Genomic DNA, 56,254 nt, shown 5'->3' on the forward strand with positions numbered 1-56,254 from the left:
GCCTTGCCAGCCCGCTCAGAGATGTGTATAAGAGACAGCGTGTCGAGCGTGAGCGAGGAGACGACCTCGGAGACGGCGACGGTCTCCGCGGCGACCGAAGAACAGACCGCCGCGATAAACGAAGTCACGCGGAACATCCGGCAGGTGTCGAAGTCCGCGGAGTCGCTCAAAGACCTCGTCGGACGGTTCGACGTCGGCGACACCGGCGGAAACGGGCGCGGCGGCGACGCTCCCGCGTCGGCCGGGACGTCCCCCGACGGGTCGCCGCCGTCGGGACCGCAGGCCGTCGCCGACGGGTCGGGTAACGCGACGGGGCCCGCCCCGCCGTCGGACGACTGAACCGTCGCCGGCGCGCGACACCCGCCGTCCCACCCCGGCTACCGGTCTACTTCTCCCATTATCGTGTCGAGACTCCCGAGCGCAGCGATGAGGTCCGGGATGTACTCGCCTTCGGCCATCTCGGGGAGTGACTGGAGGTTCGAAAACGAAGGGCCGCGAATCTTGAACCGCGCCGGGGTGTCGGTGCCGTCGGCGCGGATGTAGATGCCGAGTTCGCCCTTCGCGGCTTCGACCGCGCGGTAGACCTCGGTGTCGTCGTCCGGCTTGATGGTGCGCGGGACGTTCGACTGGATGGTCCGCTCGTCTTCGGGCCACTCTTCGAGCAGGTCGACGCACTGCGCGACGATTTTGGCCGACTCCTCGACCTCCCGGAGGCGGACGAGCAGGCGCGCGAAGTTGTCGCAGTCGTCCTCGACGGCGACCTCCCAGTCGAGTTCGTCGTAGTAGCCGTAGGGGTCGTCGCGGCGGAGGTCGTAGTCGATGCCGGAGCCGCGGGCGACCGGTCCCGTCACGCCGTAGTCCTTCGCCACCTCGGGCGGGAGGATACCGGTTTCGAGCGTGCGGGCCTGCAGAATCTCGTTCGCCGTCAGGAGGTCGTGGTACTCCCGCAGTTTCTCGGGGAGGCCGTCGACGAACGTCCGAATCTTCTCGAAGAACTCCTCGCGGGGTTCGGGGAGGTCCCAGACGACCCCGCCGAGCCGGAAGTAGTTGAACATCAGCCGCTGGCCCGTGAGGTCTTCGAGGACGTTCTGGACGAGTTCGCGGTCCCGCATGGCGTACATGAACGTCGCGGTGAAGTCGCCGACGACGTCGAGCGCGTACGCGCCGACCGCGAGCATGTGCGAGAGGATGCGGCTCAGTTCGGCCGCCAGCGTCCGGAGCACCTGCGCGTACTCGGGCACGTCGATGTCCGCCAGCGCCTCGGCGGTGCGGGCGTAGGCCCACTCGTTCAGGAGGCCGCCGCCGCCCCAGTCCCAGCGGTCGGGGTACGGCATAATCTGGTGCCGGTAGGTGCCCCGCTGGCACATCTGCTCCTCGCAGCGGTGGATGTAGCCGATGTCCGGCTCCACGTCGGCGACCTGCTCGCCGTCCAGCGTGACCTGCAGGTGCATCACGCCGTGGGTCGCCGGGTGGTGCGGCCCGATGTTGAGAAGCATCGTGTTCGAGCCGGCGCGGCCGTCCTCGGCCAGCGGGTTCGCGTTCTCGTCGTACCGGACCACCTGCGGGCGCGTCTGGTCGTAGTCCAGCCCGAGCGGGTGACCCTGCCACGTCTCCGGCAGGAGGATACGACGTAAGTCCGGGTGTCCCTCGTACTCGATGCCGACGAGGTCGTACGCCTCGCGCTCGTGCCACTCGGCCGTCCGGAACACCGGCGCGGCCGACTGGCTGACGGGGTCGGAGCGGGGCGTCGGGACGACGACGCTCGCCTCTCGGGTCGGGTCGTCGTACGACTTCAGGTGGTAGACGGACTCGTAGCGGTCCTCGTACTCCTGGGCGGTCACACACGAGAGGTGGTCGAGGCCGAGGTCGTCGCGGAGCGTCGAGAGCGACGACTGCACCGCGTCGGGGCGAACCTGCACCGCGGGCGCGTGGACGTGCGCTTCGGTGGCGAGGACGGCGTCGCCCAACGCCCGCCGGAGCGCGTCGGCGTCGAGGGGACCGGAAGCGTCGGCGAGCGCGGCGGGGTCGGCGTCGGACTCGGGGGACTGCTGCGGGCGTTCGAGTGACATGACGGTTGACATCCGCCCGTTCGTCCGGTCGTCGGTTCGTCGTTCTGCCTCACGAGTGCGGCCGGTTTTTATGTCGCAGTCGAATCAATTCGCCGGCATGAAATCGGTCAGGCTTCGCTTCACGCCCGACGACGAACAGCTGCATCCGATGCACGAGTTCGTCGTCGAACACGAGGCGTTCGAGCGGACCGAACTCCACCACTGGAACCCGGCGGTGACCGACAGGAACACCATCGTCTTCGAGGTCTTCGGGACCGACGTCGAGGCCTACGAGGCGGCGCTCGCGGAGACGGAGCGCATCCTGTCGTACGAGCTCTCCCAGCTCCCAGGCGACTCCTTTTTCATCGTGGTCGACGAGCGGCTCGACGCGGCGGGAACGAGGCAGACGGCCGCCGTCACGCGGGGCGGGCTCATCGTCGTCCCGCCGGTCGTCTTCGACGGCGACGGGACGGTCTCGATGACGCTCGTCGGGACCGACGGGGCGCTCCAGTCGGCGGTCGAACAGCTCCCCGAGGGCCGCGGCCTCGAAGTCGTGCGGGTGCGGGAGTACACGGGGCCGGGGAGCGTTTCGGCCGGGTCGCTGTCGCCCCGCCAGCGCGAGGCCGTCGAGGTCGCCGTCGACTGCGGCTACTACCGCGAGCCGCGGACCGGGTCGGTCGCCGACGTGGCCGCGCGGCTCGACTGCTCGACGAGCACCGCGGCGGAGCACCTGCGAAAAGCGGAGATGAAAGTCATGGCCGACCTCGTCGGCCGGTCGTGACTAGGGCTCCGCCCACGGTTCGCTGGTCCCCTCGCCGAACAGTTCCCGCATCAGGATGACGATGCTCTCCGGCGGGAACTGCCCGCGCTCGGTGACGATGGCATCCACGTAGCGTGGCGGCGTCACGTCGAACGCGGGGTTCTTGACGGTCGGGTTGCCGAGTTCCGCGAGCGTCTCGTCGTCGACGACCTCGGCGGTGTCGCGCATCTCGATATCGACGGTGTGACCGGTCATCGTCCCCGGGTGGAGCTTGAGCGTCTGGGCGGCGACCGTGATGGGCGTCCCCCGGTCGCGGGCGTTGACCGCGAGGCCGCTCGTTCCGATTTTGTTGATGACGCTCCCGTCGGCCGCGACGGCGTCCGCGCCGACGAGCACGTGGTTCACGTCGTTGAGGTAGCGGCGGGCCGCCGAGTCGACGATGAGCGTGACGGGCACGCCCAGTTCGTGGAGTCGCTTCGCGGTGATGTGTCCCTGATTTCGCGGCCGCGTCTCCTTGACGACCGCCTCGATGTGCTTTCCCTGCTCGACGGCGGCCTCGACGCACGCCAGCGCGTCCGTCGAGTGGCAGTGGGTCATGATGGTGTCGCCGTCGCGGAGGCGGTTCGCGCCGACCTGTCCGAGGTCGGCCTGCGCCCGTTCGAGCCGGGCGCAGAACTCGTCGGCCGAGTCGACGACGTTCTGTCGGAGCCCCTCGACGGTCGTACTCGACATGCCGCGGAGGACGTACCGGAGGGCGTTTGGGAGGCTCACGGCCGTCGGCCGCGTCTCGTGGAGCGTCCGGGCGGCCGCGCGGAGCTCGGCCCGGAACGCCTCGGCGTCGGCGGCGTCGCTCTCCGTGGCCTGCGTCCGGAGCGCCCGAGCGGCCGCGTCGGCGATGGTCGCCGCGCCGCGAATCTCCATCGTGTCGATTTCCGTCGCGGTGCGTCGGACCTCGGGATGTACGCGGTCGTCCATGCGAGAACTACGGGCGTCGGACGCAAAAAGGTCGCCGCGGAGACGGCTCTCAGACCCGGTCGACGAGCGCCTCGTCGGGGTGTCGAACCCGGACGGTCTCGACGCGCTCGGTGAGCGCCTTCGCGTCGGCGAGCTTGTCTTCGGACTCGGCGTGGACCGTGAACAGCGTCTCGCCGCTGGCGGCCATCTCGCCGAGGCGGCGGTGGAGTTCGAGGCCAGCGCCGGGGTCTCTCGGCGCGCCGGCCCGGCGGGCGACCTCGTTGACGAGGCGGTTGTTGACGTGCGTGACCACGCCGTCGCGTTCGGCGCGGACCGCGACGGTGTGCCGCCCCGGCGAGAGGTCGGCGGCCTCCACGTCGGGGTCGCCGTTCTGCGCGGCGAGTATCTCGCGGAAGGTCTCTTCGGCCCGCCCGGAGTCGAGAATCTCGGCGGCGTCGGCGTCGACGCCGACGGACTCGAACAGCAGGTCGGCGAGGCGAACCGCCTTCATCCGCAGGTCGTTCGGACCGCCGCCGGCGAGGGTGGCGAGGACCTCGCGGGCTTCGAGCACGGGACCGACCCCGCGGCCGACCGGCGCGGCCCCGTTCGTGATGGCGCACTCGACCGCCATCCCGAGGTGGTCGCCGACGCGGTTGAAGTCCTTCGCGAGTTCGCGCGCCTCGGCGAGGCTCTCGACTTTCGCGCCCTCGCCGTAGGGGATGTCGACGACGACGTTGGTCGAGCCGGCGCTCTGTTTCTTCGAGAGGACGGAGGCGATGAGCTGCCCCTTCGGGTCGATGGAGAGCGGCGTCTCGGCGCGGATGATGCGGTCGTCGACCGGCGAGAGGTTCACCGCGCCGCCCCAGACGAGACAGCCGCCGGTCTTCCCGACGATGTCGCGTATCTCCGCGACGGAGAACTCCACGTCGCAGAGGACCTCCATCGTATCTGCGGTGCCCGCGGCCGAGGTGACGGCCCGCGAGGAGGTCTTCGGAATCTTCAGCCCCGCCGCGGCGACGATGGGGACGAGAATCGGCGTGACGCGGTTGCCCGCGACGCCCCCGATGGAGTGCTTGTCGGCGATGACCGGCTCTTCCCACGTGATCGTCTCGCCCACGTCCGCCATCGACTCCGTGAGGTGCATCGTCTCCTCCATCGACAGCCCGTTCGTGTAGGTCGCGGAGACGTACGCCCCGAGTTCCACGTCGGCGAGGCGCTCCTCGTAGATGTCGCGGACGAGTTGGGACAGTTCGTCGGCTTCGAGTTCGATGTCGTCGAGCTTCTTGCGGATGTAGTACACCGAGTCGGGTTGCGGCGCGACCGACACCTCGACCTCGCCCTCGATGTGACCGAGTCGGCGCGTCACGCCGAGGGTCCCCTCGGAAACGAGTTCGTCGGTCAGCTCCACGATGGCGATGGTCGTCCGCCCGTCTCGCCGCAGTTGGACGCGTTCGAGCGCGTGGACCCCGAGCTCGGCCGCGTCGCTCTCGTTCAGAAGGACCGTCGGCGACCGGGTTCCGATGTCGATGGGCTCGGCGAGGAGTTGCATACCCGAAGGTCGGACGAGAGCGCCAATAAATCGACCCCGAGTCTCGGGGGGAGAGAACGCTTACCCGAGGTGGGATTCGACGAGGTTCTTCAGGTCGTCGTAGCCGCGGACGCCCACGAGCTGTTCGACCGCCTCACCGTCGGCGAAAAGCACCATCGTCGGGACGCCCCGGACCTGGTACTGGGCGGCGAGTTCCTGGTTCGCGTCCACGTCGACCTTGGCGACCGCGGCGTCGGTGTTCTGCGCGAGCTTCTTCACCGTTGGTTCGAGCATCTTGCACGGACCGCACCAGTCCGCGTAGAAATCGACGAGCACCACGTCGTTCGTGGAGACGACGTCTTCCAGGTCCTCAGCGCCGTCGACGTGGACGGGCTCCGAGGGGGAAGCTGCGGCTTCTTTCGCCGTGCTTCCGCCGTCGCCGCGGAGCTGGGATTCGAGCTGTTCGCGTTTCTGCTGCCGGATATCGTTCAGTTCGTCGTCGGACATACCTACTGGTACCGGCCGCTCCCTAATAACGGTTTTGCACAATTTAAGCAATAATGCCTGCTGACATTGGTTCGTGGTGACGAGCGACACGCCCCGGGATATCGCTGCGGTTCACGACCGAGAGACGTGACAGAAACGGCGGGGGCGCGACCGCGAGTTACGGGCTGGTTCGGAGACGGTTCGAGCTGAGTCGGCCGGGGTCGACCTCCCGAACCAGCTCAGTCGACGTACAGCGAGTAGGTGATGACCGCGAAGCCGACGAGCGTCAGCACCGAGTCGAAGAGCAGTCCGGTGGCGAGGTCGACGTTGAGAATCACGTCGAGCGCGCCGCCGAGCATCGCGCCGAGCGTGACGATACCGAAGCCGAGCGCGAGCGCGCGGAGCGACGCCGCCCCGGTGTTCCGGTACGCCTTGTAGCTGAAGTAGGTGATGAGCCCGCCGAGGACGAGGATGCCCGTCTTGACGACGATAATCATCGTCGTAATCGTCGGCGAGGCGCTGAGGTGCCCCATCAGGTCTCCCTCCGGACCCGCGACCAGATGTCCGCGAGGCGTTCGTCGGGCGTCTGCTCCGGCCGGCCGACCGCGACGTCGAAGTCGCGGTCCTCGTTGAGAGCGATTCGAACCTCGTCGAAGGCGACCTCGTAGGTCGTCGCGTGGTGACCGTCCGCGCGAATCTGGGTCCCCTCGGCGAGGAGCGCCGCCTCGGTGAGCAGGTCCAACTTCCTGTACGTCGTCGAAAGCGGGATGTCACACGTGTCTGAAATTTCACTTGCCGTCATGGGTTCTTCGAGTCCTCTGATGATGGCTCGTGCGTCCGCGTCGTCGAGCGCGTCGAGCACCGCCGTCAGTTCGGCCGACTCCATCGCGGACCGGTCGCGCGCCATTACCCAGATTGACCGACGAGAGCCTTATTAACCCACCGGGTCGGGCTCGTCGTCGTCCGCCGTCTCGGAGTCTGTGTCGTATGCTCCCTCCATTCTGAGGGTTCCCGCGCGGGCCAACACGTCGGGCGTTCGACAGACGCCCGGCGCGCCCGTCGCCTGCGGCACCGCGCAGTTGTTGCAGTTCTCGCAGACGACCCGCGTGTCGGCCGAGACGTCGCGGCCGAGCAGTCGCGCGGGGAGCTCCGGCTCGGCGTAAAACGGCCGCGCCATCCCGACGGCGTCGCAGGCGTCGCCGAGCAGTCGGTCGATTTCGCCGCGCTCGCGGATGCCGCCCTCGCAGAGCACGGGCACCGAGACGGCGTCGCGGACCCGACGGCACAGGTCGGCGTTCCACGCCGGGTCGAAGTCGTACCACGCCGCCTCGATTCGGTTGCCGAGTTCGACGAGTCGCGCGCGAAGCGGGCCGCCGAAGGCCGCGGCGTAGCCGTCGCGGTAGCGGTCGTCGCGCCACGCGCGGGCCGGGAACGACCCGCGGACGATGCTCGCGTCCCAGAACACCGACCCCGAGACGGGGACGAGCGCGTCGTAGCCCGCCCCGTCGAGTCGACGACAGAGTTCGACCGCGTCGTCCTCGGTCAGCCGTCGGCGGACGCCGGGCGGCGCGGCCGTCTCCGCCGGCACTTTCGTCATGAGCGGCACGTCGCCCGCCCGCGAGCGAACCTCGTCGGCGACGACCTCCAGAAACCGGACGCCGTCGCCGAACTCGTCGTCCCGGCGGTTGTAGAACGGCGAGAGGAACTGGTGGACGATACCCATGTTCGCGCCGGCGACGTGGACCACGTCGTAGCCGGCGTCGACGGCCATCGCCGCGGAGCGACCGAAGTCGGCCGCGAGGTCGTACACCTCGTCGGTCGTCATGACGCGCGCGTCGTAGTCGAGAAAGCCGAGGGCGTCGAGGAGACTGAGGAGTCGCGGCGGCCGGGAGACGGCGAGCTGTCGCAAATCCGGGTGGTCGCGTCGGTACTCGGCGTGCCACGTCTCCATGCTCCGCAGGCCGCCGTACTCCAACTGGACCGCGACGGCCGCGCCGTGGTCGTGGATTCGCTCGGTCACCGCCGACAGCGACGCCGCGAACTCCGGGTCCGCGATTCGCGTCATCCCTGGCGCGGCGCAGCCGCCCGCCTCGCGGACGATAGTCGCCCCCTGACAGATGAGTCCCGCACCGGCCCGCGCCGCGGGTTCGAGTTCGGCCGCGAGGCGCTCGGGGGTCTCGGGACCGGTCCCCGCGCATTCGAGCACCGGCGCGCGATAGAGCCTGTTTCGCAGCGTGAGCCCGCCGATGTCGAGCGGGTCGTCGAGCCGAGGAGTCGCCATGAGGACGACATGGCGCGCGAGCGACGTAAATCGACGCGACGGTCGTCGCCGCGTCAGTTCACCAACGGGTCCCGCCGCCGATATCGATAATCGCGCCGCAGCGCCCGCACTCCGACACCTGCAAGGGGTCCGAGCCGGCGTGTCGGACGACCACGCCACCGGGGCCCACGGGGGAACCGCACCGCTTGCAGACCGGACGTTTCGCCGTCATCTGTGGATACACATCTCTCGGAGAGACAGACGACTGCGGCGGAGATAGCCGTATTGTCCCGCGTCTGTCCGGACGAGGCCGGAAGCCGGTCAACCTTCTTACCCGTCGGCTCCGATGAACGTCCCATGGACCCCGAACCGTTCAGGTACGACTCGGAGGTGCCGCCGGGCGAGGTGCGACATCTCAGGTACGAAATCAGCGAAACGTACCTCGGAGACCCCGTCGAGATACCCGTCACTGTCATCAACGGCGAGCAGGGCGGGCCGTCGGTCTTCATGACCGCGGCGCTCCACGGCGACGAACTCAACGGCGTGAAGGTGATGCAGGAGGTCGCGAGCCGGTACAACCCCGCCGACATCCACGGTACCATCGTCTGCATCCACGTGGCGAACGTTCCGGGGTACCTCGCCCAACAGCGCTACATCCCCATCTACGACCTCGACCTGAACCGGTCGTTCCCCGGCCGCGACGGCGCGAACACGGCCGAGCGCATGGCGAACCAAATCTACCGTCGGTTCGTCGAGCCCTGCGACCTCGGCATCGACTTCCACACCTCGACGCGCAACCGGACGACGATGTACCACGTCCGCGCCGACATGAACCGCCCCGAGGTCGCCCGCCTCGCGCGGTCGTTCGGCGCGAACCTCATCCTCTCGGGCGAGGCCGAGGCGAGTTCGCTCCGCACCGTCGCCACGAACGACGGGATTCCGACCATCACCGTCGAGATGGGCCGCGCCCACCGCTTCCAGCCCGCGATGGTCGACCGCGCGCTCGAAGGCGTCGAGAGCGTCCTCGCCGAGTACGGCGTCCTCCCGAAGAAGCCGGTCAGCTGGCCGGGCTGGACGCGCGTCATCGACTCCGCGACGGACAAGACGTGGCTCCGCGCCGACGTGGGCGGCCTCGTCGAGATGCAGTACGGCGACGTGCCGCTGGTCCACGAGGGCGACACCATCTGCACCATCTCGGACCACTTCAAGACGAGAGAAAAGCGCGTCTCGGCCCCCTTCACCGGCCTCGTCGCCGGCGTCCTCCAGAACCCGGTCGCCGCGCCCGGTCACCCGCTGTGCCACCTCGTCAGCGTCGACGACGCGACGCTCCGCGAGATAGAGCGCGAAATCGAGGCCGGCGAGTTCACGGAACGCCCGTGGAGTTAGGCGAGTCGAGGTGAATCAGGTGCGGTCGCGTCGCTTGCGCCTCCGCACCCGCTCGCCACCCCGCTCTCACTCGGTCAGTCGTCCGCGCCGACCTGCTCGTGGGTGTGGTGGAAAAACCGGACGTGCGGCCGCCCGTCGCGTTCGACCGGCTCGAAGCAGACGCGACGGTACCGCTCGTTGTCGAGGAGATTGACGAGCAGACCGCGGTCGTGGAGCGAGACGGAGTCGTAGGGCGTCGAGCAGACGGGGCACAGCTCCGAGGCGGCGTCTTCGTCGGCGACTCCGGCGGCGTCAATCCCGCCCGCCGACAGTCCCGGGTCGCCCGCGTCGCCCACTATTATTCCTCCGTCTCCGCCCCGACCGCGTCGGCGACCCGCGAGACCGTCTCGAACTCGTCGTCCGCGTAGGCGATGAACCGAACGTCGCGGAGCGAACTCGGCTCGAACGCCCGGAGTTCCTCGCAGATGAGTCGCGCGCCGTCGGCGAGGTCGAACCCGGCGACGCCGCAGCCGAGCGCCGGAATCACGAGCGACTCGCAACCGTGGTCGTCCGCGGCTCGCAGGGCGTTTCGCGTGGCGTCACGGATGCTCTCGGCGGTCGCCCGCCCGTCGCCGTAGTGTGGCATCGCCGCGGCGTGAATCACGACCTCGGCGTCGAGGTCGAAAGCGTCGGTGACGGCGACCGCGCCGAGGTCTATCGGCCCCTTCGCCATCGCGGCCTCGTTCAGTTCGGGACCGCCGCCGCGACGGAGCGCGCCCGCGACGCCCGACCCCATGCGGAGACTCGTTCCCGCGGCGTTCACCAGCGCGTCGGCCGACTGGGCGGCGATGTCGCCCTGCACGACGGTGAAGTTCATGTCAGGCGAGTCGGTCCATGTCCTCGTCGTCGAGGTCGATGTGCGAGGCCGCCACGTTGTCTCGGAGGTGCGAAACGCTGGACGTGCCGGGGATGGGGAGCATCACGTCGGCGCGGTGCAGGAGCCACGCGAGAGCGATTTGCTGGGTCGTTGCATCGTGTTTCGCCGCGACCGCGGAGACGGCGTCGGCCCGGTCGCCGAGGTCGCCCGCGCCGAGCGGGTACCACGGGATGAAGCCGATACCGTACTCCTCGCAGGCGTCGAGGCTCGCCTCGAACTCGCGGTCGCCGACGTTGAAGCGGTTCTGGACCGTGGCGATGTCGACGATGTCGCGCGCCTCGTCGAGCTGTTCGACCGAGACGTTCGAGAGGCCGACGTGCCGAATCAGTCCCTCGTCTTTCATCTCGGCGAGCGCGTGGACCGAGTCCTCGAAGGCGACGTGCGGGTCGGGTCGGTGGAGCTGATAGAGGTCGATGGTGTCGGTTCGGAGGCGGTCGAGGCTCCCGAGGACGGCGTTCCGGAGGTAGTCGGGGTCGCCGTTTGGCTTCCAGTCGCCGTCGGTGTTGCGAAGCAGGCCGCCCTTGGTGGCGACCACGAGGTCGTCCGGATAGGGCGCGAGCGCCTCGCCGATGAGGCGCTCGGAGACGGCGGGGCCGTAGGAGTCGGCCGTGTCGATGAGGTCGACGCCGTGGACGAGCGTCTCGTGGAGGACCTTTCGCGCGTTCTCCACGTCGTCGGGCTCGCCGATGATGTCGTCGCCGGTGATACGCATCGCGCCGAAGCCGAGTCGGTGTACCGTGAGGTCGCCGCCGATGTCGAACGTGCCGCTTTCGTTTTCGAGTCCCATGGGCGGAGATTGGTCGCCAGACAGGAGTTCGTTTCGGCGGGGTGGGCGGGTGACGGCAGCGAGCTCACGGACCCCGCAAGCGCCGAAACCCACACCCGTCGTCGGTCCTAACGGCCGTCATGGACCTCCTGTCGATGCGCTGGCGGCACACGCTGTTCGCCCACTGGCCGGTCGACCCCGACCTCGTGGAGCCGCGACTCCCCGACCGGCTCTCGGTGGCCACCCACGACGGGCGGGCGTGGCTCGGCGTCGTCTCGTTCGACATGACGGACATCCGCCCGCGCGGGTCGCCCGTGGGGCTCGGGTTCCCCGAGGTGAACCTCCGGACCTACGTCGAACCCGCCGACGGCGGCCCCCGCGGCGTCTACTTCTTCACCCTCGACGCCGCGGACCGCCTCGGCGTGACGATGGCTCGGCTGGGCTACCGGCTCCCGTACCACTACGCGAACATCTCGGTCGAGGAGCGAGACGGCACGGTCGACTACGAGAGCTACCGGCCCGCGACGGCCGAGACGCCGGAAGCGCGGTTCGAGGCGACCTACCGACCGACCGGCGAGGTTCGAACCCTCGAACCCGGCTCGCTCGACGCGTTCCTCGTCGAGAACTACCGCTTTTACACGGACGACTGGCCCGTCGTCATCGGCGACATCGACCACGACCCGTGGCCGATACAGGACGTGGAAGCGGAGATTCGCGCGAACACGATGTTCGAGGCCTGCGGCTTCGACCACCCCGGCGGCGACCCGATACTCCACTACGCGGCCGACCTCGACGTGACGGCGAAGCCGCCCGCCGTGCTTCGCTGAGGTCGGTGCCCCGGCGGTGACTCGCTGACTCGCTCACGCGCCGTCGTCCGCATCCAGCTCCCCGCCGGTCCCGCCCGAGCGAAGGTGAAACCTTCAAGCATCGCTGAACTAACCCGACGGACATGGCACTCATCGACACCGTGATGGCAACGCTCCACCTCGTCGTGGGCGGTCTCTGGACGGGGAGCGTCCTCTTTTTCGCGCTCGCCGTGTTGCCGACCGCCCGCGCCGGGAACATCCGCGCCGCCGCATTCGAATCGGTGGTCTCGCGCCTGACGATGTGGTCTCGCGGGGCCTCGCTCGTGATGTTCGCGACCGGCGGCCACCTCGCCGGCACGCGCTACACGGTCGACAGCCTGTTCGGCTCCGGCCGCGGCCACCTCGTCCTCGGGATGCTCGCGCTCTGGTTCGTCCTGACCGGCCTCGTCGAAGTCGGCCGGGCCCGCGCGAAAGACGGCCTCGCGGAGAAGAAGGTCCGAACGCCCGCCGAGAAGGCCGCACCGTTCTACCTCGGTGCCGCGCTCGTCGCCGTCTTGCTCCTCGTCGACGCCGGCCTGCTCCTCAACTGACGCCGCCCCCGACTCCCGAGGACTCCGTAGAGTATCTATATCTACGTTCGAAAATATATATTCTGTACGACATGTTTATCATCTCGGTCCGGGTGAGTCCACGTGTATGCACGGGGACGAGACGCGCGCCACCGAGTCGCCGCTTCGAATCGAGTTGTGTCCCGACACCGGGCGGATACGCGTCCACCGGGAGACCGCGCTGGGGACGTTCACGCGGACCATCGACCGATGAGTCCGGACGCCCCGCCGACCATCGGGGAGACGCCGGTCGGGAAGTCGGCCGAGCGAGGCCCCGGCCCGGTGCTCGCGCGCCTCGCACGACCGGTCTCTGAGACGCCGACCCGGCTCGCGGTCGTCGCCGACCCGCACGTCACGCCGACGGGGTCCGGCACGTGGAAAGTCTACCACCGGAGCGAGACGCGGCTTCGGACCGCCGTCTCGACCATCGCCGACCTCGACGTCGACGCGACGGTCCTCCTCGGCGACCTGACCCGCGACGGCCGCCCCGAGGAGTACGAGGTCGTCGACGAAATCCTCCGCGACCTCCCGGGACCGCGGGTCGCGGTCCCCGGCAACCACGACGTGCCGAAGCGCTGGGACGACTACGACGCCCCGACGCCGGCCGAGTTCGCGTCTCGCTACGCCGACGGCTCTCTCCCGTTCGTCCGCCGGGTCGGCGGCGTCGACATCGTCGGCCTCGACTCCGCCAGCGGCGGTCCGGGTCTCGCCCTCACCGACACCCACGAGGGGGCCGTACCCGACTCTCAACTCCGCTGGCTCGACACCGTCCTCGCTGACGCGGCGACTCCGGTCGTCGTCCTCCACCACAACGTCTTCCACCCCCGCCGCCACACCGGCCAGTTCCCCGACGCCGACTTCTACCAGCTCCGCAACGCCGACGACCTCGCCGCGGTGCTCGCGCGCCACGACGTGCCGCTGGTGCTCTCCGGGCACATCCACTGGCCCGCGACGGCGGTGCGAGGCGGCGTCCGCGAACTCATCGCCCCGGCGACCTGCTCGTTCCCGCAGTCGTTCCTCGTGGTCGACATCGACCGCCGCGGGACGACCGTCCGACTCGTCCCGCTCGCGGGACCGAAGGGCATGGCCGAGGCGTACACCCTCGCCGCCAGCGGGGCCGCCCACGGACAGGGTATCGCCGCGCACGCCGACCGCGGCCACCTGTCGGCGCTCCCCCTCGTCGACGAGCGAGCGCCGCCCGGGAGGGCCGTCGGCTCGGACGTTCCGGGGGCGGTCCGATGGCGGTGAGCCTCGACCGCCTCGACGACGCCCGCAGCGCCCTCCGCGCCGAGCGCCGCCGCTGCGTGGACGAACGCGAGGCGTTCCGGGCGTTCCGCCGGGAGGTCGCCGCGTCGCGGGCGACGGCGTCGACTCCGAATCAGGCCCCCGCGGCCGCGACGCTCGTGGGCCAGCGGGGCGGGCGAGGAAGGACCGACGCGGCGCTCTCCGGCCTGCGCCGGAGCTACGAGCGGACCGTGATGTCCGTCCCGCACTACGACGAGGAGTACGGCGACTCCTTCGAAGAGAGCCTCGCCGCCGAGTTCGGCCCGGACGTGGCGACCGCGTTCCGGTCGGCGAGCGTCCTCTCGCCGCCGCTCCGGCGGACCGTCGCCGCGGCGGCCGCGTCGTCGCGAGACGAGCGCGAGAAGTTCATCGAAGTCGTCGACGAGGAGACCGAGTCGGTGGCGTCGATGCGCGGCGATATCGAAGCCCTCCTCGGACGGCTCGACGACCTCGACCGGACGCCGCTGTCCGAACGCGGCTTCGACGCGCTGCTGACGCTCTACGGCGATCTTTCCGCGCTCCGCGAGCGGCTCTCGGAGCTCGTCGCGGCGCGACAGGAGACGATTTCCCACCACCGGCGGGCGCTCTCCGGGCTGGTGCCGGACGTGACGGAGTTCCTCTACGCCGACCTGCCGGTCCGGTACCCGGTGCTCGCGACGCTCGCGGAGGTCGGCGCGACGCTCGACACCGCGACCCGCCGGGTCGAGCGTCGCCTCGCCGCCACACCGTAGGCCGATTCCCGCGGCCACAGTTATTTACCCGTTCGAAGAGACGCCGGAGTATACGATGTTCACGCGCTCGGAGGGATTCCCGTGAATCGCCTCCACCCCCGTATCCGTCTCCTCTGGGTCGCCCGAGCGGTCGTGTTCGCGCTCGTCGTCGGCGGCGTGGCGACCGCGGCGACGCTGTTCGCGCCCGTCTCGATACCCTCGTACGTCCCCGTCGCAGTCGGCGGCGTCTTCCTCGTCGTCGGCGTCGCCGTCGCCCTGCTCCGGTACCGGGCGTGGGGCTACGAGGTCCGCGACGACTCGCTGTACCTCCAGCGGGGCGTCCTCACCAAGGTCAACACCGTCGTCCCGTTCGTCCGGGTCCAGCACGTCGACTCGACCCGCGGCCCGCTCGAACGACTCGTCGGCCTCGCGTCGACCGTCGTCTACACCGCCGGCTCCCGCGGCGCTGACGTGTCGATTCCCGGGCTGACGCCGGAGGGCGCGGAGGACCTCCAAGACCGGCTGAAGCGCCTCGCAATCGCGTCTGAGGGCGACGACGCGGTATGACCCGGCTGTCGCCGCTCTCGGTCCCCTACCGGGCGGTCCAGCGCAGCGCCAGCATCGTCTTCGCGCTCGCCTTCTTCGCCTTCACCGGCGGAACCGCCTTCGGCGGGTTCCTCGGCGGCCTCGGCTCCGTCGCGCTCGTCGGTGTCGTCGTGGTCGCCATCGCGGGCTACGAACTCGCCTACTTCCGGCGGTTCGAATACGAACTCACACCGGACACGCTGGACATCCGCTCGGGCGTGTTCTCCCGGCGCAACCGCGAGATACCCTACCGTCGCATCCAGAACGTCGACATCTCCCGCAACGTCGCCCAGCGGCTGGTCGGCATCGCCGCCGTGAACCTCGAAACCGCCGGCGGCGGCGAGACCGAGGGAAGTCTCCGCTTCGTCAGCTACGAGGAGGCCCGCCGCATCCAGTCGGAGGTCGCCCGCCTGAAGCGCGGCGGTACCGAGGGCGACGCGGCCGAACCCGAACAGGAACTGCTGTTCGAACTGACGCCCCGAGAGCTGGCCATCGTCGGCGCGCTGTCGTTCGACCTCCGACTGCCCGGCCTCGTCTTCGTGTTCGGGTCGACCGCCTTCCCCATCGTCGCCTCGTACGTGGACGTGCCGGTCCCCGCCGGGAGCGTCGCGGCCGCGGGCGTCGGCGTCGTCGCGCTGGGGCTCCTCGTCGCGCTCGTCTCGTGGGCCGCCGGCTTCGCCTCCGCGGTGGTGAACTACTACGGCTTCCGGCTGACCCGCGTCGGCGACGAACTCCAGTACGAGCGCGGCCTCCTCCAGCGCTACAACGGGTCGATTCCGCTCGACAAGCTCCAGACGCTCACCGTCGAGGACAACCCCCTGAAGCGCCGGTTCGGCTACGCGACGCTCCTCGTGGAGACGGCGGGCTACGCCCCAAGCTCCGACGGGTCGAACGGGTCGGGCGGCGGCGGTCGCGGCTCCGAGGCGGCCATCCCGCTTGCGACCCGCGACCGCGTGCTCGGCCTCGTCGCCGACCTCGAAGGCGTCGAGGAGCCGACGTTCGAAGGACCGCCGACGCGCATCCGCCGGCGTTACGCCGTCCGGTACTCGCTCGTCCTCGGCGCGGCGACCCTCGCGCTCTACGGGGCGAACCGGTTCCTCCCGCAGGAGATTCCGTGGTTCGTGCCGCTGGCGCTCGTCCCGGTTGCGGTCGTCGCCGGCGCGCTGCAGTGGCAGCACCGCGGCTACGCGCTCGCCGAGAACCACTTCGTCACCCGAAACGGCTTCTGGAAGCGCGAGATGCGCTTCGTCCCCTACTACCGGGTCCAGACGGTCATCGAGCGGCGGACGGTTTTCCAGCGCCGCTGGCGCGTCTCGACGGTCACGGCGGACACGGCCGGGAGCATCTCCCTCGTCGGCGGCGACGCGACGGCCGTGGACATCGAAGTCGACGACGCGGCGGAGCTCCGGGAGACGCTGAACGACCGCCTCCGCGAAGCGCTGGCGGCGCGCCGGGAGGCGCGACAACAGTCCCGACAGGCCGCGCTCGGCATCCGCGCCGCGGAGCCGGGCCGCGACCCCGACGAATCGGACTCGGGCTCGACCCCTGACGTCGAGACCGACGTGAGCGAGACGCCCGAGTTCGTCGAGGAGGCCGAACCCGCGGTCGGCGGGGACGACGAAGACGCTGAGGAGGTTGGTGACGGCGACGAAGCCGAGGCGGACGACCCCTTCATCTGGGGCGAGTCGGTCGAGTCCGAACCCGGACCCGAACCCGAGTCCGAAAGCGAGAGGGACGACGGAGCAGAGAACGACGACGACACCGAGTCCGACTCGGACGACGGTGACGAAGACGACGACGCCGACGAGACCGGCGACGCCGAGGACGAACCCGAGGAATCGAGCGACGAGCGGGGAGCTATATAGACGCGCGGACGCAACCTACACCAATGACGCGAACGGTGCTGGAGTCACTCTTGGCCGGGAACGCACGGCACGTCGAGAGCCTCGCCGCCGACCACTTCGACGGCGTGCGCGAGGCGCAGTCGCCGGCGGTCGTCTCGGTGAGCTGTTCGGACTCTCGCGTCCCCGCCGACGCGGCCTGGAGCGCCGACAGGGCCGGCGAGCTGTTCACGTCGGTCAACGTCGGCAACCAAGTGTGGACCGAGGTCGACGGGAGACTCGTCGTCAACGACGCCGTCGGCTACGCGGTCTCGGCGCTCAGGACGACCGACGTGGTCGTCCTCGGCCACACGGGCTGCGGCGCGGTGACGGCCGCCTACGAGACCGTCGCCGGCGGGAGCGTCGGGGACCTGCCCCCGGGGGTCGAAGCCGCCGTCTCGCGGCTCGTCCCGCTCGCCGAGGAAGCCCGCGAACTCGGCGTGTTCGACGCGGACACGCCGGGCGGCGAGGCGGTCAACCGACTCGTCGAGTACGCGGTCGTCCGGCAGGTGGAGTACCTCACCGAGAGCGACGAGGTGCCCGAATCGACCGACTGCTGGGGCTTCGTCTACGACTTCCAGCGCGTCTACGGCGACGCCGACGGCGCGGCCTACCTCGTCGCGGCCAACGGCGAGTCGGACCCCGACGCGCTCGCCGACGTGGTTCCCGATGGGTTCGAAGAACGCGTGCGGTCGATTCGGTAACAGCGATTGGCGGGTGGTTCGAGTCGGAGAGACTGACTCTGTTGACAACCGTGAGTTCCGGGATGTGTAGGGGGAAGGCTCATACCGAGTGTATTTTCACAGATTTCACTAGCTACACTCTTATCGCTGGGAACAGTACGTTCACTCGACGATGTCGATAGACAGGGAGACCTTCGAGAACACGAGCGAAGAGGAACTCACGGACCTGTCTGTCCCGGACCAAGTCCTCGGATTCCTCGTCGCCCACGACGACCGGGCGTTCCAGGCCCGCGAAATTGCGACACAGACAGACCTCGACGAGGGGGCGGTAAGCACCGCGCTGACCCGGTTGAAACAACGTGGACTCGTCGAGCACAAGGCGACCTACTGGGCAGTCACGACTGACGAGGACCGGCTGCACTCGTACAGTGGATACGAACGAGCGACGGCGCTGTTCAACGAACAGTTGGGGACCGAGAACAAAGACGAGTGGCAGGAACACGCACCCGAAGAAGCCCATCCGAGTCAGAGGGACGAGGTGTGACGGACGAAGAGAACACCCCGACGTACGAACCCGGGGATGTCGTCTTCGGTGACGACCCGTTCAAGGGTAACGAAGACGCGCGGCCGTGGCTCATCATCTCGAATCACGAGGGACAACCGTTTCACGGCGACCAGTACATCGCGTTGACGTTAACGACAAAGACGTGGCACGAGGATTTCCTCGAAATACCCGAGGCGAGTTGGTCACGTGGAGGCACCCCTGACGATAGTCGCATCGTCCCTTGGGGCGTCCAGTCACTCGGAAGCGGGGATATCGACTACTGGCAAGGAACGCTACGGGATGCAGTCGTCGAGGACGCAGTTCAGTCGTTGATCGGCTACCTCGAATAGCCACTCGTCTGATAACAGCGACGAGATGTGCTGAATCGCGGGCGCGGGTCGGTCATTGGCCAGTCGTCATCTGGACGGGGACCGAGAGTGAGAGATATGGGGATTATTATAAATCCCACAAGGGCTATCACGTTATAAATGGCATATCACTAACACATGAAGTTCATTTACATCGCTATCGCCGGAGCGATTCTTGCACTAATATCGCTCCCACTCGGTCTCATGCTAATTATTGTCGGATTGTCATTGCATTTCTTTCAAAAGTACCACTCTCGCCGTCTCGATGAAGCGGGTGAACGCTAGAAAACCACGAGGATTACTATGCACACCGACCTAACGGCTGTTTCTGGTCGCGTTAAACGAACATCGAAGTCTTGCTGAACTCTCCCGCTATAGTAGCGTTTGCAACTGGTTACACATCCAATCGCACGACAGCGTGCGATTGAGTGTGCATTGACTTGCAAACGCTACTATAGTCTTGCACCTCACTTGTGACAGAAACTGGGGACGAAAACCAGTCGGAGAATACATCACCGGCCGCTGTTCAGTACGACTCCAAACCTCAGCACCAATTGAGAACGTCAAAAAGCCGGCCAGTTCAACCTGCCTCTCGATTCGGGCGACCCAGCCCCGCCTATCTCAGTCGTCTCGCGCGTCGTCGATGACGTTCGAGAACTCGCGGGCCGTCTCGGTGATGACCTCGAAGTCGCCGTTTTCGATTGCTTCGCCGTCCATGAGCGCGCCGCCCGCGCCGACGACGACCGCGCCGGCGTCGACGTAGTCCGCGGCGTTGTCGAGGCCGACGCCGCCGGTCGGCATCATCGGAATCTGGGGGAGCGGCCCCTTCATGCTCTTGAGGTGGCCGGGGCCGAGCGAGGAGGCGGGGAAGACCTTCACGAGGTCCGCGCCCGCGGAGTACGCGTCGACCGCCTCGGTCGGCGTCATGATGCCCGGCGCGACGAGCGTCCCGTAGCGGTTGCAGGTCTCGACGACGCCCTCGTCGAAGTTCGGCCCGACGACGAACTCCGCGCCGGCCTGGATGGCCGCGTTGGCGGTCGGCGCGTCGAGAACGGTCCCGGCTCCGACGATGGCCTCGCGGTCCGAGAAGGACGCCGACACCTCGCGGATGAGGTCCATCGCGTCGGGGTTGTCGGCCGTGATTTCGTAGGCGGTGACGCCGCCCTCGTGGAGCGCGTCGGCCACGTCGATGATGGTGTCCGCGTCCGCGCCGCGCATCACCGCGACGACGCCGCTGTCGGCGAGTCGTTGCATGTCCTCGTGTACGTCGAGTGCGACCATTGCTGTCTCGACGTTTACTACAGATAGTATTAAATTGGGGGCCTCGCGGCATCGTTTCGCTCGCGACCCGCGGCCGCCGTCACCGACCGCGTCGACGCCCGTGACAGTCGTGTCGGTTGTCACCACACGACACTCTCAAATCCGCTGGGCGCTAACCCGAGGTAAGCGACGCCCCGGCGGTATGTGCCGCCCCGTCGTACCACCATGCCAACGTATCCCGATTTCGAAGCGCTGTACCGCGACGTCATCCCCTCGGTCGTCTCCGTCTACGTCGGCGGCCGCCGTCGGCCCGGCGGGGCGGGGAGCGCCTTCGTCTACGACGACCGGCATCTCGTCACCAACGAGCACGTCTCTCGGCTCGCCGACGCCGCAGACGCCGGCCGGGTCGAACTCCGCTTTGCCGACGGGTCGTGGCGCGTCGGCGAGGTCGTGGGCGCGGACGCCTACACCGACCTCGCCGTCGTCGCCGTCGACGACCTGCCCGAAGACGCCGCGGCACTCCCGCTGGCGACCGAGAACCCCGCGCCGGGACGGTCGGTGGCCGCGCTCGGCAACCCGCTGGGGCTCGACGGCTCCATCTCCGCGGGTATCGTCTCCGGGGCGAACCGGTCGCTTCCCACCTCGAACGGGTTCGCCATCCCGGACGTGGTCCAGACGGACGCACCCATCAACCCCGGGAACTCGGGCGGGCCGCTCGTCGGATTCGCCGCCCCCGAGGGCGACTCGCCCGCCGACGGCGGCGACACCGCCGACCCCGGCTACGAGGTCGTCGGCGTCAACCGCGCTAAACAGGGCGACAACATCGGCTTCGCCGTCTCACCCGTCATCGCCAACTGCATCCTTCCGGCCCTCGTCGCCGACGGCCGCTACCGCCACTCGTACCTCAGGGCGCGCACCCTCGACGTGACGCCGACCGTCGCCGAGGCGAACGGCCTCGACGCGCCTCACGGCGTCCTCGTCGTCGACGCCGCCGGTGCCGACAGTGACGAGGGGTTCCTCCGCGGCTGTCACGAATCGGCCGACTACCGCGGCGCTTCGATTCCCGTCGGCGGCGACGTGCTCGTCGCCATCGAGGGCAACCCGGTCCGCACCCACGAGGAACTGATGCGCTACCTCATCACCGAGACGCGACCCGGCGAACCGGTCGCCGTCGGCATCGTCCGCGGGGGCGACCCGCTGACGCTCGTCGTCGAACTCGACGAGCGCCCCGCCGTCGACCGCGACGACCGGACCGACAGGGACGGCGGCAGTCGCATCCCCGTGGAGTAAGCGGACCGCGGCCGGACCAGAGAATAGAATTTTGACAGTTCCGGACGAACGTGCGACTGTGCCTCCGACATCGACGACCCTGACCGACGGCGGTTCGAACGTCGTCCCGCCGGACAAATCGCTGTTCGCCGAAATCGCGCCGCTACGGCTCGCCGTCGGCGTCGTTTTCTGCGCGTTCGCGGTCGGCGCGGTCGCGCTCGGCTGGCTCCCGCCGACGAGCGTCGACGTTATCGGCATCGCGCTCCTCTGTGTCGTCTTCCTCGCCGGGGGGTTCGTCCCGTTCAACGAGACGCTCGCGTTCTACGTCGCGCAGGCCGCCGCGTTCCTCGTCTGGGGCGCGCTCCGGCTTGCGGTCGACGGCTTCGACGTGATTCCGCTCCTCTTGGGCGCGGCCGGGGCCGTCGGCCTCGCGGTCTACGGCCGGCGGGCGCTCCGCGACGGGTTCAGAGCGTTGGTCTGAGCCGGGGTCGACTCACTCCCTGACGGTCAACACCGGCACGTCGGCGAGCCTGACGACCCGCTCCGTCGTACTCCCGAGAACCGCGTGTTCGAGACCGGTCCGTCCGTGCGTCGCCATCACCACGAGGTCCGCGTCGGCCTCGGCCGTCGCGTCGAGTATCTCCCGGTACGGCACGCCGATTCTGACCGCCGTCTCGCAGGGGACGCCCGCGTCCGCGGCGAGCGACGCGACCTCTTCGACGGCCATCTCGGCGTCGTCGCGGAGGCTCGCCCGCACTCGCTCGACCGGCACGTCGGAAGCGGTCCACAGTCCGAGGTCGGCGGTGTCGATGACCGCGAGGGCGTGAATCGACGCACCGTAGACGCCCGCGAGGTCGATAGCGCGACGGGCCGCCGCGCGGGAGCGGGCGCTGCCGTCGGTGGGGACGAGGACGGTGTGGTACATGTCATTCTGTTGGTGTTCGAGCGGTATCGCTTTTCGCCTCGACGACGCGGCCGTCGGGTCGGCGCGGTCGCTCGGCGGGTCGGGTGACGGAGAACGGAGGCCAGCGGAGCCGGTCGTGCGGTCGGTGCGAACGCTCAGATACGGGTTCGGGGCCGGGGAGCGACCTGCCGGACGCCCGCGGCGGCCGCGACGAGCAGGCCGCCGAAGAGGACGGAGACGAGGAGTTCCGGCGCGACGGTCAGGCCTTCGATACCGCCGAACGTTGCGAACAGCGCGTAGCCGGCGACCGCCGTGAGGACGATGCCGATGACGACCGCGAGGCCGATTCCGGCCTTCATCAAGTCGAGGTTGCTCATGATCGCTTGTACCTACGCGAAACGACCGAATATAAACGGAGACTGCTTCCCAGCGACCGGGAAACGAAGCGGTCGTCTCCCACGCTATCGCGGGGGTTTTATGTCGATACGGCGGCCGTCGCGTGGAGGAGTTCGCGGCGGCGATACAGAAAATCAGGCGTCGAAACGAGCGCTCGGTCTGTCGAAGCGTTGTTCGAGTCGTCGGCTACGCCGCCGACTCCGACCCCTCGCCGTAGAGCCCGTACAGCACGAACAGCAGGGCTAAAAAGAGGAACTCGATGACCGCCACGGCGATGAGCGGGAGCTCGACGTTGAAGAAGCCCGCCACCGTGCGCAGTTCGATGGCGACGGGGACGCTGAACGCGATGAGGATGAGCGCCCGCGCCTTCGTGAGCTTCACGCGACGACCCCCCAGAGGGTGTTGAACGCGCTCGTGACCGTCGTCATCACGAGGTCGAAGCCGGCCGAGACGGTCGCCGGAACGGGCAGGCCGCCGCCGAACAGCCCGCCGCCGTTCTGGATGATGCCGGCCAGCGGGAGCGTGTACGCGAGCACGACGAGCACCGCCGCGATACCGGTCCACATCGCGAGGTTGTCGAGGATACGCGGGCTCCCCTCGGGCCCCGAAAGCGGCTCGGGGAGGTACGAATCGACCGGCCGGTCGGACTCCTCGCCGAGCGAGGTCAGGAGGATGTTGAACAGGAACAGCACCACCGACAGGAACAGGAGCGTCCCGCCGAGGGCGATCTGCACCCGAAGCTCGAAGATGCTCCCGATGGGCGTCAGGAACTCGAAGTTCTGGTACTGCGGTTCGGCGGTGCGCCGCGGGATGCCGGCGAGGCCGGCGCGGTGCATCGCGTTCGACATGAACACCATGCCGACGAACCACATGATGACCTGCAGGAGGCCGATGGGACGGCTGTAGAGCTTCGTGCCCGTGACCTGCGGGACGAGCCAGTACGAGCCGGCCATCATCGTCAGCGCGACGGCCGTGCCGACGGTGAGGTGGAAGTGCCCCGGCACCCACAGCGTGTTGTGGATGAGGTAGTTGATGTTCATCCCGGCGTTTATCATGCCCGAGAAGCCGCCGGCGGCGAACATCGCACCCGCGAGGGCCATCCCGGTGAAGGCGGGGTCGCGCCACGGGAGCGCGCCGAGCCAGCGGAGGTAGCCCTCACCGCCGCGCTGGCGCGCGCCGTGTTCGACGCTGGCGACGACCGTAAAGGCCGTGAGCAGCGACGGGAGGAGTAGGAACATCGTGTTCGTCATGGCGATGAACTTGAAGCCCTCCGCGATGCCCGGGTCGAGGTACTGGTGGTGAATCCCGACCGGGGTCGAAAGCAGGAGGAACAGGAGGAACACCACGCGTGCGAGCGGGTCGCTGAACAGGCGACCGCCCGCGAGTTTGGGGAGCACGGTGTACCAAAGCAGGTACGCCGGCATCAGCCAGAAGTAGACGATGGGGTGGCCGAAGTACCAAAAGAGCGTCCGCGTCAGAAGCGGGTTGACGCTCTCGATGAGGCCGAGCGACCACGGGATGAGGAAGAACACCACCGAGACGGCGACGCCGAGGGTGGAGATGTACCACATAATCATGGTCGTGAGGACCATGAACGTCTGCAGCGGGATGCGCTCGTCCGGGTGGTCCTTTCGCCACGCGCGGTAGGAGAGGAACCAGTCCGCGCCGGAGAGCCACGTCCCGACGATGAACATCGCGAGCCCGATGTAGAATATCGGATGGGCTTGGAGCGGCGCGTAGAACGTGAACAGCACGTCCGCGCTCATGCCGAGGTTCGGGACGAAGCCGCCGAGGATGGCGATGGTGGCCAGAACCGCGCCCGTCGTCATCAGGCCGACCCACGCCCACGAGAACAGCGCGCTCTCGGCGGGTCGGTCGAGGCTTCTGGCGACCGCCCAGTGGAACACCCCACAGAGGAAGAAGATGGTGAAGACGATGGCGAGCAGCACGCCGTGGCCCGTCAGCATGGTGTAGTAGTCCGCCGAGTCGATGACGCGGAGGACGTTCGTGCGGTGGAGCGCCTGGACGAGGCCGAAGAAGGCACCGATGCCGAGCGAGACGAACGCGATGAGGAAACTCGCCTTGATGATCGCCGCCTCGTCGGGGAACTTATCGACGAACTCGCCGCCGCCGCCGGATGCGGTCGCCATCAGTTCTCAGCCTCCCCTTGTGCCTGTTGCTGGTCGTACCAACTGTCGAATTCTTCCTGTTCCATAACCACAATCTTCCCTTCCATCACGTGGTGGCCGGAGCCACAGTACTCGTTGCACAGCATCCCGTACTCGCCCGGCTCGCCGAACTCGACGGTGAACTCCGCGACCTGCCCGGGGATGGCCATCGTGTTCGCGTTCGTGCCGACGACCTCGAAGCCGTGGATAACGTCGGCGGCGGTCACGTGAAACGTGACCGTGCTGCCGGCGGGAACGCGGAGCGGTTCGGTCGTGCCGGGTTCGAAGACGAACTGGCGAGCGACGACGTACACGTCGTAGCTGTTCTCGCCGTTGCGTTCGATGCCGGGGTCGCCGAACTTCGGATGCTGGTCGAGCGTCGCCGGGTCGACCGTTCCGCCCTTGTCGTCTATCATATCGATACCCGCGCCCGCGGCCCCGTAGGTAATCGTCCCGATGAACCCGACGATGAGGACGAGCGCCAGCGCCAACCAGAGTTTCTCGTAGGCGTGAATCTCCATCTATCCCACCACCGTGAGACCCCGTCCGAGGAACTCGACGAAGTACATGAACACCCACATGCCGATGAGAATCGCCATGTAGATGAGGACGATCACGAGCGTCCCGACCGGGTCGAAATCGTCGTGCCCGAGTTCGCGAACGATGCCGTCGTCGGCCGTCCCGACGATGGAGTCGACCGGGGGGTCTGCCTGCCCGGAATCACCTTGGGAATCCGCGTTTGCTGGCACGCCTCCGTCGGTGGAAGTGCGCGCGGCAGAGGACGCGGCTCCCTCTGCTGTCGAATCAACGGCCATACCCGGTCATGAGGAAGAACGGGACTTTAACGCAACACCCCATTCCAACGCGGTGGGAATGGGCGAAATCAGAAACACCGTGGTCGCGAATGGACCGGTATGGAACTCACGCCACGACGCGCCGGAACCGTCGCACTGCTCGCGCTCCTGCCAGCGGTCATCTTCGGCGTGACGAAAAACCCCCTCGCGGGCGTCGTCACGGCCGTCAACGTGCTCCTCATCTCCGCGGTCATCTACTTCCTGATGAGCCCGACCGAGGGCGGCCACGGTCACGACGGCGACGGCGACGCCGAGACCGACGGCGAACACGCCGCCTGAGATGGACGGCGGCATCTCGCTCGGACTGCCGGCCGCGACGCCCGAGGCCGTCGCGTTCCTCCTCGTGGGCCTCTTCGGCGGGGCGCACTGCCTCGGGATGTGCGGCCCGCTCGTCAGCGTCTACGCCGACCGCCTCGCCGACCGCGAGGGCGTCGACCGCCGGTCGCTCACCGTCCGACAGGTCCGGCAACACGCCCTGTTCAACGTCGGCCGAGCGCTGAGTTACGCGGCCATCGGGGCCGTCTTCGCCCTCGTCGGCGGCCTGTTTTTCGACGCGTTCGACTCGGTCGCCGCCGTCGGGAGCGGCGTCCGCGCGACGACCGGCCTGCTCGTCGGGGGCGCGATCATCCTCACCGGCGTCGGCTACCTCGTCGGGCAGTCGGCCGCCATCGACCGGTTCACCCCGACCGCGGTGACGCGCCTGTTCGGCCGCGTCAGCGGGTGGGCGACCGCCCGGGTCGATAGGCTCGTCGGCGGCCCGCGAATCCTCGGCCTCGGGGCGATTCACGGCCTGCTCCCGTGTCCCATCATCTATCCGGCGTACCTCTACGCCTTCTCGACGGGCGAACCGCTCCGGGCCGCCGCCCTGCTCGGTCTGCTCGGCCTCGGGACGATTCCGACGCTGTTCCTCTACGGGACGCTCCTCGGGCGCGTCTCGGCGCGGCGGCGGGCGACGCTCCACCGGGCGCTCGGGGCGGCGTTCCTCGTCCTCGGCTACATCCCGCTGTCCCACGGGCTGATGCTTCTGGGCGTGTCGGTCCCGCACCTTCACGTGCCCTTCTACCAACCGTTGTGACGATGTCGACCACGACGCGGTCCCGCGGGTCGGCCGGCGCCGGGAGCGACGCCGACGCCGAGGGCTGTGACCTCTGCGGACTGCCGACGCCGACGCCGCCCGTCACCGGCGACGACGTGTCCGGCGAGTTCTGCTGTCGCGGCTGTCTCGAAATCACCCGCGCGCTCGGCGACGCCGCGAGCGCCGACCCGGAGACGGTCGAGCGCGAACTCGCGGGCGGGGCCGACGAGGTGCCCGACGACGCCGAGCGAACGTACATGGCCGTCGACGGGATGCACTGCGCCACCTGCGAGGCGTTCGTCTCTGGGACCGCGCGGACCTGCGAGGGCGTCTACGCCGCGGAGGCCAGCTACGCCAACGACATGGTCCGGGTCACCTACGACCCGGAGACCGCCGACTTGGACGGCCTGTCGGGGACGCTCGCGCGCTACGGCTACGGCACGCGCGACCCCGAGGAGCGCGAGGCCGCCGAGCGGTCCGACAATCAGGTCGCCCGGTTCGTCATCGGCGGCGGCGTCTTCGGCATGATGGTGATGCTGTGGTACGTCCTGTTTCTGTACCCGACCTACGTCGGCGTCCAACCGGTCGTCGAACTCGGCGTGTTCGACGGCATCTACATCCTCGGCAACATCTGGGTGATGACCTCCATCGTCCTGTTCTACACCGGCTTTCCCATCCTCCGCGGGGCGCTCGTCAGCCTCCGCGCCGGCCAGCCGAACATGGACCTGCTCGTCTCGCTGGCGGCGACGAGCGCCTACGTCTACTCGACGGCCGCCGTCCTCGTCGGCGAGACCCACGTCTACTTCGACGTGACCGTCGCAATCATCCTCGTCGTCACGCTCGGCAACTACTACGAGGACCGCATCAAGCGGAAGGCCGCCGGGATGCTCTCGGACCTCGCGGCCTCCCGCGTCTCGGAGGCCCGGCGGCGAGTCGCCGGCGATGCCGACGGCTCCGGCGACACCGCCGTCGAGATGGTCGCGCTCGACGCGCTCGAACCGGGCGACCTCGTGGAAGTCCGGCCGGGCGAGCGCGTTCCGGTCGACGGAACCGTCCGCGAGGGGACCGCCGCGGTCGACGAGGCGCTCGTCACCGGCGAGTCGATGCCGCGGACGAAACGCCCCGGCTACGACGTGCTCGGCGGGACCGTCGTCACCGACCGCCCGCTCGTCGTCGCGGTCGGCGAGGACGCGACGAGCACGCTCGACCGGCTGGTCGAACTGCTCTGGGACATCCAGAGCGCCCGCTCGGGCGTCCAGCGCCTCGCCGACAAACTGGCGACCATCTTCGTCCCGACGGTGCTCGTCCTCGCCGCCGTCGCCTTCGGCTGGACGCTGTTCAGCGGCGGCACGCCGACGGACGCGCTCCTCGTCGGTCTCACGGTCCTCATCGTCTCGTGTCCCTGCGCGCTCGGCCTCGCCACGCCGCTGGCGGTCGCCTCGGGAATCAAGGAGGCCGCGAGTCGGGGCATCGTCGTCGCCTCCGAGGCCGTCTTCGAGGCCGTCCCCGACGTGGACGTGGTCGTCTTCGACAAGACCGGGACGCTCACCGACGGCGACATGGCGGTCCTTCGGGTCGTCGGCGACGAGACCGCCGCAGTCGCCGCGGCCGCCGCGCTGGAACGCTTCTCCGCCCACCCGCTCGCGACCGCCGTCGTGGAGGCGGCCGAGGACGCCGGCGCGTCGGTTCCCGAGGTCTCGGCCGATGGCGTGACCGTCCACGACCGCGGCGTCTCGGGCGAAGTCGACGGCGAGCGCGTCGTCGTCGGCCACCCCGACCTCCTCCGCGACGAGGGCGTGACGCTCGCGCCGGTCCACGAGACCGCCGTCGAGGCCGCCCGCGACGAGGGCGCGGTCCCGGTCGTCGTCGGATGGGCCGGGCGCTCTCGGGCGGTGCTCGTCGTCGGCGACGAACCGCGGGCGGCGTGGGACGACGTGGTCGCCGCCGTCGCCGAGGGGGGCCGCCGCGAGGTCGTGGTGCTCACGGGCGACTCCGAGCGCGCCGCGCGACGCTTCCGCGACCACCCGGACGTGACAGACGTGTTCGCGGGCGTCCCGCCGGAGGCGAAAGCCGAGACGGTCGAGCGCCTCCGAACCCGGGGGACCGTGGCGATGGTCGGCGACGGGAGCAACGACGCGCCCGCGCTCGCCGCCGCCGACATCGGCATCGCGCTCGGCACGGGGACGGACATCGCGGGCGACGCCGCCGACGCGGTGCTCGTCGGCCGCGACATCGACGCGATACCCGAGGTGTTCTCGCTTTCGGCCGGGGTGAACCGCCGCATCCGCGGCAACCTCGCGTGGGCGTTCGGCTACAACGCGGTCGCCATCCCGCTGGCCGCCCTCGGCGTGCTCAACCCGCTTTTCGCCGCCGTCGCCATGGGCACGTCGAGCCTGCTCGTCGTCGCCAACTCGGCGCGGTCGCTCGACTGAGACACCTTCTCGAGACGGTCGCCGAAAGCGGACCAATCAAGTCGCTCCGTCCCGTCGGGAACGATAATGACAGACGACCCCTTCTCGCTCGCCGTTCCGGAGGGGTGGACCGTCGAGACCGACGTGGACACCGACGAGGCGAGCGCTAAGACCGTCTACGAGTCGCCCGACTCGGACCGACGCGTCACCATCACCGAGTTCGCGCGCGGGCTGACGCTCTACTGGTGGGTCGACATCTTCGCGTTCGCCGACGGGGAGTGGCACCGCCGGGAGGTCGGCCTCGGCGACTCCTACCGAGACGCGGACGCCGTGAGCGACGCCGCACAGGACGCGCTCGACCGACTCTCGGTGTCCGGCGAGCGGGTCGAATCGATAGCCGACGACTGATTTATCACGGCCGCCGCACGACCGGCAGACATGTATCTCGTCGCCTACGACGGCTCCGCGCTGGCGAACGCAGCGCTCGACAGGGCCGCGCGGTTCGCATCGGCAACCGGCCACGACGTGCTCGCCGTCGCCGTCGTCCCGGACGATTCGAAGTACGCCGTCGAGGCGGGATGGGTCCCGTCACGGGAGGTCTTCGACCGCCAGACGGTCGTCGGGGAACTCCACAAAACCGCGGTCGACATCGCACCGTCGGCGTCGTTTCGGGCCGTGTCGGTCGGTCGAAACCCAGCCCCGGGGAACATCGTCGCGGAACTCAAAGCGGTCGCGTCCGAGACTGACGCGAGCGTCATCTTCGTCGGCAGCGGGAACGCTGGCCGCGTCATCGTCCCGCTCGTCAGCGTCGGCGGGAACGTCGCGAGCGACGACTCCCACGACGTGCACATCGTCCGCCACGCGTCCCCGGAAATCCACAGACGGTTCCCGAAGTCGCACTTCTATCTCCCCTGAATCCCCGACCCGTCGTCCAGCGAACTCGCCTCGCGCACCACCGTTTCATGTGTCGCGGCCGCGAACGTCACGTATGCGAGATATCAGGTACGTCTACACCGTCGGGACCGACCCCGAGACCGTCACCGAACGGCTTTCGAACGCCTCGTCGGGCGTGCTGTCACTGGCCGACGGCGGGCGCTCCTACGCGATTCCCGCGCACGTCTCCTACGACGCCGACGGCGGTCGACTCCTGTTCCGCCTGACCGACGACGGGCGAAGCGAGAAGTTCGCGTTCATCGAGGAGACCGAGGAGGCGACGTTCGTCTGCTACGAGGACGCGGGCAAAGACTCGTGGAGTATCATGGCCCGCGGGCCGATTCGCGTCCTCCCGGACGACGAGCGCCCCGACGCGACGACTATCAACGAACTGTTCGGCGGCGTCCGGGTGTTCGACGAGGAGGTCGACGACCTCGAGTTCCACCTCGTCGAACTCGAACTCGACGAGCTGACGGGCCGCGAAACCGCCAGATAAGCCGCCTCGCGGCCGAGCCCCGCTCCCCGCTGGCAGGAGCCATCGCGGTGCGGTAGAAAGAGCCCTCCGGGACCGGGAGCCGGGTCAGTAGAACCCGACGACCGGCTCGTCGGCGGCGAGCGACGTCGCCACCACTCGGTCGACGCGCGGGTGTTCACAGAGCCACCTGGCGATTTCCTCGGCCGTCTCGGCCAGTCGCTCGTCGTCGACCATGTTGAGCACCGGGACGACCCGCGCCGTCTCGGGCACGTCTTTCATCCCACCGCAGTCGTTCGACAGCACGGCGGCCACGTCCCACTCGGATATCGGGTCGCCGACGGCCGTGCCCGACACGTCGGAGACGAGTTCCGGTCGGTGGACGCGCTCGTCGGAAAGCGGCTCGCCGACGACCCGGACGCTGGCGACCGGGCAGACGAGGTCCGCCGTGTCGGGGAGTTGCGGTTCGTCCTCGCCGGGGGCTTTCAGCCAGCGCGACCGCGCTCCGTCGGCCTTGACGAGCACCACGTCGTCGGTGGCGCGCGCGACTCGGTCGACCGTCGCCGGGTCGTAGCCGCGGTAGCGGTCGGAGCGCTCGCGCTCCGGAACGACGCCGAGCGGGCGGGTCGGCGTCTCCGCGACCGCAGTCTCGGGGTCGTCCGTGACGATGACCTCGGCGACCTCGTCGTCGAAGATGGGGATGCGGACGGTGCTCGTGACCACGCCGTCGAGGTCGCGGGCGAGCCGGTAGAGAAGCGACTTCTTGCCACCCGCGCCGACGGCGCAGACGAGGTCGTCGGGGCCGATGCCGAGCGCGTCGGCGAGCGTCGGGGGCGATGTAGACGACGCGAACGGTTCGTCAGTCATCGGCGGCCACCTCCGGCTCGACCGCCACGCGGACGGCGCTGTGTTTGTACTCGGGAATCTTCGCCACCGGGTCGAGCGCGTCGCCCGTCAGCCGGTTCACGAGCGGGTCGGCGTAGTGGAACGTGGCGAAGACGGTCCCGCGGCGGACCGCGGGCGTCACCTCGGCCGCGACCGTGACACCGCCGCGGTCGTTTTCCACGCGCACGGTCGCGCCGTCTTCGATGCCGCGAGCGGCGGCGTCGTCGGGGTGAATCTGTAGGGAGTCCTCGCCGCGCATCCGCATCAGCACGCCCGACCGCCGGGTGAGCGCGCCGCTGTTGAAGTGTTGGAGGACCCGCCCCGTGATGAGTACGAGTTCGCCGTCGGCGGCGGGGTCCGCCGGGTCGACGTGTTCGACCACCCGGAACGGGGCGGTCTTCGACCCGGATTCGAACGCGTCGGCGTGGAGAATCGCCGTCCCCTCGGTCGCGCCAACCGGGAACGGCCAGCGCTGGCTTCCCGTGCCGATGCCCTCGTAGGACATGCCGGCGTAGATGGGCGTCACCCGCCGGAGTTCGTCGAAGACGCCCTCGGGGGTCGCGGGCGCGTCGAGGCCGGCCACGCGGGCGGCGAACTCCCGGAGGATATCGAGGTCGGCGCGGGCGTCCCCCGGCGGCGCGACATTTCGGTTCATCCGGATGACCTGTCGGTCGGTGTTCGTCACCGTCCCCGACTTCTCGGCCCAGACGCTCCCGGGAAGCACCACGTCGGCGAACTCGGCCGTCTCGGTCGGGAACACGTCGTGGACGACGCAGAAGTCGAGCGCCTCGAACGCCTCGCGGACGCGGTTCGCGTTCGGCTCGGTCACGGCGGGGTTCTCGCCGAAGACGTAGGCCGCTCGCACCTCGTCGCCGAAGCGGTGGGTCGCTTCGACCTCCGTGAGTCCCGGCAGGGCGGGCGGTTCGAACCCCCACACGTCGGCGACGGCGGCGCGGGCGTCGTCGTCGGTGACGGGTCGATACCCCGGCAGGACGTTCGGAAGCGCGCCCACGTCGCCCGCGCCCTGCACGTTGTTCTGCCCGCGGAGCGGGTTGACGCCGGTGCCCGCCTTCCCAACGTTGCCGGTCAGGAGCGGGAGGTTGATGAGCGCCTGCACGTTGTCGGTGCCGTAGTGGTGTTGGCTCATTCCCATCCCGGTGAAGATGGCCGCGCGGCCCGCCTCGCCGTAGGCTCTCGCGGCGGCGCGGAGGTCGTCGGCGTCGACGCCGGCGCGCTCGGCTTCCGCGTCGATATCGAGTCCCGAGAGGTGCTCGCGGAGCGCCTCGAACCCCGTGGTCCGCTCGGCGACGAACGCCTCGTCGACCAGTCCCTCCTCGACGACGACGGCGGCCATCGCGTTGAGAAGCGGGATATCGAATCCCGGCCAGACCGGGAGGTGGATGTCCGCCGCCTTCGTCGTCTGGTTCTCGCGGGGGTCGACGTGAATCATCGTCGTCCCCGACTTGAGCGCCGGAAGCAGGTACGACCGGAAGATGACCGGATGCTGTTCGGCGGGGTTCGCGCCGGTCACGAGGAACACGTCGGCCTCCCCGAGGTCCGAAAGCGAGTTGGTCATCGCCCCCGCGCCGAATCGGTCGCCCATCGCCGCCACCGTCGAGGCGTGACAGAGCCGCGCGCAGTTGTCGATGTTGTTCGTCCCGAGCGCCCGCGCCGCCTTCTGGAGCAGGTAGTTCTCCTCGTTCGTGCAGTTCGACGACGAGAAGAAGAACACCGAGTCGGGGCCGTGGTCGGCGACGGCGCGCGAGAACTCGCGTTCGATGCGGTCGAACGCCTCGTCCCACGTCGCCTCGACGAGCCGGCCGTTCACTCGCACCAGCGGGGTGGTCAGGCGCTCGTCGTGTTCGACCACGTCCCACGCCGCGGCTCCCTTCGGACAGAGTTCGCCCCGCGTGTTGACCGGGCCGTTCCACCCGACGGCGCTCCCCCGGTCGGCGTCGTAGCGGATGCCGCAGCCGACGCCGCAGTACGGACAGACGCTCTCGTTCGGTTCCGCCACCCGATTAGACACGCTGACACACCACACACATGGTCGAACGTGTGGCCCGAACGATATTCATCGTACCGCCGGCTTCGGCGGCGTGAAAATCGCCGGTGGACATACGTCCGCTCGTGTCGTTCGGTCGAACCGTGCACGAGCAGGCAACCGCGCATCGGGAGTCGGAGGACGCGAGCGGACGCGAGGACGTCCCGTGGCACGCGCTCGAACGCGAGGCGGCGCTGGAGCGACTCGAATCGAGCCGCGAGGGCCTCGACACCGACGAATCCGTCCGCCGACTCGACGAACACGGTCCGAACGAACTCGCCGACGAGGAGGGCGTCTCGCCGTTTTCGCTCCTCGTCTCGCAGTTCACCGGGCCGCTCATCCTCCTGCTTTTCTTTGCCGCCGGGCTCTCGCTCGCCGTCGGCCTCCTACCCGGCCGCGACCCGGGCTACACCGACGCGGCGCTCATCCTACTCATCCTGCTCGGAAACGGCCTGTTCGGCTTCGTGCAGGACTACCGCGCCGAACAGGCGCTCGCGGCGCTCCGGGAGATGGCGACGCCGGACGCGACGGTTCGACGCGGCGGCTCGATTCGGGCGGTCCCCGCGACCGAGGTCGTCCCGGGCGACGTGGTCGTCCTCGAAGCGGGCGACGCCGTCCCCGCCGACGCCCGCATCATCACCGCGGCCGACTGCCGGGCCGACGAATCGACGCTGACCGGCGAGAGCGTCCCGGTGGACAAGGCGGCCGACCCCGTCGAGGCCGACGCGGCGCTTGCCGACCGGGGGAGCGTCCTCCACGCCGGGACCACCGTGGTCAGGGGCCGCGCCGAGGCCGTCGTCGTCGCCACCGCGATGGACACCGAACTCGGGGCCATCGCCGACCAACTCGGGCAGGCCCGCCAGCGCGAGACGCCGTTCGAAATCGAGGTGGACCGCCTCGGCCGCCGCATCGGCGTCGGCATCGTCGCGCTCATCCTGCTCATCGCGGCGGTCCAGCTGTTCCTCACCGCGACCGACCCGGTGGTCGTGCTCCTCGTCGCCGTCACGCTCGCCGTCGCGGCCGTCCCCGAGGGCCTCCCGGCGGTCGTCACGCTCACCCTCGCGCTGGGGTCGCGGACGCTCATGGAGCGCAACGCGCTCGTCCGCAACCTCGCGGTCGTCGAGAGCCTCGGCGCGGTCGACTACATCGTCACCGACAAGACCGGCACGCTGACCGAAAACCGCATGACCGTCACCCGCGCGTGGCTTCCCGACGACCGGACGGTCGAACTGGACGGCGGTTCGGCGTCGGCCGGGACGGCCTCCGGAGACGGCGGCGCGTCGACCGCGGCCGACTCAGTATCCACGGCCGACTCGGCATCGGCGACCACCGCGGACCCGGAACCCAACTCGGACCCGGCGCTCGCGGCGCTCCTGTCCTGCGGGGCTCGCTGTAACGACACCAAGGAACTCGACGACGGAGCCCACCGGGGCGACCCCACCGAGGTCGCGCTCGTGAACGCCGCCGCCGACGCGGGCCTCGACGGCTCGCGCGACCCCGACGAGAGGCTCCGCGAAGTCCCCTTCACCTCCGAGCGAAAGCGCATGTCGGTCGTCGTCGACGCGTTCGACGCGCCCGGCGACGGCCCCGTCGCGCTCGTGAAGGGCGCGCCCGAGGAAATCGTCGCGCGGTGCGACCGCGTCCTCGTGGACGGCGAAATCGAATCACTCACCGACGAGCGCCGCGAGCGCGTCGAAGCGACCGTGGCCGCCTTCGCCGACGACGCCCTCCGCGTGCTCGGGTTCGCCTACGCGCCCGGTGCGGACCCCGACGACGACGACGAGACGCTCGAATCGGGACTCGTCTTCCTCGGGTTGCAGGGCATGACCGACCCGGCGCGCGAGGGCGTCGCCGAGGCGGTCGCCGACTGCCTCGACGCCGGGGTTCGGGTGACGATGGCGACCGGTGACACCCCGCGGACGGCCCGCGCCATCGCCCGCGAGGTCGGCATCGACGCCGACTCGGTCGTCACTGGCACCGAGGTGGCCGCCATGGACGACGAGGAACTCGGCCGGGTCGTCGAGGAGACGAACGTGTTCGCCCGCGTCGCGCCCGAGCACAAGGTCCGCATCCTCCGGGCGCTCCAGGACGCGGGCTACACGGTCGCGATGACCGGCGACGGCGTCAACGACGCGCCGGCGCTCGGCAACGCCGACGTGGGCATCGCCATGGGCGACCGCGGGACGCAGGTCGCACAGGGCGCGTCGGACGTGGTACTCCGCGACGACAACTTCGTCACCATCCGGGACGCTATCGCGGAGGGCCGCGGCATCTTCGACAACATCCGCAAGTTCGTCAACTACCTGCTGTCGGCGAACGCCGGCGAGGTGTTCGTCGTCTTCCTCGGGACGCTCCTCGGCGCGGCGCTGTTCCCCGCGGTGTTCGCGGCCGAGTCGGCGCTCGTCATCACGCCCGTCGCGCTCCTGTGGCTCAACCTCGTCACCGACGGCTTCCCCGCGCTCGCGCTCGGCGCGGACCCCAAGTCGGACGACGTGATGCGCAGGCCGCCGCGCCCGCGCGACGAGGGCGTCCTCGACCGCCGGACCGTCGCTTCGATTCTCGGCATCGGCGTCGCGCTCACCGCGACCGGACTGGGCGTGTTCTTCTACGCGCTCTCTCGGTCCGGCGACCTCGTCGTCGCCCAGACGGTGCTTTTCACCTTCCTCGTCACCGCCGAGTTGGTCCGCACGCAGTCGGTGCGGCTCCGCTACCGGCTGTCGCCGCTCTCGAACCCGTGGCTCCTCGGCGCGGTCGGGCTGTCGCTCGCGCTCCACCTCGTACTCCTCTACACGCCGGTCGCGGACCTCTTCGGCGTCGTCCCGCTCGGGCTCACCGAGTGGGGCTGGGTCGCGGGCGCGTTCGTCCCGTTCCTCGCCGCGAACCTGTGTCTGGTGTGGCTCAACGACCGGCTGTTTGCCCAGTGAGCGACCCGAGCGCGCCCATGAGCCGGTCGCGGTAGAGGTAGCCGAGGACCGACGCACCGAGCAGCGCGCCGACGAAGACCGCGGTGAGTTCGGCGTTGCCGTCGGCGGCGGCCGCGCCAGCGAGGTTCACGAGCAGGAAGCCGGGGAGCCGACCCACCGCCGCGACGAGGACGACCCTGCGGACCGGGATGTCGGTGAGGCCGGCGGCGAAGCAGATGGCGTCGTCGGGGAGGCCGGGAACCAGAAACACGAGAAAGAGGACGGCCAGCCCGTGGGTCTCCATCGCGTCGTCGAACACCGAGAGCGCGTCGGCGGTGACGACGCGTTCGACGTACGGGCGACCGAGAGACCGCGCGATTCCGACGGCGAGCGCCGTGCCGAGGACGATGCCGACCATGCTGTAGACCGTCCCCCAGAGCGCGCCGAACAGGTAGCCGCTGGCGAACCCGAGCGCCTGTCCGGGGATGGGCGCGACGAGGACCTGCGCGATCTGCACGCCGACGAACGCGAGGGGGGCGAGCGCGCCGAACCCGAGGAGCCACGCCCGCAGCGCGGTCGGGTTGGCGAGAAACGGGAAGCGGTCGACCAGCGTCGTGCCGGCGAGCGCGACGACGGCGACGACGACGGCGGCGAGCGCGAGCGTCCGCCACCGGTCGCGCGGCGACTCGAACAGTTCGGGGACGGATAGCACGGATGGCCCCTCGCACGCCGCGGAGAAAAACCCGGCGCGGGAGCGTTTTTGTGTCGAGATGACGTAGGAATAATCGTGATGGATACGATTCTCGTCGCCGTCGACGGCTCGCCGCTGTCGAAGCGAGCGTTCGAACAGGCCCTCGCGCACGCCGATTCGACGGTCGTCGCCCTGCACGTCATCGACCCGACGGACCCCGGCTACAGCGCGCCGCTCGACGTGGATATCAGCACGGAACCGCTCCACGGCTCCGAGGAGTGGTACGAACGCGCCGACGAACTCGCGGCCGACATCTTCGACGAACTCGCGGCGCTGGCCGACGGGAGCGGCGTGGAACTCCGGACCGAGACCCTCCGCGGCGACCCCGCGCGGACCATCGTCGACTTCGCGCGCCGGGAGGGCGTCGACGCCGTCTACCTCGGCGGCCACGGCCGCGCCGGCGAGACGGACCTGCTGTTCGGCAGCGTCGCCGAGTTGGTCTCCGGCCGTGCGCCGATGAGCGTGATGGTCGTCCGCTGAGGGTCGCCACTCACGCCTCACGGCTCGTCTGCCAGTCCCGAGCGACGCACCTCACTCGTCGTCGTCAGCCGGCGGCACGCACAGCACCGGAACGTCAGAGAGCCTGACGACCCGCTCCGCGACGCTTCCGAGCAGGTATCGCTCCAGCCCGCTCGTCCCGTGGGTGCCCATCACCACGAGGTCGATGCCGCGTTCCTCGCCGTAGTCGACGATTGTCTCGTGCGGCAGGCCGACCCGAATCTCCGTCTCGACGGGCACGTCGCGGTCGGCCGCCAAGTCGGCGACGACGCCGACGGCCGCCTCCCCGCGCGTCCGGGAATCGCCGTCGTCGACGGGCGCGTCCGCGTGTCCGGTCCGAACGTCGACGACGTAGAGGACGTGGAGCGCGGCCCCGTAGGTCGCCGCGAGGTCGACCGCGTACTCGGCGGCGCGGACCGCGTGGTCGCTGCCGTCGGTCGGGACGAGGATGTGGTCGAACATGCCGTCACAGACGCGCGCCGAGCGAATAAAACCGAACCCGGTCGCCCGGGCTTCGGCCTCCGGTCACCTCACGGCCGACCGAAGCCCCGCCACCACCGTCTCGATTCCCGGCCACCGGGAAGGAAGAGTCCGCCTTATGTCCGGAGCGAGCGTATCGTAATCCGGGTGGTGAGGAGCATGCAGACCGACCAACAACGGAGGGTAGAACTGTGGATTCGTCCGATTCGGGACGGCCTCGGCGAGGAACACCAGACGCTGGTGGTCCGACTCGAACGGCTCGCGGACGAAGGGCTCGTCGACGACGTGTGCGTCCGGACGTGGGGGCGCGAGGTGGATGTCGAGTCCGACACCGCGCCGACGAAGCGAGACGCGGTCGTCCGCGAGCGACTCGCCGAGTGTCGGCTGTGGGCGCGAACGGAAGGGGTCGCGCTCCCGACGCTCGACGAGCGGGCGACGGTCGGGTCGGGCCGGATGGGCCCCGAACACGACGCGGTCGTCCTTCCGCCGACGCTGGGCGTCGTCTTCCGCGACGACGAAATCGAGGCCGTCTATCCGCACGAGCGAGACGATGGGACTCGAACGCTCGCCGACTGGGTCGAGACCGCCGAGTCGTTCCTCGGTATCGACCGCGAGCACGTCGAGGTGTAAGCGGGGACGAGTCTCCGACTCGTGGCTACGAAAACAACGCCACCCGGTCGAGACGGTCGATTTTCGAACGATGTGTTCCGCGAGAAACGTCGCCATCGACGGACGCGATTCCGGCGGCGTACGCCCGAATCACTCGCCCCAGACTCGGTACCGGAAGTGGGCCCGGGCAAGGCCCGACCGTGTCAGAGGCACCCCACTCGAACGACGACTGTCGTCGAGAGTGTGGGCGAATCATCGTTTCCTCGCCAGTCATCTATACTTGGTCCCTGATACATCAGGGTCGTATATACGTCCGGGGCGAAGCGTCACCCTTACTCGGAGCCGTGTAGTGGTGGGGGTATGAACGTCCCCTGCGTCCGCGTGCCCCGCGAGTCCGGCGAGGCGGCGCGCCGGCGCCTCGCCGACGCCGGCCTGCTCGACCACGACCACGAGATTACCGTCGCCGAGGGGACCCTCTACATTCCCGTCGTCGACGCCGACGCCGTCCCCGACGACCTGACGGTCGTCGACTACGAGCCACCCACCCGCGAGACGCAGACCACGCCCGCCGACCTGCTCGGCTTCGAACCCTCGTACGAGCGACTCGGCGACATCGTCATCCTCGACGAGGACGACCCCGACCGCGCCCGCGACATCGCCGACGCCATCGTCGCCTCGGACCTCAAGGCCGAGACCGTCGTCAACCGCGCCTCGAAGGTCAAAGGCGAGCTCCGCGTCCGCGACTGGGACGTGCTCGTCGGCGACTCGACCGAGACGGTCCACCGCGAGTACGGCCACGAGTTCCGGCTCGACATCGACACCGTCTACTTCTCGCCGCGGCTGGCGACCGAGCGCCACCGCGTCGTCGAGGCGATTCGCGAGGGCGAGCGCGTGTTCGACATGTTCGCCGGCGTCGGCCCCTTCGCGGTCCCCGCCGCCGCCGCGGGCGCGGAGGTCGTCGCCTGCGACCTCAACGAGGCGGCCGTCGAGTACCTCCGCGAGAACGCCGAGCGGAACGACGTGGCCGACCGACTCACCGCGATTCACGGCGACGTGCGCGAGGTCGCCGCCGACTACGAGGGCTGGGCCGACCGACTCATCATGAATCTCCCGCACAGCGCCAGCGATTTCCTCGACACGGCGGTCCGCCTCGCGAGCGACGAGTGCGTGATTCACCTCTACGACATCCAACACGAGGACGACCCGTTCGGACCGGGACTGGCCGCCGTCCGCGCCGCCGCCGAGCCGGCGTACGAGGTCGAAGTCGTAACCGAGCACGTCGTCCGGTCGTACGCCCCCCACGAGTACAACGTCTGTCTCGACGTTCGCCTGACGAAGCGGACGTGAGCGGGCTGGTGCCGAACGGCAGACACCGGGTTGATTCGCAAGTCTTAATTACGTAACCGGGGTACGGAAGAATGCGTTCGAAAGCCCACCGCGCCGGTGTAGCTCAGCTGGCAGAGCGATTCCTTCGTAAGGAATAGGCCGAGGGTTCAAATCCCTCCACCGGCTTCTACTGATTCCTTCACCATCCCACAACTCAACCCCGGAGACGAACGTCTCCGGTTTGGGGGTGGTCTCGCGTGACCGNCCCTCCACCGGCTTCTACTGATTCCTTCACCATCCCACAACTCAACCCCGGAGACGAACGTCTCCGGTTTGGGGGTGGTCTCGCGTGACCGTCGACTGTCCCGCGTGCGGTCACGAGAGTAAGGTTCGATTTCGCTGTGAGCGCTGTGGATACGACCTCGTCGAGGTGGACCGCTGATGACCGAGGACGGCGGCGAGGTCATCGCGGAGTTCTCCGTCCTCGACGATGCAGACCTCGTCACTTCGAACGACGAGGACACCGTCGCGTCCGCTGTTGATACCGGATACGAACCCGGTTCGACCGTCGACGACGAGTCGGTCGATGTCGAGTTCGAGATGCCGGAGTTCGTCGCCATCTGTCGGTACTGCCAGACGAGCTTCAAGACCGAGGACGCCGCGCTCGAACACGAATGGAACTGCGACCTGGAGCCGACCGGCGAGTGTCGCTTCTGTGGCGGCACCCACATCCGGAAGGACGTTCGCGAGGATCACTTCTACGCCTGTTCGGAAGCGGAGGCGCACGAGCGCCGACAGAAGCGTGGCGTCCGGGCGCGGACGATGCGCGGACAGGACTCGAAGACCGCCGTCTCGGGCCTACGGAAGTTCCTCCTCCCGCAGCCGCACGAGTTCTCGGCGTACCTGAAGTGGAGTGACTCGCTGTCGACCTACTTCGGACTCGTCTCGCTGTACAAGATGCACGACTTCGAGGAGTACGGGAACCTCCGCGCCGGAATCGAGTTCGGTGGCGAGGAGTGGAACGTCGAGTTCGGCTACGCCGACAACCCCGGCCTCGCGACGCCCGACGAGGGAACCGACCTTGGTCGATGGGACTGGCGACTCGAGGATGTCCCCGAGTTCCTCATCCGGGTCTATCCCGCGGCCTACCAGTCGTTCAACGACGCGAAAGACGAGAACCGGAAGCGCGCGTACTTCCGCGTCCGACCGCGCTGGCCCGGCATCACCTCGAAGAGCGGGACGAACATCCCGAACCCGCACAACATCCTCGGCGTCGACGTCGAGACGCGCGGGAGCTACTTCGAGTTCGACCAGTATCCGGCCGTCCTGTTCGAGGCGCTCCGTGAGCTTCGCGAGCGGCAAGAGGAGTTCGGCTGGAACTCGTTCACGGGTATCGACTACCGGGCGCTCGATCCCGACGAAGTACACCAATCGTCGAACATCACCGACGCCGAACTGTACGTGCGCGGCAAGAAGGGTGAGACCGGCAAGGTGTTCGCGCTCGACGGGACGCTTCACCGGATTTCGATGATTCTCGGCCGCGAGCGACGCGGGTACTCGAAGAGCGTTCGCGACGACCGCGAATGCGCCGGCTACTACCACACGGCGACGATCTGCGCGATGCGTGCGGCCGAGGTCGTCGGTGGACACGAGCTGCCGAAGGAGTTCAAGCACTACCACATGCGGAACCCTGAGGCAGTTGCTGGGACCGAACTCGAGAACCCGAAGATCGGTGTCTCCTACCAGAACTCGCTGTACGACGACACCCTCCGGTTCTCTGATGTTGACCAGCTTCACAAGGAACTCGAAGAGGGGCTGCTGAACGTCCTGAACTGGTCGGACTTGCCGGTGACGCCGGACCACCAGCAGTACGTCGCGGACGACTACTTCAGCGTCGACGGCGAGGCGCGCATGGTCAAGGTCATCGACAACCCGCTGCCGCGTATTGCGCAGCAGCAAGACGACGAAGTCCGACTGTTCGCCGCCGCGAACAACCTCTACGAGACTGACGTGTCGATTGCCGACGAGCTGGTGACCGACGGCGGCCAGATCTCGCCGGCCAACCTCGCCGAGCGAATTGGCGTCCACATCGATACGGTGTATCGAGCGCTGAAGCGCCTCGGTGATCTGGTCATTCACGAGTACGGTCACGTCGAACTCGCCTCGAAGCACATCGCCGAGGGAATCGTCGAACACATCGAGTCTGCTCGGCGCTCGGTCTCGGCAACCCTCGAAGAGGCGACGGACGACATCATCCGCGCCGATACGTACGGCGATGGGAACGGTCCGTGGGAGCGCTGGCTTCGTAACTACGTTCGCGACCGGCAGGACGACCGCGAGGATGGTCGTGAACTGCTCGAACTCGCACCGCAGGCGACGCGTAAGGAGGTCAAGCGTATTCTCCGAACCGGCGCTGCGAAGTGGGCAGAGGTGACCGGCAACGAGATGAAGCAGTTCTCTGGTCGCTTCGCGGTCGTCGCCGACGCGTACGATTCCACTGGAAGAGTCACCTACAGTCTGGGTAAGCTGCGTCAGCTCGTCGGCTGACGCGCCGTCTTCCGAGTGGCGACGCTGTTTTTTCGGTGAGAATGCGGAGTATTTTGCAGTATTTTCAGGAGGTTGTCGTTCGAAAAATTCTGGCGCTGTCTCGAGTCCACAGCGACCGCGACCGCAGACACTTCGAATCAGGGGGGGCCCCCCTGATTCTGCGTTAGCTGTGTGGCTAAAGAGCCACACTCCAAGATTACTTCCGTGCCCTTCGGGCACTCCAGATGAAACACATGAAATGGGGGTCGCCGCGCCTACTCGGCGCGGCTTGTTCGACATAAGGTCCTTTTTGCTATATTGTATCAGCAACTGAAGCCTCGCGCTATCTTTTGTTGAGAATATATCTACTCCGCGTTGACAATATTTTTTATATCGGGTGTCCAATGGTAGAGAACCGAATTTCCGTGGGGTGCATCTTCGCTTCTCTCACAGAGCGTTGAGACTGAGGTCCCGTCGGCGCATGCGCCGACGAGGACCTCGTAGATGTCTTCAACGTCGAGTTCGGCGTTTTCACCGAGAGTGAGAGCAACTTCCTCGTCAAGGGAGTTGACGAGGAAGTTAAGCAGCTGGTCTTCGTGGATTTCATCGTCTGTTTGCTGGTTGTTGGACACATCTCCAGCAAGCAGACGTCTCAACTAACCGGCTTTGTGATGTACTGAAATTCGAAATACACCACATTCCGCGAGAGGAGAACTGGGAAGCCGACGAGTTAGTGGAGCAGGCCTTCTCAGATTGAGCCACTGTCCATAGGGTTCATTCTCTTTTCTGGACTTTGTTAACAGCACCAATAAAAATAAGCAATACAATTATTATAACCAGCCACAACTGGTATGAGTGGAGAGACCACGATACTAACGAGTGAACGATAGAAAATGAGAGAATTATAATAGGGAATGCAGCCAAACGTTCAAAAATAGTAATTTCTCCCCTACCTATTGTCTTCTTTGAATGTTCCTCTGTTGGCTCATTTGCCGTCTTTTCTGATTCATTTTCTGTTTCTTCCCCCAGATTGACAGAACTACTGGTTTCGTCGCTACTCTCCGAATTCTGTGGCTCGTTATCTCGGTTGTCAATCTCTGTGGGCCCACTATATCCGAAAAGATGTGTACGCCTCTCTCTTCGCTCTTCCTCTGAGTACTTCCAGTTGGGAATAAAGTCGTCGTCTTTATCTACATTTTCAGGTTTTTCTGGCGTACTGGGATTTTGAGCAAAAAAACTGCTCGTTGAGTCTGGGAATTCGTAAGAGACGTTGTCTTCTATTTTCTTGGTCCAATTTGAACGACCCGGTTTAACCTCAGTTTTTAATAATTCTTCAACATTATTTTCCAAGATCATTTCACTAAGTCGATTCCCGTCTACGATTTTTACGTTCAAATCTCCGGCAAGGATCTGCCCTTCTGAGGTAACATCCCCTGTCGTTACGATAACTACTGTGTCGGCATCAGGTACTTGCTGATAGAGTGTAGCATATTTTCGAACCTCATTGCTTCCGACTTTATTCTTTCCAGAGTATCGCTTTACCTGTATCAGAACCTTTTCTGAAAGTGGAGAGTCTCTCGTCGCTTCGACATCGATTCCCCGATCGCCACTACCCTTACGGACGGTTGTTTGATAGCCCTGACGTCCCCAAACCTCTGCTACCAACTCCTCAAAATCGTACGGGTCCATCTGCTGGAGTTGGCGTTTGATTTTGCTCTCAGACATTTCTCCTACAATTGAGCGATGGTTCTTTTCTAACTACTTAACCTCTGGCTGTCACTAACCATCTCAACCGGTACACCTGATTGTCATAGTATCATATGCAGGAGTTGAACGAGTAATTCTCAGTACCTCACAAAGCATCAATACTGCTCTTGTTTGCAGGATACACAGCGTTGTTCTATATTGGTAGTGAAGGTGCAGTGAGAGCAAAATTCGGGATGTTTGGAACAGTATATGCTGCAGTCATGATTGACGCTATATTCATCGCGGTTATTACATTTACTGCGTTTGGCATTCGTATCCTCAGAGGGAACTATGGGGACGACGGGCCTTTGTCACCAGACGACCTCTAAAATCACCTACTCAAGGATAGATGTGCCATGCCCCTCGAAGTCACGTGGTCCGGCACGGGCCCGAGGTAGTTCCGACGGAATGTTTCACGTCCGGAGTAAGTCATCGCCCCCCCGCCCCACGCCATCGTCAGCTCCTCGGCGATAGGAACGCCCTCGAACGCAAGTGAGTAGAACGTGTCTGTCGCCCACGTCCGTCAGAGGTCGAGCATCCTGGTATTTCACGTTTCTACAGAAACGTGCAACTACGACGGACACTACACGCTCAGACACTCGAAAAGCGCCGTCTCAGACAACCCACTAAACCCGCCCGATGACTTATCCTGCGTGCTTGTCTAGAAAAACGTGAACCTATGCGAACCGAACGGAACAAGGACGGCACGTGGAACGTCTGGATGAATCGCACCGAGTATCGAGAGCTCCCGCGTCAAGCACACTCCGACCTCGCAGAAATCGCGCTCAGACTGATGGGCGACTCCGGACTCCGTGTCGCCGAAGTCCTCGACGTCACCCCGAACGACATCTCCCGGCGCACTGATGGCCGACACTACAAGCTCGAAGTCCAGAGTGGGAAAGACACCACGGGCGAGCACGCACACGGGAAGCAACGTGAAACGTGGCTTCCCATCGACCTCGAAGCGCGAATCAATCGCTACGTCCAAGACGACGACAACGACATCGGCCTGAACGACCCTGTCGTCCAACGCTCGAAACGTCCCCTTCAGGGTTGGGTCAACCGCGCCGCCGCCGCAGCTGCGGACGCGACCGGCGACGACGACTACCAACGCGTGTCCAGTCACGATCTGCGCCGCTGCTGGGCGCACCATCTCCTCGTCGAGGAAGGAGTGTCACCGCGAATCGTGATGGCACTCGGCGGCTGGTCCAGCTACGACGCCATCGAACCCTATCTCGCAGCGCCGTCAGAAGAGAATATCATCAAGTCGATGAGCAAGGTCTCTCTTTAAGTTCGTTCTTTTCTCGGAATCAGTAATAGATTGGACGTTTCTAAGCGATGAAGTCCAGAACAGAATCACAACTAGGACAAGCTACAACTGTCAAGTCTGGTCCACCACTTTCATCCTGCAGATCAGTAGTATACACGCTTTGTACCTCTTCTGAGCAATGTGGGCATTCTGGATAGCGCATGTCATAAAATTGACGGCCTTGCATATATCTCTATTCTAGCCCATGAAGTAATTCAGAATACTCTAATTAGAAGCTTATCTGAAATACCAACCCACAGAGACCGGTATTCAAATCCTGAAACACTCACAGCTTGTGGATGTACAGAACATCCCCTCCACTACCCTGAGCAAGACAGATTTCGTAATCACCAACCGATGTTCGTTTCCCAATANCTCACAGCTTGTGGATGTACAGAACATCCCCTCCACTACCCTGAGCAAGACAGATTTCGTAATCACCAACCGATGTTCGTTTCCCAATATCATACCCTTCTTCATCCATATCTTCCAAACCCACGTTCATTTTCTCTCCACCGATTACCAATTCATAGTCATCTCCACAGGTTGGACAAGGCATACAAGCTGTTGGAGTCCAAAGAACTTAGCTGTATTTTGGCCTTATTGCTTAACTTGGAGACCGTGGAGTGCGAGATCGAGGGCAATGTGCCAACGTGGATACTCGTCCTCGACGAGGGAGAGGAACTTGTTCTGTTCATCGCGAGAAAGCCACAGTCGCTTTCCCGACTTCAATGGGTATGGGCGTGCCTGCATGGTTCCGATCTTGGTAGTTGGCTCTGCTTCCCGGAACCTTAGCTAGTTTGGCCGGGCCAGTCTCCCCTGAAAAGACGCCGATTACGCGTCGTCGAGAAGCAGTTGGTTACGAGAATAGGCCATTCTCGGAACTAGTCGAAGGTCGAACGGTAACTACTGGCTCTGTACGTTCAGTACTACGTATGCATTGGTTGACTGCGTTAGAACCAGTCGTTCTTCTTGAGATAGAACATCGTAATTCCGCAAACGAAACCGCCTGTAGCTCCCTCGATGACTGCACCAGTCAACTCACCGTCGAAGAGAACCTTTTGGATGGCACCGACGACAACTACCCAGACAACAACGTTCGTGAAGACGAATACCCACGGATTTTCCAAGCCGAAACGGTGGCTCTCGTTCATACTTCAATTACTGAGTTCAATAATAAATGCGCGTGCCTACCGGATTGGTTTGGTAGAAGTCAGGTGAAATAAAGGCCAAACGAGATATGGTCAGATCAGACTCAACTTCCGCAAAACTCGAGCGACGGTCTCCCCACACCAGACGAGATTGGTCACAAGGTTGTAGCATAATTCATACGCTGCCGACCCATTCGTTCACGTAAGCACTATGGACTTCAAGAAGGCCGTCTGGGATCTTGAACGTCGGTATGATTTCGAGAACGATGGGTACTGCCGAGCGGTCAGCCGGTCGAACGCTCACCTTCAGGACTGATTTACCGTCTATTTTCAGCGCCAGCATTACATCAACAGCTACGGTTTGTGTCCAGCAAGTAACGACGCGAAGCTTGTCTGTGAGAATTCTTCCCGGTCGGTCAGTTCAGAAACTCCCGCTTGCTCAGCGATTTCCTCGGCAAATCGAACTCGGAGTTGATCTACTCCTCTTCGTCTTCCGGCTCGTCCGCGAGGGCAGCATACAGCACATGATTCTCCGCCCCATCTTGAGCCATCTGTTTTTCTGCTTCCCAGTTGACGCTCACACAGTATCTAATGGTTATCGCTGTGTTATGATTTCCGGTGAATGGCCTCTTAGACAGTCTCTGCGTTCACTATCCAAATCAGATTAAGTATGATTTGGTTAACTCGCCACAGACTGCATCGTATTCAAAATGAGAACTCGGCATTAGTCTCTGGAGAGGCAGATACACTATTCTCAGTCCTTCCGAGCCCACACAAAAGCAAGTCAAGAACTCGTTCGGCGTCTGTTCGATCCAACTGTTTCTCACCGTGAACGAGGTTGGAATATGATCCACCGACAGCCCACGTCTTCGATATCTTGGAACGCTCGGAAGTGTGATTTACTCGAAGATGGCAGTCACGTTAGCTCGTGATCTGTGAGAACTTTTCCAACGAGTCCTGTAGACCAAGCACCTCGTACTCGTCGATCCAGAACGTGTGAATTCCATCCTCTGAGAGCGATTTGAGGAAGGGAAGATAGGATTCAGAGGGCCGTTTGGTGAATACCAGACACTTGATCAGCTCCATTCCACGCCGCTCTGGGTCGTTTTGGACATCGAAGTACCCGTATTCGTGGAGCTGTCCGATAGCGGTCCGAATCTGACTTCGCTCGTTTTCGTCGTGGATGAACTTCGCTTCGGCGAGTACGAGGTACCCATCTCGACTCGCGAGGATGTCGCTGTGTTTCGTCTCTCCCGAGTCGAACCCGGCATTCAGCAGATGGTCCTCGAAGACGTCGAGTGCGTGCTCGTGTTCTATCCAGCCACTCATCGTTTGGTCGACCGACGAGGAATAGCTCACCGTCTCTGATGTCGACTGCTCTGGGTCGAGATTTCGGTCACGGGAGCGTTTCCGGATCGACGACGACTCTCTCGCCGATGTATCACCAGTTGCGTCTTGAGACTGAGGGCTCACCAGATCAGTTGGACTGTCGCCCCGGAGTCGCTCAACGAGTAGTGGGAACAGTTTTTCTGGGTACTTGATGTTCCCGGGCGAACCCTGAGCGGGGATTCGATACCCCGCTCGTTCGTCCATCTCTGCGAACGTAATCTTGTTCTCGTCGAGGCGGTGTACATCGGCCACCATCTCGTCAGTCGATTTGTCTGCGACGGGGACATCTCGGATCGAGTCGGTGTCACCGAACCAGTGAATCTCGGAGAAGTGAATGAGGAACGGGTAGTTCCCATCTTGATGGACTTCTTCCCACCATGCTGGCTCACTTTTCGTACTTTTCGCGCCGACCCGACCGAGCCCAATTACGGCTTTTCCAGCATCCTTCACCTCCCTTCTGGGGACATCGAGAAACTTGGATGCTGACGCATGGAACAGGAATATCTCTCCCTCTTCGATTGCTTCCCATGCATCTTCCTTGTCCGGCCTGAAACCCCAGTAACCAGTATGATATGTCGTCAACCAGTGTTCGATCGGGCCCGTGAGTTTCCGAAAGCCATCTGTGAAAAAGTCCTCCTCCATGGAATCGAGAATAGCTGTCAGGCAACTATAAGTGTTGCACACAATCGCCGGACGTGACAGGGTGAACTAAACGAGTTCTTTAGGCACGGCTCTGTTGAAATCCTCAGCCGCTGATAGTTTACTTAGGCCGTGCTGAGTGCTTTGGTGACCTCGCGGCCAGAGAACGTCCTCCGTACCATCTACTGCATAAAGTCGGGCAGTTCGCGGTTCTCGAACTCGTCGGGGTCGAGGCCGAGTTCTTCGAGGTCATCGTCGGTGATGGGCTCACCACCACCCTCGTGGAGAACGAGAACCTCCGCAAGCTGCGAAAGTGCTTCTGCTCGGGTGTCGCCACCACGTGCGAGACCGGTCTCGGTATCGCAGGCNTCGTGGAGAACGAGAACCTCCGCAAGCTGCGAAAGTGCTTCTGCTCGGGTGTCGCCACCACGTGCGAGACCGGTCTCGGTATCGCAGGCGGTGATGCTCCCGTCGTCTTCGCGGATGAACCCGACCCCCTCAAAGTCGTCGTCACCGTTGCGAGTCGCACTTGCCATACTAAACTCGAATCGGTCTCAGAGGATAAGCGTTCGGACGGCGAGGAATCCCGTTTAGGCCCTTTTTCAATTTCCACGGGTCAGGTATGAATGTATACCGCATCCTCAATGTATGCCCCTTCACACCCGTCAACGGTGAGTACCGTGGCATAGCTTCGGGTCGATTCGGCCAGTACCCGACACGGTTGCGGTCATGAGTCACAAGGAGTATAAGAAGACTTGAGGCTCGTTCACTCGAGACTCACGTAAATCATCCCCCAGTGCACGCGGTGATTCGGCTCTGAAACCCTCAGTCGCTGCTAGCTTGTCAAGGCCGTGCTGAATAGAGCGCGCTTAGTTATCGGCAGACAGTTCGTCCCTTTTCACGAGGAGAACTATCGCTATAACCGCTGCAAATGTCGTGTGTGACATCCTCAGAGTGTTAGTATCAACTACGTCCGAAAACTGAGTTAACACGATGACGAACGCGGAACCATAGAGAAGACACGGAACAATGAGATAAACCGTAAGCGCCCTGTTTCGCTCCATACCGACTAGTTTCTCGGACAAAACGTATATTCATCGGAGATTCGTGTTTTTACTATATTCAGCACGCGACATCTGTCCGGCCCTGGAGGTTTCAACAGATCCTTAGGCACTAATCTAAACTACTGATCTCCTGACCCTGTTGGAATACGTATAGCGACTAACGCGCTCGCATTAGAATAATCTGAACCGACCCAATATATTTCTACACTCGGGGCTGTAGTTTCGGCTATGAGCGACGAGTCGAACCGACGATGGACAGACGGCCTGTCGGCGGCCGAGCGCGTTGAAGCGGTCGCACTCACCGTGAGTGAACCGCGGACGACGAACTGGATCGCGTCTGAGGCCGAGGTTGCCCACGAAACGGCGAGTAAGTATCTCTCGCGGCTCGCAGACGATGGCAAGCTAATCGCTGATACACGCGGCCAACAGACCACCTACGAGCCCGACCCGATCAGCCAGTACCTCAGCGAGATGCGCGAACTCTACGAGGCGCACTCGCCCGACCAACTCGCCGCGAGCCTCGAAGAGATGAACGACCAAATTCGTTCGTGGAAGACAGAGTACGACGTTGAGACCCCCAACGAATTGCGAGCGAGCCTACGTCAGGCAGAAGATGAAGCAGACCAACGCGAACGCCGCCAAGCCGCTCGCGAGTGGGAGCACCTCGAGACGCGGCGTCGACTCGTCGAGGACGCACTTCGCCTCTATGATCGATTCCCGGGACAGGGACGTTCCGCCTCGGCATGAGAGGCCCCGGTATCGGATTGTCGAGTCGTAATTCTCACAGGCATACTCTTATCGAAATATATTTCATCCTGTTAACCTATTAGCCGGCAATGCCATCAGAAGGGTCTGTATCTGATGCGATCGAATTCTCTTATGACGGCCATCTCGTTTTTAACGGCCTCTACACTACGGCTCCCGCGAACCTCAATGTCGATGAAAGCGACATTGAAGCTATCCGTGACCGGATTGATGAGCTTCTCCCGCCGCTTGAAGCGGAGTACGATGGCGGCCCAAAGAACGGATTCCAGGATATCGATCTCGATTCGTACTTCGACCAGTATGATTTTGAGAGCGAAAACGCCCGGCTGAGTTCTGAGCATCGTAAACTTGCAGCTGAACTCTTCGACCGAGAATACGTTCGAGAAGAGTTCAGCGGCGCCACCGAAATCCAAACCGAGGATGGTCGCTTCACTGGAAAAGAGGTATCACGACATACAGCGTACGTCTACTGGCTCCTTCCGTCGCTGCTGATGGTGCAGGGAGCGAGGCCCGATCGAAGGAAAGCGATGGGGACGGTTAACGAAGCCGTCGGGATTACTAACGGGGGGGATGATGATAAACGACTCATCCGAATCGAGCCGCTCGAATTTGACCCACTCTTCTTGCTCTGGCTGCTGTACAAGGAGTGGCAAGACGAGTCCTTCGAGACTGGACTGACAATGGTGAATATCTCTGAAGTCGGGTTGCTCGGGAGCAATCGAGATTACTTCGGTAAATCTGCAAAGATCACTGGCTCGACAGACATATTCCAGTCATTGCCGTTCATTCAGGGACTCCTCAAAGCTAAGTTCCCAAACCAAGTCGCTGGGAAGTTCCAGGTCAGTGGCCAGACCCTCACAGTGGATATCCAACAGTCCGGTCGGGTGCATATCAAGGCGGATGAAGATATCCAGAAAGCAACCAAATTCGAACGGGTCCTGCTCGGAGTCCAACTCGTACGCGAACTCACCGAACTCCGACAGAATTGGAGTGATCTGCCGAAAGAGGACAAGTATCCCCCGCCCACATTCGCAGTTGAGCTGTACGAACGTGGGAAAGAACAGGATGTCACGATCGAGTTCCAGAAGAAGCTCGTGAAAAACCTCCTCGCGAAGCGTAAGGAGTCGCTTGACGATTGGGACCTCGAGTTCTCATGAACCCCCGACCAGTACCGAGATCCGAAACTGCCAGGTGGATGGAGAATGAAGAGGGAAGTGAATAACAATGGCTCGGACAAGAGATAGCGTCCGTGCGGTGGACGTCTATGATGCTGGAGAGCGCCGGCCGAGCCAGGGGCAACAAGGGAACATCGAGATCTCTGATCGCACAGATGACGAAGTAGATGTCCTGTATGAACCGCCCGAAGAGTACCCACCCCCGGACCAGGTAATCAGCCGAGGGACATTTGAATACACGAAAGATGGGATACTGGGAACGTCGTCCGCGTCTGGGAGTTTCCAACTCAGACCTGGCTCTAGGATGTTTGTGGTGCGGATGAGCGCCGGCTCGGCCCAACTTGGCGAGGTTGTTGATGCTCTTGACGAGAAACTCGATAGAGAGCTTGACATTAGCATCGATGTACATCGCGATCTCGCCGACTCTTCGAATGCAATTTGGAAATTGTTGGATGACGCAACGTGGATCGGCTCTGTAGTTATTCGCTTTCGTGGGCAGCGGAAACCGTTGGCTGAGTTACGCGAGGAGCGTGGCATTGGGCTTGAGGACGTGGCTCACGAATCCTCACTTCTTGAGGCAGACTTCATTCTCGAAACGCCTTGGGGCGACCCGGTCAATGTCATTTACGAGGAAGGGAAGATCGAAGTCGCCACAGGCGACGATACGACCCATGAGTATGTGCTTCAGCTGCTAGAGACTGCCCGTTCTCGATGACGCTAACGGGCTGGATACTCCGCGGGATCGATTCAAGACGTGGAACCGGCAGGTACCCTGCCTATCAACAGTTCCGTGAAGCGTACCACGACTCAAACGAGGTTACTCGAGCTGGCCAAATCCAAAGTGTGAGCTGGGTCCTCGNCCCTGCCTATCAACAGTTCCGTGAAGCGTACCACGACTCAAACGAGGTTACTCGAGCTGGCCAAATCCAAAGTGTGAGCTGGGTCCTCGCTATACTCAGCTTTCACTTCATGAGGAACTACATCCAGGGGAACCAGTTTGGCATTCAATACTCCGTTATTTCAGTCACCCTCATTGGGTTGCTCGGCTTAGCAATTTCATATGCGGGCATCCCGTTGTGGTTTTATTATCAAAATAAGCCATTCAAATTTTCCGTGAATTGGTTCCCGCTACAGGACAAGTCATATATGATAAAGGAATCCGAAGAAGGCGTCCTGCGACTTAGCCAAATCGGAGAGGAAGTCATCGCAGTTGTTTTACAACCGATGGGACGAGTTGATGGAGTCGATATTCAGCTCGTGTCGAGCAACCAAGAGATAGAGTTCAAGGTGGATGGTCCTCTGGGGAGTTCACTCAGTTCGTATCCAAACGGTAATGGGTTCTACACTCGTGAAGACGGTATTGAGGAGCTAATTACGCCCGTTTTGAGCGTCCAGAAGGACAACGACATCGGTGGTGGCCCAAACCCCTGGCTCTACCTAATCGACGTATCTGATGTGGATTATCAGCGTCCAGGGGAACTCTCAAATGAGCAGGCACAAAATATGGGAGAAGAGTTGATCGCAATTGAGGTGGAGGAATGAGTTCATCCCTCACTAATTTTCACGGACGATTGGTATTCCAGGCTTGCAGAGCCCGTGATGCTTCAGCTGAAAAAATACTCGGTGATCTAGTCAAATCACAGCCATTTTCGGACGTTGAGTACCCAGGTATTGGTCGAACTGGGTTTGAACGACTCCCGTTCGATTCCATCAATCAAGATTGCGATGAAAGGGCATTAGCGCTCTGTGGGCAGTCAACAGGGGCACGATTCCGCAAAGAATCGCTTGGGGAAGAGATTGAAGTATACGATCCTCGGCAAAGTCAACGCATCACAGCTCAGCCAATTTCTGAAAAGACAGCAGATCTGCTCACGACGACTCCAGAGACGGTATTGGTTCGTGGTTCAATGACAACATATCAACAAGTGTTCGAAGAGATTCAAGCTGCCGAGCCCGCGGGTGGGAGACTAAGTGAGATCTCATTCGATCCTGATTTCATGCTCTGGCTATTTTGGCAGTACAGCACAGGTCAGTCAATCTCGGATTTGACTCCGATTTCCTTGACGAGTGCAGATCTCAGTGGGCAAAGAGATATGTTTGGCAAATCGGCGCAGGTGTCTGAAAGTATTGATCTATCTTCCTCTCCACCCATATTGCTCGGCCTGCTAACCGGTCAGCACTTCCAATCAATCAGTGGAAAGTTCGAATACCACGGAGAGTTTATCGAGATGGATATTTCACAGCATGGGAGGGTTCATGTGAAAACAACCGGACAACTCGTGGATTTATCTATGCCTGAGCGTGTCCTCCTAGCTAGTGACGCGGTAAATAAGACCGTAAAAACGTACTCTCAGTGGACGAATAGACCCCCATCGAGCAAGTATCCCCCAGCGGAGTTCTTCAGTGATATGCTGGAACGACTTTCAGATCAAGATATTGAAGTGAGGTTCTCCACAGATCAGATCTTCAAAACGTACGCCGAAAAGAGGGCGGAGGGCTTTGAAGAATACACTAGAACGATTCGAGACGTTTGATTTGGAGACGGTAACTTCTCACAACTCCCCGTGCCTTGACCGCCACGATCGCCTCGCTTACTCTCTGCGCTTCCGAGAATCGAATCGGTACCGTAGGCCAAAGTGAGGCGACGTACGTCGGACCGTTGTGACGGAGGTAGATTTTTTTCTCCCGACACGACTCTTACGACCTGACTGTTTCATTCGTACACTCTTCCAATCAGTCTGTTCAACTCTTCTAGTGTGAAACAAAGAGTGATGGCGTACTGAATGCAGACCCTCTATTCAGCACGAGTTCGACAAACTAGCAGTAGCCGATGATCCCAACAGAGTCTCACTATCCCAAAGAGGCCCTCAAATCCCAACTTCTGCAGCGTCAGTCGTCGCCGTCTCGAACGACGAGTTATCCGCCGGCGCAATCCCGATATCGGCTAACGATCGCTCGATGAGCGGCTTCGCACGCTCAACGTCGACCATCTCGACCGTCTCGGACAGTCGCATCCGCGCCGAGGCCTCCGAAAGCCGCTGCAGCGCGTCGAGCTTTCGCGCCGTAATCGGCAACGGTGGTCCGTCGTATTCCTGTTCGCCCATCGCAGTCGCGTAGCGTTCCGGCAGCGACGTCTTCGTCTCGACGAACCACTCACGCATCTCCCGGGCGACTGCCGGGTCACGAACGACTGGCTGGACCTGCTTCGCGGCGGTGACGTAGGCGGTGAACTCGTCGCGGTCGAGTCGGACCGATGGCTCCGACTCATCTTCGTCGATGTCTTCCCCAAGTGCACGCCGGCCAGCACGATTCCGAGAGCTCACCATCTTTTCGGAGATGTCCCGAATCTTCGCTTCGTCTTCCTCCGAGCGAATCGTGAAGATGAGGTCGAACCGAGAGAGGAGCGGCGACTTCAGTTCGACCTGGTTGGCGATATCCTTCGACGGGTCGAAATGTCCACCCATCGGGTTCCCCGCCGCGAGGAGCGACGTTTCGGCCGGGAGCATCGCGTTCTTCCCCGCCTTCGAGACGTGCACCTGCTGGGATTCGAGCGCGGTGTGAAGCGCGTCGAGGTCGCTCGTCTCGCCCTTGTCGAGCTCGTCGACGACGGCGATGCCCTTGTTCGCTCGAACTAGCGTCCCCGCTTCGATGCTGAACTGTTCGGACGAGAACGAGTCTTTCACGATCGAGGCCGTGAGGCCGGCGCTCGACGAACCGGTCCCGTCGGTGAGCGCGCCGCGCGGTGCGACCTCGTAGGCCGCCTCGAGCAGCAACGTCTTCCCGGTCCCCGGGTCGCCGAGGAGGAACATGTGCGAGTCGCCGCGGTGGTGAGTGCCGTCCCGCCCCGTTCGCGCCCAGCCACCGAACTGCTGGAGCACCAACGCCTCCTTGACGTGTCGGTGGCCCTGGTGTGACGGCGCGAACGAATCGACGAGGAGTTCGAACGTGTTCGGCGCTGCTGCAACCTCGTCGATTATCGCTTCGTACTCGGAGAGGTCGGCGTCCTCGAAGCCNGAATCGACGAGGAGTTCGAACGTGTTCGGCGCTGCTGCAACCTCGTCGATTATCGCTTCGTACTCGGAGAGGTCGGCGTCCTCGAAGCCACCCTGTTCGACCGTGTAGCCCGTCCCGACGAGGTCCTTCTCGAACACCACGTCACCGGTGTACACCGGGTTCAAGCGGCCGAAGAACGTCGTCCGCGTCCCGCCTTCGACTCGCGGGCCTCCCGCCAAGCCACCGGTGAGATGGATGTCGATGTATTCGGTCTCACCACGGGCGTTCTCGGGTGGCTCCTGCAGGCGAATCTTCTGGTAGTTCGTCCACTCCGACTGCGTCTCGTTCAGTCGGAACGGCCCCTGCAGTTCACCCCCCTGACAGCGGTGCGGTTCTTGGAGCGACCCGAAGCCGTGTTGCGGAATATAGGTCATCGTCCCGCACCGGAGGCACTCGAACGCCGCCTCCTCGACCATCGGATTGACCGCGGTTCGCTTCGTAATCTGGCCTTCGAGTGCCAGCAGTCGCCCAATCCAGTCTTCGGGAGAGAAGCCCCCGACATCGAACGTCGCGTCGTCCGGGAGGTTCACGACCGAGACCGACGCTCGCGCCATCGGTTTCTCGCGTCCGGGAACGTCGAACTCTCTGACGACGTCTTCGAGTCGTTCTAGCGTCGTCTCCGGTCGG

58 protein-coding genes, 1 tRNA gene and 1 pseudogene (1 of these 60 cut by a window edge) are annotated in these 56,254 nt (G+C 65.0%); 32 read left to right on the forward strand and 28 right to left on the reverse strand.

Translation table 11 applies throughout. The features are described 5' to 3' along the window. Window positions 1-377 precede the first annotated feature (377 nt). Window positions 378-2,069, reverse strand: coding sequence for an NADH-quinone oxidoreductase subunit D (locus C454_RS02385; protein WP_004972293.1), 1,692 nt, complete (start codon window positions 2,067-2,069; stop codon window positions 378-380). 97 nt (window positions 2,070-2,166) lie between these two features. On the opposite strand from C454_RS02385, the gene C454_RS02390 reads away from it, so the two are divergent. Continuing rightward, window positions 2,167-2,829 (forward strand): helix-turn-helix domain-containing protein, encoded by a 663-nt coding sequence (locus C454_RS02390; RefSeq protein WP_004972296.1) that lies wholly within the window; start codon window positions 2,167-2,169, stop codon window positions 2,827-2,829. On the opposite strand, the gene C454_RS02395 is transcribed toward C454_RS02390, so the two are convergent. The 6 genes from C454_RS02395 to C454_RS02420 form a co-directional block, all read right to left on the reverse strand. Beyond that, window positions 2,830-3,783, reverse strand: coding sequence for a ribose 1,5-bisphosphate isomerase (locus C454_RS02395; RefSeq protein ID WP_004972298.1), 954 nt, complete (start codon window positions 3,781-3,783; stop codon window positions 2,830-2,832). It abuts the gene before it with no gap. A gap of 49 nt (window positions 3,784-3,832) precedes the next feature. Continuing rightward, window positions 3,833-5,311, reverse strand: a complete 1,479-nt coding sequence (locus tag C454_RS02400; protein WP_004972300.1) for an AMP phosphorylase — start codon at window positions 5,309-5,311, stop codon at window positions 3,833-3,835. Window positions 5,312-5,371: 60 nt separating this feature from the next. Then, window positions 5,372-5,797 (reverse strand): thioredoxin, encoded by a 426-nt coding sequence (gene trxA, locus C454_RS02405; protein WP_004972302.1) that lies wholly within the window; start codon window positions 5,795-5,797, stop codon window positions 5,372-5,374. 218 nt (window positions 5,798-6,015) lie between these two features. After that, window positions 6,016-6,309 (reverse strand): DUF7521 family protein, encoded by a 294-nt coding sequence (locus C454_RS02410; RefSeq protein ID WP_004972305.1) that lies wholly within the window; start codon window positions 6,307-6,309, stop codon window positions 6,016-6,018. Continuing rightward, the gene (locus C454_RS02415; RefSeq protein WP_004972307.1) at window positions 6,309-6,683 is read right to left on the reverse strand and encodes a winged helix-turn-helix domain-containing protein; all 375 of its coding nucleotides are present in this window, start codon (window positions 6,681-6,683) and stop codon (window positions 6,309-6,311) included. Before C454_RS02415 ends, C454_RS02410 begins: the two co-directional genes overlap by 1 nt. Window positions 6,684-6,710: 27 nt before the next feature. Next, entirely contained in the window at window positions 6,711-8,057 is a 1,347-nt protein-coding gene (locus C454_RS02420) for an oxidoreductase (protein ID WP_004972310.1), read from the reverse strand. A gap of 336 nt (window positions 8,058-8,393) precedes the next feature. Here C454_RS02420 and C454_RS02425 point away from each other — a divergent pair, with 336 nt between their 5' ends. Beyond that, window positions 8,394-9,422, forward strand: coding sequence for a succinylglutamate desuccinylase/aspartoacylase family protein (locus tag C454_RS02425; protein WP_004972312.1), 1,029 nt, complete (start codon window positions 8,394-8,396; stop codon window positions 9,420-9,422). A gap of 74 nt (window positions 9,423-9,496) precedes the next feature. Here the strand turns inward: C454_RS02425 and C454_RS02430 are convergent, their stop codons facing one another. The 3 genes from C454_RS02430 to C454_RS02440 are packed head-to-tail and all read right to left on the reverse strand — an operon-like array spanning window position 9,497 to window position 11,125. Beyond that, window positions 9,497-9,757 (reverse strand): hypothetical protein, encoded by a 261-nt coding sequence (locus C454_RS02430; RefSeq protein WP_004972316.1) that lies wholly within the window; start codon window positions 9,755-9,757, stop codon window positions 9,497-9,499. 2 nt (window positions 9,758-9,759) lie between these two features. After that, window positions 9,760-10,278: a macro domain-containing protein gene (locus tag C454_RS02435; RefSeq protein ID WP_004972317.1), complete on the reverse strand. Its 519-nt coding sequence runs from the start codon at window positions 10,276-10,278 to the stop codon at window positions 9,760-9,762. Between the two features lies 1 nt (window position 10,279). After that, complete coding sequence (locus C454_RS02440) at window positions 10,280-11,125, reverse strand: aldo/keto reductase (protein WP_004972319.1); 846 nt, start codon at window positions 11,123-11,125, stop codon at window positions 10,280-10,282. 119 nt (window positions 11,126-11,244) lie between these two features. Between C454_RS02440 and C454_RS02445 the strand changes: the two genes are divergently transcribed. From C454_RS02445 to C454_RS02485, 10 genes are all read left to right on the forward strand, one after another. Beyond that, complete coding sequence (locus C454_RS02445) at window positions 11,245-11,931, forward strand: YqjF family protein (RefSeq protein ID WP_004972321.1); 687 nt, start codon at window positions 11,245-11,247, stop codon at window positions 11,929-11,931. Window positions 11,932-12,053: 122 nt separating this feature from the next. Continuing rightward, window positions 12,054-12,500, forward strand: a complete 447-nt coding sequence (locus C454_RS02450) for a hypothetical protein (protein WP_004972323.1) — start codon at window positions 12,054-12,056, stop codon at window positions 12,498-12,500. A gap of 106 nt (window positions 12,501-12,606) precedes the next feature. Continuing rightward, entirely contained in the window at window positions 12,607-12,732 is a 126-nt protein-coding gene (locus tag C454_RS21105) for a hypothetical protein (RefSeq protein WP_004043988.1), read from the forward strand. After that, entirely contained in the window at window positions 12,729-13,766 is a 1,038-nt protein-coding gene (locus tag C454_RS02455) for a metallophosphoesterase family protein (RefSeq protein ID WP_004972326.1), read from the forward strand. The genes C454_RS21105 and C454_RS02455 overlap by 4 nt, the downstream gene beginning before the upstream one ends. Beyond that, the gene (locus C454_RS02460; RefSeq protein ID WP_004972327.1) at window positions 13,757-14,533 is read left to right on the forward strand and encodes a DUF7260 family protein; all 777 of its coding nucleotides are present in this window, start codon (window positions 13,757-13,759) and stop codon (window positions 14,531-14,533) included. Before C454_RS02455 ends, C454_RS02460 begins: the two co-directional genes overlap by 10 nt. Window positions 14,534-14,614: 81 nt before the next feature. Continuing rightward, the gene (locus C454_RS02465; RefSeq protein WP_004972329.1) at window positions 14,615-15,079 is read left to right on the forward strand and encodes a PH domain-containing protein; all 465 of its coding nucleotides are present in this window, start codon (window positions 14,615-14,617) and stop codon (window positions 15,077-15,079) included. Continuing rightward, a complete protein-coding gene (locus C454_RS02470) occupies window positions 15,076-16,962 on the forward strand; it encodes a PH domain-containing protein (RefSeq protein WP_004972333.1) in 1,887 nt (628 codons plus the stop codon). The genes C454_RS02465 and C454_RS02470 overlap by 4 nt, the downstream gene beginning before the upstream one ends. 23 nt (window positions 16,963-16,985) lie before the next feature. Then, entirely contained in the window at window positions 16,986-17,681 is a 696-nt protein-coding gene (locus C454_RS02475; RefSeq protein WP_004972335.1) for a carbonic anhydrase, read from the forward strand. Window positions 17,682-17,832: 151 nt separating this feature from the next. Then, window positions 17,833-18,204 (forward strand): MarR family transcriptional regulator, encoded by a 372-nt coding sequence (locus tag C454_RS02480; RefSeq protein WP_004064181.1) that lies wholly within the window; start codon window positions 17,833-17,835, stop codon window positions 18,202-18,204. Continuing rightward, a complete protein-coding gene (locus C454_RS02485; RefSeq protein WP_004064183.1) occupies window positions 18,201-18,554 on the forward strand; it encodes a hypothetical protein in 354 nt (117 codons plus the stop codon). Before C454_RS02480 ends, C454_RS02485 begins: the two co-directional genes overlap by 4 nt. A gap of 639 nt (window positions 18,555-19,193) precedes the next feature. Here C454_RS02485 and C454_RS02490 read toward each other — a convergent pair. Beyond that, window positions 19,194-19,853: a bifunctional 4-hydroxy-2-oxoglutarate aldolase/2-dehydro-3-deoxy-phosphogluconate aldolase gene (locus tag C454_RS02490; RefSeq protein WP_004972338.1), complete on the reverse strand. Its 660-nt coding sequence runs from the start codon at window positions 19,851-19,853 to the stop codon at window positions 19,194-19,196. A 204-nt stretch (window positions 19,854-20,057) separates the two neighbouring features. On the opposite strand from C454_RS02490, the gene C454_RS02495 reads away from it, so the two are divergent. Together C454_RS02495 and C454_RS02500 are read left to right on the forward strand one after the other, a co-directional pair. After that, window positions 20,058-21,122: a S1C family serine protease gene (locus C454_RS02495; protein WP_004972342.1), complete on the forward strand. Its 1,065-nt coding sequence runs from the start codon at window positions 20,058-20,060 to the stop codon at window positions 21,120-21,122. Window positions 21,123-21,180: 58 nt separating this feature from the next. Continuing rightward, entirely contained in the window at window positions 21,181-21,582 is a 402-nt protein-coding gene (locus tag C454_RS02500; protein ID WP_004972343.1) for a hypothetical protein, read from the forward strand. A gap of 12 nt (window positions 21,583-21,594) precedes the next feature. Here the strand turns inward: C454_RS02500 and C454_RS02505 are convergent, their stop codons facing one another. From C454_RS02505 to C454_RS02530, 6 genes are all read right to left on the reverse strand, one after another. Beyond that, window positions 21,595-22,026: a universal stress protein gene (locus C454_RS02505; RefSeq protein ID WP_004972344.1), complete on the reverse strand. Its 432-nt coding sequence runs from the start codon at window positions 22,024-22,026 to the stop codon at window positions 21,595-21,597. 134 nt (window positions 22,027-22,160) lie between these two features. Beyond that, on the reverse strand, window positions 22,161-22,382 hold the full coding sequence (locus C454_RS02510) for a hypothetical protein (protein ID WP_004972345.1): 222 nt from the start codon (window positions 22,380-22,382) through the stop codon (window positions 22,161-22,163). Between the two features lie 205 nt (window positions 22,383-22,587). Further along, complete coding sequence (locus C454_RS02515) at window positions 22,588-22,782, reverse strand: hypothetical protein (RefSeq protein ID WP_004971074.1); 195 nt, start codon at window positions 22,780-22,782, stop codon at window positions 22,588-22,590. Next, a complete protein-coding gene (locus C454_RS02520; protein ID WP_004972349.1) occupies window positions 22,779-24,551 on the reverse strand; it encodes a b(o/a)3-type cytochrome-c oxidase subunit 1 in 1,773 nt (590 codons plus the stop codon). The genes C454_RS02515 and C454_RS02520 overlap by 4 nt, the downstream gene beginning before the upstream one ends. Next, window positions 24,551-25,090, reverse strand: coding sequence for a cytochrome c oxidase subunit II (locus C454_RS02525; protein ID WP_004972350.1), 540 nt, complete (start codon window positions 25,088-25,090; stop codon window positions 24,551-24,553). Before C454_RS02525 ends, C454_RS02520 begins: the two co-directional genes overlap by 1 nt. Then, window positions 25,091-25,318, reverse strand: coding sequence for a hypothetical protein (locus tag C454_RS02530; protein WP_004972352.1), 228 nt, complete (start codon window positions 25,316-25,318; stop codon window positions 25,091-25,093). 165 nt (window positions 25,319-25,483) lie between these two features. On the opposite strand from C454_RS02530, the gene C454_RS02535 reads away from it, so the two are divergent. The 6 genes from C454_RS02535 to C454_RS02560 all read left to right on the forward strand — a co-directional run bounded on the left by C454_RS02535 (window position 25,484) and on the right by C454_RS02560 (window position 30,338). Next, entirely contained in the window at window positions 25,484-25,702 is a 219-nt protein-coding gene (locus tag C454_RS02535) for a hypothetical protein (protein WP_004972354.1), read from the forward strand. 1 nt (window position 25,703) lies between these two features. Continuing rightward, complete coding sequence (locus C454_RS02540; RefSeq protein WP_004972355.1) at window positions 25,704-26,498, forward strand: sulfite exporter TauE/SafE family protein; 795 nt, start codon at window positions 25,704-25,706, stop codon at window positions 26,496-26,498. Window positions 26,499-26,500: 2 nt separating this feature from the next. Beyond that, window positions 26,501-28,930: a heavy metal translocating P-type ATPase gene (locus C454_RS02545; protein ID WP_049904923.1), complete on the forward strand. Its 2,430-nt coding sequence runs from the start codon at window positions 26,501-26,503 to the stop codon at window positions 28,928-28,930. A 66-nt stretch (window positions 28,931-28,996) separates the two neighbouring features. After that, entirely contained in the window at window positions 28,997-29,317 is a 321-nt protein-coding gene (locus tag C454_RS02550; protein ID WP_004972360.1) for a hypothetical protein, read from the forward strand. A 30-nt stretch (window positions 29,318-29,347) separates the two neighbouring features. Further along, window positions 29,348-29,824 carry a universal stress protein gene (locus C454_RS02555; protein ID WP_004972363.1) on the forward strand — a complete coding sequence of 159 codons (477 nt, stop codon included), beginning with the start codon at window positions 29,348-29,350 and terminating at the stop codon, window positions 29,822-29,824. A gap of 73 nt (window positions 29,825-29,897) precedes the next feature. Further along, complete coding sequence (locus C454_RS02560) at window positions 29,898-30,338, forward strand: pyridoxamine 5'-phosphate oxidase family protein (RefSeq protein ID WP_004972367.1); 441 nt, start codon at window positions 29,898-29,900, stop codon at window positions 30,336-30,338. A gap of 84 nt (window positions 30,339-30,422) precedes the next feature. On the opposite strand, the gene yqeC is transcribed toward C454_RS02560, so the two are convergent. Next, window positions 30,423-31,181 carry a selenium cofactor biosynthesis protein YqeC gene (gene yqeC / locus C454_RS02565; RefSeq protein ID WP_004972368.1) on the reverse strand — a complete coding sequence of 253 codons (759 nt, stop codon included), beginning with the start codon at window positions 31,179-31,181 and terminating at the stop codon, window positions 30,423-30,425. Then, entirely contained in the window at window positions 31,174-33,216 is a 2,043-nt protein-coding gene (gene fdhF, locus C454_RS02570) for a formate dehydrogenase subunit alpha (RefSeq protein WP_004972370.1), read from the reverse strand. The genes yqeC and fdhF overlap by 8 nt, the downstream gene beginning before the upstream one ends. A 95-nt stretch (window positions 33,217-33,311) precedes the next feature. Here fdhF and C454_RS02575 point away from each other — a divergent pair, with 95 nt between their 5' ends. Further along, entirely contained in the window at window positions 33,312-36,167 is a 2,856-nt protein-coding gene (locus C454_RS02575) for a cation-translocating P-type ATPase (protein ID WP_004972371.1), read from the forward strand. Here the strand turns inward: C454_RS02575 and C454_RS02580 are convergent. Next, window positions 36,142-36,858, reverse strand: coding sequence for a TVP38/TMEM64 family protein (locus tag C454_RS02580; protein ID WP_004972373.1), 717 nt, complete (start codon window positions 36,856-36,858; stop codon window positions 36,142-36,144). The genes C454_RS02575 and C454_RS02580 overlap by 26 nt on opposite strands. 78 nt (window positions 36,859-36,936) lie before the next feature. On the opposite strand from C454_RS02580, the gene C454_RS02585 reads away from it, so the two are divergent. After that, on the forward strand, window positions 36,937-37,377 hold the full coding sequence (locus C454_RS02585; protein WP_004972377.1) for a universal stress protein: 441 nt from the start codon (window positions 36,937-36,939) through the stop codon (window positions 37,375-37,377). A 51-nt stretch (window positions 37,378-37,428) separates the two neighbouring features. On the opposite strand, the gene C454_RS02590 is transcribed toward C454_RS02585, so the two are convergent. Further along, window positions 37,429-37,857, reverse strand: a complete 429-nt coding sequence (locus tag C454_RS02590; RefSeq protein ID WP_004972379.1) for a universal stress protein — start codon at window positions 37,855-37,857, stop codon at window positions 37,429-37,431. Window positions 37,858-38,034: 177 nt separating this feature from the next. On the opposite strand from C454_RS02590, the gene C454_RS02595 reads away from it, so the two are divergent. The 4 genes from C454_RS02595 to C454_RS02610 all read left to right on the forward strand — a co-directional run bounded on the left by C454_RS02595 (window position 38,035) and on the right by C454_RS02610 (window position 42,357). Then, window positions 38,035-38,505 (forward strand): HTH domain-containing protein, encoded by a 471-nt coding sequence (locus C454_RS02595; RefSeq protein ID WP_004972383.1) that lies wholly within the window; start codon window positions 38,035-38,037, stop codon window positions 38,503-38,505. 339 nt (window positions 38,506-38,844) lie between these two features. After that, window positions 38,845-39,831, forward strand: coding sequence for a class I SAM-dependent methyltransferase (locus C454_RS02600; protein ID WP_004972385.1), 987 nt, complete (start codon window positions 38,845-38,847; stop codon window positions 39,829-39,831). A 92-nt stretch (window positions 39,832-39,923) separates the two neighbouring features. Beyond that, window positions 39,924-39,996 (forward strand) — tRNA-Thr (locus tag C454_RS02605). Between the two features lie 255 nt (window positions 39,997-40,251). After that, complete coding sequence (locus C454_RS02610) at window positions 40,252-42,357, forward strand: DUF7845 domain-containing protein (RefSeq protein ID WP_004972389.1); 2,106 nt, start codon at window positions 40,252-40,254, stop codon at window positions 42,355-42,357. Between the two features lie 383 nt (window positions 42,358-42,740). Here the strand turns inward: C454_RS02610 and C454_RS02615 are convergent. Both C454_RS02615 and C454_RS19705 read right to left on the reverse strand, forming a co-directional pair. Continuing rightward, window positions 42,741-42,968 (reverse strand): annotated as a pseudogene (locus C454_RS02615) (ISH3 family transposase); the annotation flags it as partial. A gap of 142 nt (window positions 42,969-43,110) precedes the next feature. Continuing rightward, window positions 43,111-44,025: a restriction endonuclease gene (locus C454_RS19705; RefSeq protein WP_004972393.1), complete on the reverse strand. Its 915-nt coding sequence runs from the start codon at window positions 44,023-44,025 to the stop codon at window positions 43,111-43,113. 736 nt (window positions 44,026-44,761) lie between these two features. Between C454_RS19705 and C454_RS02620 the strand changes: the two genes are divergently transcribed. Further along, complete coding sequence (locus C454_RS02620; RefSeq protein ID WP_004972394.1) at window positions 44,762-45,373, forward strand: site-specific integrase; 612 nt, start codon at window positions 44,762-44,764, stop codon at window positions 45,371-45,373. A gap of 394 nt (window positions 45,374-45,767) precedes the next feature. Here the strand turns inward: C454_RS02620 and C454_RS20240 are convergent, their stop codons facing one another. From C454_RS20240 to C454_RS21220, 4 genes are all read right to left on the reverse strand, one after another. Beyond that, window positions 45,768-45,950 (reverse strand): hypothetical protein, encoded by a 183-nt coding sequence (locus C454_RS20240; protein ID WP_152421507.1) that lies wholly within the window; start codon window positions 45,948-45,950, stop codon window positions 45,768-45,770. Window positions 45,951-46,344: 394 nt separating this feature from the next. Beyond that, complete coding sequence (locus tag C454_RS02630) at window positions 46,345-46,545, reverse strand: hypothetical protein (RefSeq protein ID WP_004972396.1); 201 nt, start codon at window positions 46,543-46,545, stop codon at window positions 46,345-46,347. Window positions 46,546-47,463: 918 nt separating this feature from the next. Then, window positions 47,464-48,573, reverse strand: coding sequence for a hypothetical protein (locus C454_RS02635; protein WP_004972398.1), 1,110 nt, complete (start codon window positions 48,571-48,573; stop codon window positions 47,464-47,466). Between the two features lie 179 nt (window positions 48,574-48,752). Further along, a complete protein-coding gene (locus tag C454_RS21220; protein ID WP_004972401.1) occupies window positions 48,753-49,106 on the reverse strand; it encodes a type II toxin-antitoxin system HicB family antitoxin in 354 nt (117 codons plus the stop codon). A gap of 756 nt (window positions 49,107-49,862) precedes the next feature. Here C454_RS21220 and C454_RS02650 point away from each other — a divergent pair. The 5 genes from C454_RS02650 (at window position 49,863) to C454_RS20255 (ending at window position 54,108) form a co-directional block, all read left to right on the forward strand. After that, on the forward strand, window positions 49,863-50,381 hold the full coding sequence (locus C454_RS02650; protein ID WP_004972404.1) for a DUF7342 family protein: 519 nt from the start codon (window positions 49,863-49,865) through the stop codon (window positions 50,379-50,381). 89 nt (window positions 50,382-50,470) lie between these two features. After that, window positions 50,471-51,556, forward strand: a complete 1,086-nt coding sequence (locus C454_RS20245) for a hypothetical protein (protein WP_152421508.1) — start codon at window positions 50,471-50,473, stop codon at window positions 51,554-51,556. Between the two features lie 67 nt (window positions 51,557-51,623). Next, a complete protein-coding gene (locus C454_RS20250) occupies window positions 51,624-52,289 on the forward strand; it encodes a hypothetical protein (protein WP_152421509.1) in 666 nt (221 codons plus the stop codon). A gap of 218 nt (window positions 52,290-52,507) precedes the next feature. After that, complete coding sequence (locus tag C454_RS02670; protein ID WP_004972417.1) at window positions 52,508-53,116, forward strand: hypothetical protein; 609 nt, start codon at window positions 52,508-52,510, stop codon at window positions 53,114-53,116. Then, on the forward strand, window positions 53,113-54,108 hold the full coding sequence (locus tag C454_RS20255; RefSeq protein WP_152421510.1) for a hypothetical protein: 996 nt from the start codon (window positions 53,113-53,115) through the stop codon (window positions 54,106-54,108). The genes C454_RS02670 and C454_RS20255 overlap by 4 nt, the downstream gene beginning before the upstream one ends. Window positions 54,109-54,441: 333 nt before the next feature. On the opposite strand, the gene C454_RS02680 is transcribed toward C454_RS20255, so the two are convergent. Next, a protein-coding gene (locus tag C454_RS02680) for an ATP-binding protein (protein WP_004972422.1) crosses the window boundary here: on the reverse strand, window positions 54,442-56,254 show its 3' portion. It continues 194 nt past the right edge of the window; 1,813 of the gene's 2,007 nt are visible here — the last part of the coding sequence; its start codon lies off the right edge, out of view — the gene reads right to left on this strand; it ends in the stop codon at window positions 54,442-54,444.

Source organism: Haloferax gibbonsii ATCC 33959 (assembly GCF_000336775.1).
Taxonomy (GTDB): domain Archaea; phylum Halobacteriota; class Halobacteria; order Halobacteriales; family Haloferacaceae; genus Haloferax; species Haloferax gibbonsii.

Bases quoted from the DNA above. Each gene is read 5' to 3' on its own strand.
- yqeC (WP_004972368.1), bottom strand. From the start codon at position 31,181: ATGACTGACGAACCGTTCGCGTCGTCTACATCGCCCCCGACGCTCGCC.
- C454_RS20255 (WP_152421510.1), top strand. From the start codon at position 53,113: ATGAGTTCATCCCTCACTAATTTTCACGGACGATTGGTATTCCAGGCT.
- C454_RS20250 (WP_152421509.1), top strand. From the start codon at position 51,624: ATGGCTCGGACAAGAGATAGCGTCCGTGCGGTGGACGTCTATGATGCT.
- C454_RS02560 (WP_004972367.1), top strand. From the start codon at position 29,898: ATGCGAGATATCAGGTACGTCTACACCGTCGGGACCGACCCCGAGACC.
- C454_RS02420 (WP_004972310.1), bottom strand. From the start codon at position 8,057: ATGGCGACTCCTCGGCTCGACGACCCGCTCGACATCGGCGGGCTCACG.
- C454_RS02395 (WP_004972298.1), bottom strand. From the start codon at position 3,783: ATGGACGACCGCGTACATCCCGAGGTCCGACGCACCGCGACGGAAATC.
- C454_RS02450 (WP_004972323.1), top strand. From the start codon at position 12,054: ATGGCACTCATCGACACCGTGATGGCAACGCTCCACCTCGTCGTGGGC.
- C454_RS02545 (WP_049904923.1), top strand. From the start codon at position 26,501: ATGTCGACCACGACGCGGTCCCGCGGGTCGGCCGGCGCCGGGAGCGAC.
- C454_RS02520 (WP_004972349.1), bottom strand. From the start codon at position 24,551: ATGGCGACCGCATCCGGCGGCGGCGGCGAGTTCGTCGATAAGTTCCCC.
- C454_RS02460 (WP_004972327.1), top strand. From the start codon at position 13,757: ATGGCGGTGAGCCTCGACCGCCTCGACGACGCCCGCAGCGCCCTCCGC.
- C454_RS02630 (WP_004972396.1), bottom strand. From the start codon at position 46,545: ATGAACGAGAGCCACCGTTTCGGCTTGGAAAATCCGTGGGTATTCGTC.
- C454_RS02415 (WP_004972307.1), bottom strand. From the start codon at position 6,683: ATGGCGCGCGACCGGTCCGCGATGGAGTCGGCCGAACTGACGGCGGTG.
- C454_RS02495 (WP_004972342.1), top strand. From the start codon at position 20,058: ATGCCAACGTATCCCGATTTCGAAGCGCTGTACCGCGACGTCATCCCC.
- C454_RS21105 (WP_004043988.1), top strand. From the start codon at position 12,607: ATGCACGGGGACGAGACGCGCGCCACCGAGTCGCCGCTTCGAATCGAG.
- C454_RS02550 (WP_004972360.1), top strand. From the start codon at position 28,997: ATGACAGACGACCCCTTCTCGCTCGCCGTTCCGGAGGGGTGGACCGTC.
- C454_RS02610 (WP_004972389.1), top strand. From the start codon at position 40,252: ATGACCGAGGACGGCGGCGAGGTCATCGCGGAGTTCTCCGTCCTCGAC.
- C454_RS19705 (WP_004972393.1), bottom strand. From the start codon at position 44,025: ATGGACCCGTACGATTTTGAGGAGTTGGTAGCAGAGGTTTGGGGACGT.
- C454_RS02440 (WP_004972319.1), bottom strand. From the start codon at position 11,125: ATGGGACTCGAAAACGAAAGCGGCACGTTCGACATCGGCGGCGACCTC.
- C454_RS20240 (WP_152421507.1), bottom strand. From the start codon at position 45,950: ATGCCTTGTCCAACCTGTGGAGATGACTATGAATTGGTAATCGGTGGA.
- C454_RS02480 (WP_004064181.1), top strand. From the start codon at position 17,833: ATGTCGATAGACAGGGAGACCTTCGAGAACACGAGCGAAGAGGAACTC.
- C454_RS02390 (WP_004972296.1), top strand. From the start codon at position 2,167: ATGAAATCGGTCAGGCTTCGCTTCACGCCCGACGACGAACAGCTGCAT.
- C454_RS02470 (WP_004972333.1), top strand. From the start codon at position 15,076: ATGACCCGGCTGTCGCCGCTCTCGGTCCCCTACCGGGCGGTCCAGCGC.
- C454_RS02595 (WP_004972383.1), top strand. From the start codon at position 38,035: ATGCAGACCGACCAACAACGGAGGGTAGAACTGTGGATTCGTCCGATT.
- C454_RS02600 (WP_004972385.1), top strand. From the start codon at position 38,845: ATGAACGTCCCCTGCGTCCGCGTGCCCCGCGAGTCCGGCGAGGCGGCG.
- C454_RS02435 (WP_004972317.1), bottom strand. From the start codon at position 10,278: ATGAACTTCACCGTCGTGCAGGGCGACATCGCCGCCCAGTCGGCCGAC.
- C454_RS02540 (WP_004972355.1), top strand. From the start codon at position 25,704: ATGGACGGCGGCATCTCGCTCGGACTGCCGGCCGCGACGCCCGAGGCC.
- C454_RS20245 (WP_152421508.1), top strand. From the start codon at position 50,471: ATGCCATCAGAAGGGTCTGTATCTGATGCGATCGAATTCTCTTATGAC.
- C454_RS02620 (WP_004972394.1), top strand. From the start codon at position 44,762: ATGCGAACCGAACGGAACAAGGACGGCACGTGGAACGTCTGGATGAAT.
- C454_RS02535 (WP_004972354.1), top strand. From the start codon at position 25,484: ATGGAACTCACGCCACGACGCGCCGGAACCGTCGCACTGCTCGCGCTC.
- C454_RS02505 (WP_004972344.1), bottom strand. From the start codon at position 22,026: ATGTACCACACCGTCCTCGTCCCCACCGACGGCAGCGCCCGCTCCCGC.
- C454_RS02445 (WP_004972321.1), top strand. From the start codon at position 11,245: ATGGACCTCCTGTCGATGCGCTGGCGGCACACGCTGTTCGCCCACTGG.
- C454_RS02490 (WP_004972338.1), bottom strand. From the start codon at position 19,853: ATGGTCGCACTCGACGTACACGAGGACATGCAACGACTCGCCGACAGC.
- C454_RS02455 (WP_004972326.1), top strand. From the start codon at position 12,729: ATGAGTCCGGACGCCCCGCCGACCATCGGGGAGACGCCGGTCGGGAAG.
- C454_RS02510 (WP_004972345.1), bottom strand. From the start codon at position 22,382: ATGAGCAACCTCGACTTGATGAAGGCCGGAATCGGCCTCGCGGTCGTC.
- C454_RS02585 (WP_004972377.1), top strand. From the start codon at position 36,937: ATGGATACGATTCTCGTCGCCGTCGACGGCTCGCCGCTGTCGAAGCGA.
- C454_RS02475 (WP_004972335.1), top strand. From the start codon at position 16,986: ATGACGCGAACGGTGCTGGAGTCACTCTTGGCCGGGAACGCACGGCAC.
- C454_RS02650 (WP_004972404.1), top strand. From the start codon at position 49,863: ATGAGCGACGAGTCGAACCGACGATGGACAGACGGCCTGTCGGCGGCC.
- C454_RS02555 (WP_004972363.1), top strand. From the start codon at position 29,348: ATGTATCTCGTCGCCTACGACGGCTCCGCGCTGGCGAACGCAGCGCTC.
- C454_RS02635 (WP_004972398.1), bottom strand. From the start codon at position 48,573: ATGGAGGAGGACTTTTTCACAGATGGCTTTCGGAAACTCACGGGCCCG.
- C454_RS02385 (WP_004972293.1), bottom strand. From the start codon at position 2,069: ATGTCACTCGAACGCCCGCAGCAGTCCCCCGAGTCCGACGCCGACCCC.
- C454_RS02410 (WP_004972305.1), bottom strand. From the start codon at position 6,309: ATGGGGCACCTCAGCGCCTCGCCGACGATTACGACGATGATTATCGTC.
- C454_RS02590 (WP_004972379.1), bottom strand. From the start codon at position 37,857: ATGTTCGACCACATCCTCGTCCCGACCGACGGCAGCGACCACGCGGTC.
- C454_RS02425 (WP_004972312.1), top strand. From the start codon at position 8,394: ATGGACCCCGAACCGTTCAGGTACGACTCGGAGGTGCCGCCGGGCGAG.
- C454_RS02525 (WP_004972350.1), bottom strand. From the start codon at position 25,090: ATGGAGATTCACGCCTACGAGAAACTCTGGTTGGCGCTGGCGCTCGTC.
- C454_RS02400 (WP_004972300.1), bottom strand. From the start codon at position 5,311: ATGCAACTCCTCGCCGAGCCCATCGACATCGGAACCCGGTCGCCGACG.
- trxA (WP_004972302.1), bottom strand. From the start codon at position 5,797: ATGTCCGACGACGAACTGAACGATATCCGGCAGCAGAAACGCGAACAG.